The organism is Stenotrophomonas sp. STEN018, assembly GCF_056760235.1.
In genome coordinates, this window is record NZ_JBRREK010000036.1 from 1 (window position 1) to 45,915 (window position 45,915).

Sequence of the window (45,915 nt, forward strand, 5' to 3'; positions counted from 1 at the left end):
TCGGCCTTGTTGTTCGGCGTCGCCAAAGGTTAGTTGCATGGGTCGATCAAGCTCTCAAATCGCGGATTGCAGTCTGGCAGCTTCGGGGGAGTTGTTCAGAGCTTCCCTAGCGTGCATGCACCGCCGCCACCGGCATGCGGTCCAACGCCAGCCACGCGTCTTCGACCAGATCCCGTACCTGCTCCCAGCGCAGCCGCGAGCCGCCGCGCGCCTGTTCCCAGTGCTCGGCAAGCTCCACATCGGTGTCGCCGCTGCCACGCGGCCAATCCGCCGCATGCGTTGCCAACGCGAATGCATAGGCCGGCTGCAAGTCCAGCCAACCGCGTGCACCCCGCCGCCTCCGCGCATAGTCGTCGAGGCTGTACTGGACGAAATCCTGTGCCACTTCGTCGGCAGCGTGTTGGCTGCGCCTTAGCCGGCCACGCCGCAACACCTTGGGATCGGCACCAAACAAGGTCGGTGCAGCGGGATGCTCGATGCGATCGGGGCGGTACATGGCACAACCCTCCCTGTTGGGCGCTCACAGTTACGCCCGGGGCCGTTAGCCAGGAGTGAGCGGGGCGTTTCAACGCTGCTAGCGCGCCCACTGCCACTGCAATCCGACAGTGAAACTGCGGTCCGGTCCCGGCTCGTAATAGCGCTGGTTGCCGTCATTGACGATCACCGAGCCGATATAGCGGTGGTCCAGCAGGTTATCCACACGCGCGAATGCACGTAGCGGTCCGCGTGCTGTTGCCCATTGCCGCGCCATCTCCAGATTCAGCAGCCCATAACCTGCTGCACTGGCACTGCCCAGATCATTCACGCCGATAGCGCTGGCCGCCACGCCCTCAACCGCCCATTGCCACGGCCCCGGCTGCCATTGCCAGCGCGCGAACAACTGCTGGCGCGGCACGCCCGGCAGGTGCGTCCCGGCAGCCACCACGTTGCTGGGCTGGTTGCAGGGCGAGGGCAGGCCGGTGCAGGTCAGGTAGGCCTGACGCACGCTTGCCTGCAACCAGGTGTAAGCCAGCTGCAACTGCTGGTCAGCACCGATCGGCAGCTGCCAGCTCAGCTCCACGCCCTGCCGCCGGGTCGCACCGATATTGCGATAGCTGCTGCGGCCACCACTATTGGTCGCCACCGCCAGTTCGTCATCGCTGTCGGCACGGAACACTGCCAGCTCCACGCGCGCACCGCTCTGCGCCCGCCATTTGCCGCCGATCTCGTAGTTGCGCGTAGTGCCGGCCGCCAGATCCAAGGCCAGACCGGCGCCGCCGTCAGCGCGGTAACCCAACTCGTTGAAGGTCGGCGTTTCAAAGCCGCGGCCGGCCGAGGCATACAGGCGCAGATCATCGCTGGCACGGAACACCAAACCGGCCACCGGTGTCGTCGCTGAGTAATCGCGGCTGCCGCTGTCATCGGGATTGCTGGCGGTGATGTAGCGGTCGCGCGAACGGAATTGCACCTCACTGTGGCGCGCGCCCAGCAGCGCCGACCAGCGCGGGCTGAACTGCCACCAGGCCTGCGCGAACTGATCGATGTTCTGCACACGGTCCTGCTGATCACGACGCAGCCGGCCCTTGATGCCCAGCGTGCTGCCGATGAAGTTCTCGTAGCCGGTCCGGTGCTGCTGCTGGCGGTCTGCATTTGCGCCGACCACCAACTCCAACGGCTTGCCGGCCAGCTGCCCATGCCAGGCCCAGCGCGCGTCCACTCCGCCGTAATCGCTGTCCAGATCGATCACCCCGCCAGAGTGCAGGGGACTGTTCTGCGGCCCCGGCGGGATCGCCAGGAACTGCTCCACCGCACGCTGCCCGGCATAGCCCATCAGCCGCCAGGTCTGCTGGCCACGCTCGGCGCTGTAGACCGCACCGAGCTGGGTCTGCCGCACCGACTTGCGGGTGTTGTACTGGGTGGCCACTGCGGTGGCCTGGCGCGGGTTCGCGCGCACCTGTTCACGGCTCAGCCCCAGCGGGTCCTGCGCATGTGGTGCATCAAAGCCGTTGAACAACAATTCCAGTCGCTGGCCGACCGCCAGATCAAAGCCCAGCCGCGCATTCACCGATTCACGCCGGGCCGCGCTGTGCTCGCGCCAGCCGTCGGTACGGAAATGGTTGGCTGCCACGTTGTAGTGCATGGCCCCGGCCAGGCCCTTGAGCTGCACGCCGGTGCTGGAGGTGTTGTTGCTGCCGTAGCTGCTGCGCAGCCGCCACGGATCGCCGTCCTGGCCGTCCGCGCTCCACAGCTGCAGCACGCCACCGGAGGAATTGCCGTACAGCGCCGAGAACGGCCCACGCAGGACCTCCACCCGATCAGCGCCAAATACGTTGAAGTGCGAGAGCTGGCCCTGGCCATCGGGCATGGTCGCTGGCACCCCATCCACCAGCAGTCGCACCCCGCGCACGCCGAAGGTGGAGCGCGCGCCAAAACCGCGCAGCGACAGCTGGGTGTCCTGTGCATAATTCTGTCGATCACGTGCCAGCAGCCCGGGCACCGCGCCCAGCACTTCGGATACCTGTGCGCCACGGCCATTACCGTCGGTGTCCAGCACCAGCGTGGTGCTGGCGGCAGGCAGGTCGAAATCATCCACCGCGTGGACCTTGGCCGCCTGAACCTGCACCCGATCCAGCGTAGTGGCGGGTAGCTCCTCGGCCATGGCTGGCACTGCCAGCAACAGCCCGGAGAACGCAAAAAACCGATTACAAGTCCGCATCCGGCCATCATCCCTGATCCGCAGCGGCCGCGTCATCGTCCTGCGGGCTGAAGTTCCAGCTGAAACCCTACGGCCAGCGGGCTCCAGCCCTGTTAGGATGATGCGGTTCTGAGCGCGCCGTTGCTGCATCCCCGCGCCGAACGCCCCCACTCCCCGCCACTGATACGAGTATCGCCGTGTCCTTCTTTGCAAACGTCGAACAGGTTCCTGGTGACCCGATTCTGGGTCTGACCGAGGCTTACAACGCTGACAGCCGTACCACCAAGGTCAATCTTGGCGTTGGCATCTACTACGACGAGAGCGGCCGCATTCCGCTGCTGCGCGCCGTCAAGCAGATCGAGCAGACGCTGGCCGCCGAGGCCAAACCGCGCGGTTACCTGCCCATCGACGGGCTGCCGGCCTACACCCAGGCCACCCAGAAGCTGGTGTTCGGCGAAGGTTCGGATCTGCTGGCCGCTGGCCGCGTCGCGACCTCGCAGACCGTTGGCGGCAGCGGTGCGCTGCGTGTTGGCGCCGACCTGCTGAAGCGCCTGCTGCCGCATGCCACCATCGCCATCAGCAACCCGAGCTGGGAAAATCACCGCGCCGTGTTCGGCGCCGCCGGTTTTGACGTGGTCGATTACACCTATTACGACAACGCCACGCACGGCCTGGACTTCGCCGGCATGCTGGCCGACCTGCAGAAGCTGCAGCCGGGCACCGTGGTGCTGCTGCATGCCTGCTGCCACAACCCGACCGGCGCCGACCTGAGCACCGAGCAGTGGAAGCAGGTTGCGGCGCTGATGAAGGACCGCCAGCTGTTCCCCTTCATCGACATGGCCTACCAGGGTTTCGACAAGGGCATCACCCAGGACGGCCAGGCCGTGCGCATCGTCGCCGAAGCCGGCATCGACAGCTTCATCGTCGCCAATTCGTACTCCAAGTCGTTCTCGCTGTACGGCGAGCGCGTGGGTGCGTTGTCGGTGGTTGGCCCGGACGCGACCTCGACCAAGGCCGTGCAGTCGCAGGTCAAGCGCATCATCCGCACCATCTACTCCAGCCCGTCCACCCACGGCGCCGCGCTTGTCGCCGGCGTGCTGAACAGTGGCGAGCTGCGTGGCGTGTGGGAAGCCGAGCTGACCGAAATGCGTGAGCGCATCCACGCCCTGCGTGCCGGCATGGTGCAGAAGCTGGCCGCCTTGGGCGCGCCGGAATTCGGCTTCATCCAGCAGCAGGCCGGCATGTTCTCCTACTCGGGCCTGAGCAAGGCACAGGTCGACACGCTGCGTGACGATTACGGCATCTACGCGGTCGGCACCGGCCGCATCTGCGTTGCCGCACTGAGCCAGAACAACCTGGACTACGTGGCAAAGGCGGTTTACGAAGTCAGCCGCGGCTGATGCATCGTTGTTGCTGATGTGCTGAAAAGCCCGGGGAAACCCGGGCTTTTTTGTGGCTTGATGGTTGTGGATAAGGCTGTGGAGCAAGGGCTTTAAAGCTCTAAAGCACCCCTCCCAAACCCTCCCCTTGCCTGCGGCAAAGGGAGGGGGCAGTTCCTGCGGCCTGCGTCATCTCGCGCAACTGCAGCTTTTGCCCCCTCCCTTGCGCGAAGCGCAGGGGAGGGTTGGGGAGGGGTGCTCTTGCTACTGCCGTTGCCGTTGCAATTACCCCCAGCCTTATCCACAAGCCCCTGTGGATATCCAGCAACTATCCCGGCACCACCCAGGTGACCACCACCGCAGCCGCCACCATTGCCCCAAGCCCAATCGCCACACCAGCCCCATAACGCCCACCACCACTGGCAAACGCCAACACCGACTTGGCCAATGACGCCGAGGCCAGCAGCGCAACCACACCCCAGCGCGCCTGCGCCAACTCCAGGCCACCGGAGGCCGTAAGCCCGGCAATGCTCGCCGCCGCCGCGTGCAATTCACCCAAGGCGGCAATCGTCGCCCCGGCCAAGGCACCGGCCTGCCCGAACAACTGTCGCAGCCCTTCGGACAACAGCAGCACCACCGCAATTACCAGCGCGATCAGCAAGGCGTGCTTCAACTGGAAGGCCTTGGCCGCTGGCCCCTGCGGCACCGCTTCATCGGCCACATGGCGCAGCCCCAACGCCGAGCACAGCAGCAATACCAAACATGCCGCCACCAAAGGCCATGCTGACGCTTTCAGCAACGTCGCTGAACTGGTGCCGATAACGGCGGCAAACAGCAGTAACGAAGCAAGATTCGCCAATAACGCCGCCGCTACCGAAGGCATCACCAAGGCCGGCGCAGCGCGACTGCTGCGGCCAAACCCGGCCACTGCCGCGGTAGAAGAGGCGAAGCCCGAAAAGAACCCGGCCACCGGCAAACCCCAGCGCGCCCCCACCGCGCGCAGCGCGATGTGGCCGAGCATGCCCACGCCCATCACCAGCACCACGATCTGCCACAGCTTGGACGGCACCAGCACGCCCCAGGGATCGACCGCACTGTCCGGCAGCATCGGCAATACCACCAGCGCACAGGCGGCCAGCAGCAGGGCGTCGCGTACTTCCTGATCGCTGATCACTTCCCGGCTCAGCCGCGCCAATGGCGCCTTGGCCCACAGCAGGATCGCCACCACCACGCCCAGCGCCGCCGCCAGCGCCTGCTGCTGCATGCCCAAGCCGCCCAGCAGCACAGTTATCAACAGGGCGATCTCGCCGGTCAGACCGGGATCTTCACGCGAGGTGACCCGGTAGCTGGTCCAGGCCAGCGCAGCCACTGCCAGCAGCGCGACCACGAAAACCGCCTGGCCCAGCATCAGCGCGGCCGCACCCAACAAGGCCGACAGCGCATGCGTACGAACGCCGGCCTGCAGGCTCTTGCGACCGCCGTGCTGGCGCTCGCGCACCGCGCCGATCAGCAGGCCGATGCCCAGCGCAGTCAGCAAACCATGTGTGGCCTGGTTCCAATCCATCGTGTTCTCCAGCAAGGCCCTGAATGGTACGAGGCCTGTGGATAAAGCCAATACCCACGGACTTATCCACATCTCATTCCGCTATGGAGTTATCCCCAAACGTTTGTGGATAAGCCTCTTACGCCCGTCATGACGGGCCTTTTCTCGCCATGGCAATTACGCAACGCTCCGGCTGGCAGTCGCTGTCCAAATTTGTCCACAGGAAGACAAAGTCTGGCCACGGCTCGCTAAAAGCCGAGCCAGCCGCGACAATAGCGCCCCTTTCGTCTGAAGGTAGTTGCCGTCCATGTCCCGTACGTCGCTGACCCGTTTCCTGATCGAAGAACAGCATGCCAAGCGCATCAACGCCGACCTGCGCCAGTTGGTGGCCGTGGTGGCCCGCGCCTGCACCAGCATCTCGATCGCCGTCAGCAAGGGCGCCCTGGGCGGCGTGCTGGGTGATGCCGGCACCGGCAACGTACAGGGCGAGGCACAGAAGAAGCTCGACGTGATCTCCAACGAGATCCTGCTCGAAGCCAATGCCTGGGGCGGCCACCTGGCCGCCTGCGCCTCCGAGGAAATGGACCACAGCCAGCCGGTGCCGTCGGAATACCCGCTGGGCGACTTCCTGCTGCTGTTCGATCCGCTGGACGGCAGCTCCAACATCGATGTGAACGTCTCGGTCGGCACCATCTTCTCGGTGCTGCGCTCGCCCAAGGGTGTGGATAAGCCGGGCGACGAGCACTTCCTGCAGCCGGGCACCCAGCAGGTCGCCGCCGGTTACTGCATCTACGGGCCCAGCACCATGTTGGTCCTGACCGTGGGCCATGGCACCCACGCCTTCACCCTGGACCGTGAAACCGGCGAGTTCGTGCTGACCCAGCGCGGCATGCAGGTGCCGGCGGACACCAAGGAGTTCGCCATCAACATGTCCAACCAGCGCCACTGGGAAGCGCCGATGCAGGGCTATGTGGCTGACCTGCTGGCCGGCAAGGACGGCGTGCGCAGCAAGGACTTCAACATGCGCTGGATCGCCTCGATGGTGGCCGACGTGCATCGCATCCTGACCCGCGGCGGCATCTTCATCTACCCGTGGGACAAGAAGGACCCGTCCAAGGCCGGCAAGCTGCGCCTGATGTACGAAGCCAATCCCATGTCGCTGCTGGTCGAACAGGCTGGCGGCGCCGCCACCGATGGCCGCGAGCGCATCCTCGACATCGCCCCGACCCAGCTGCACCAGCGCGTACCGGTGTTCCTCGGCTCCAAGAACGAAGTAGCAGAAGCCACCCGCTACCACCGCGAGCACGACCTGCCGGGCTGAGCCGCGCTTCACCGGTAGTGCCGAGCCATGCTCGGCAGAAGCCTTACCGATAACCCTCATGTAGTGCCGAGCCATGCTCGGCAGGGGCATTACCGGTACAGCCCCGCTGCGGGACATTGCTTGGAAAGCCCCTGCCGAGCATGGCTCGGCACTACACATGCGGGGCGGTTCGCGCCACCATCGACGGTAGCTCTCCGGAGATACCGTCGATGCGCAAATTTATTCTGCTGTTGATGTTGCTGGCTCCCAGCTGGGCCTGGGCACAAACATCCGCAACGCTGGAGCAGGCCGATACGGCGTGGAACCAGCTGCGCCTGCAAGGCGATGCCAAAGCACTCGCACCTTTGCTGGCCGACGACTGGCTGCTCACCCATTCCGACGGCCGTGTGCAACACAAGGCCGACTATCTAGACGAGCTGACTACGCGTCAGCGCCGCAACACCCGCATCGACAACGAAGACGTGCAGGTCCGTCGGCATGGCGACACCGCGGTGATCACCGGTACCAGCGTGCAGGCGGCCATCAGCGACGGCAAACCCTGGGAGGGCAGGTTCCGTTTCACCCGCGTCTGGCTGCTGCGCGACGGCCAATGGCAGATGCTGGCCTCGCATTCCTCACGGCTGGCAGAAGCCACGCAATGAGCGTGCCTGACTTCATCGAGGTCTACGACAACGCACTGACTGCCGCCGATTGCGCGGCCATCGTCGAACGTCTGCGCCACAGCACACAGCTCAAACCCGGCCAGGTCGGCAGCGGCGTGTTCCCCGAACTCAAACGCAGCCACGACCTGCGCATCAGCGGCAACGACGGCTGGCACGATGTCGAGCAACGTCTGCAGCAGGCGGTATTCAACGGCATGCTGCATTACCTGCGGCGTTATCCACAGGTTCTGATTTCGCCGTTGATGCTGCAGGTACCCGATGCGCAAGGCCAGGCGCGACGACTGAGCGCAGATGACTTCCCCGCCATGGACGATGCCGCGCTATCCGAGCTGGCGCGCACCTGCCTGCGCCCCGGCGCAATCAACCTGCAGTGGTACACAGCAGGCGAGGGCGGCTATCCCTACTGGCACTGCGAGCTGTTCCCGCGCGACCCCGGCGGTGAAACCCTGCACCGACATCTACTGTGGACGCTCTACCTCAATGACGGCTTCGAGGACGGCGAGACCGAGTTCCTGTTCCAGCAACGCAAGGTGGTGCCGCGTGCGGGCAGCCTGTTGATTGCGCCTACGGCATTCACCCACACCCATCGCGGCAATCGGCCGCAGGGTGGGGATAAGTTCATTGCGACAAGTTGGATATTGTTCCAGTCGGCGCAGCGCTTGTATGGAGAGGAAGGCTAGTTGCAACTATTCCTGCGGAAAGCTCGTTCTTGAGTAGAGCGGAGCCATGCTCCGCTGGGGCTTTCCCGGTAGGGCCTCTGCCGAGCATGGCTCGGCACTACAGAGACTGTTGCAACCTTGCGTCATCACAGAGGTGCCCACCAATGAAATGGCTTACGTTGTTTGCGCTGCTGGTAGTTGTGCTCAATTTGATAGCGAGCTTCTTTATCTTCCGCATCAAAGATCAAACCAGTACGCAACGTCTACTCCAGATCGCTCTGGTCTGGCTGCTACCGGTAATCGGTGCGGTGCTCTGTCTGACATTTGCCACATCCTTGCTGCCTGCCGCTGCACGCGGCCAGGCAACTGATGCCGGCATGATGGTTGGCGACATCCCTGGCCATCCCATCGTTAATGGAAGCAATTGCGGTGGTGCAGTGTCCTGCGACGACGGTGGTGGTGGAGATGGCGGCGGGGATTGATCGATGTGTTCGCCTCATACCTCGCCATAGCAGAGATCGTCCGGATCAACGCCAACATGATCCGGTGAAGGCAGCTCCCGCAAACGTACTGCGGCGATCTCTTCCTTCCCCAACAGCAATGCCTTGGCCGCGCGATGCATGCCATCCATCACCCGTCCCTGTGGGCAGAGGATGATCGGATACTGCAAGTCCGCTGCTTCAACCAGCCGCATATGCTCGATTACCTGCCTGCATGTCGGTGGTGACGCGTCAGCGTCCCACCAATAGGCTTCATCCAGCTCGGCGATTGCTGATAGTGCGATTTGCGAAACGGGCAGGTCACGGCTCAGTGCGATCAAATGATGCACGTCCCAGGCCAATAAACCTGCCTCGCTCGGTCGGAAGTGGTATTGCCTGCGCATGGATTCTTCGCCAACGAAGTTCAGGCGACAGCGTAACGCACTACCTGTAGAGCGGAGCCATGCTCCGCTGGGGGCTTTACCAGAAAAATTCTTTGTGGGAGCGAAGCTGACAATCGATCCGCGATGTGGATACCTGCAATTTCATTGCTATCGGCTTCGCGGCTTACGCCGCTCCTACAATCGACGCTGCGCGCTGCCGAGCATGGCTCGGCACTACAGGTGGGGCTTAGAACAACTCGCCCTGCAGCGATGGCTTCTTCGGCGGCAGCGGGGCGATGAACTTGCTGCAATCCAGCCACGGCCATTGTTGCCGCGATGCATTGAAACCCAGGCGCTTGCTGGCCAGTTTGAAACGGTTTGCGAGCAGATCGGCATACACGCCATCGCCGCGCATGCGCTTGCCGAACTGGCTGTCGTAATCCTTGCCGCCGCGCAGCTGGTTGATGGTGCTCATCACGTGCTCCGCGCGCTGTGGGTAATGTGCATCCAGCCAATCGCGAAACAGCGGTGCAACTTCATAGGGCAGGCGCAGCAGCACGTAACCGGCACTGCTGGCACCAGCATCGCGTGAGGCTTCCAGCACCGATTCCAGTTCGGCGTCGTTGATCCACGGAATCACTGGCGCCACCATCACGCCGACCGGAATACCGGCATCACTCAACCTGCGCATTGCACGCAGCCGTGCATGCGGTGCCGACGCGCGCGGTTCGAGCTTGGCTGACAGGTGCGGGTCCAGCGAGGTCACCGAGAAGTGCACGCTGACCAGTTGCTGCTCTGCCAAGGGCGCGAGCAGATCCATATCGCGCTCGACCAGAGCGTTCTTGGTGATCAGCGAGAACGGATGTTTGGTTTCCTGCATCACCTCGATAAGCTGACGGGTGATGCCAAGCTTGCGTTCGATGGGTTGATAGGCGTCAGTGTTGATGCCCAGCGCGATCGGCTGCGGTACGTAGCCAGGCTTGGACAGCTCGCGCCGCAACACTTCGGCAGCGTTGGTCTTGGCGAAGATCTTGGTTTCGAAATCCAGCCCCGGCGACAGATTCAGATAGGCATGCGTCGGCCGTGCGAAGCAGTACGAACAACCGTGCTCGCAACCGCGATACGGATTGACCGATTGGCTGAAGCCCACGTCCGGTGAATTGTTGCGGCTGATGATGCTGCGCGCGGTTTCCGGGCGCACATCGGTGCGCAGCCGGGCGGCCGCGAATTCCTCGCTCTCATCGACCGCCCAGCCGTCATCGACGGCTTCACTGGTCTGGGTTTCAAAACGGCCGGGCAGGTAGGTGCTGGCACCGCGGCCCTTGATCGGGGTAGGCATGCGCCTACGCTAACGCGCGGCTGTCGCAGGATCTGCGACGCCCCGCATTCATCCGGATCGTGCTTCAGCCGGCCTTGGGCTTGATCACCAAGGTGGCGCTCATCCCGGCGCTGAGCACGGCATCGGCCGGTACCGACTGCGGATCGATGCTGACCCGTACCGGCACGCGCTGCGCCAGCCGCACCCAGTTGAAGGTGGGCTCTACTTCGGCCAGCAGGTTGCTGCCGGTCGGCCCTGCGGCATCGGCAATGCCGGTGGCGATGCCTTCGACCTTGCCCTGCAGGTGCACGCCACCGGCCATCAAACGGATATCCACAGCATCGCCGCGATGGATCTTGGGCAGCTTGGTTTCCTCGAAGTAGCCGTATACCCACATGCCTTCGCTGGCGACCAGCGCCATCCGCGCCTGGCCGGCGGCGGCGTAGTCGCCCACGCGCACGTCGAGGTTGGTGATGGTGCCGTCGGCGCTTGCGCGCACTTCGGTCCGAGCCAGCTCCAGCTGGGCCTGCTGCAGGATCACGCGCGCCTGTTGCAGGGCGGCGCTGGCCTGTTGGCTGCCGGCGCTGGCGGCATGCGCGCTGGCCTGTGCCTGCTTCCAGCTGGCCTGTGCGGCCTGCGCCACGGCGCGGGCATCGGCCTGCGATTCGCGCGAGACGATGCCGTCGAGCTGGGCGCGACGCTGGGCCTGTTCCTGGCGCATCTGGAACTCGGCCTGGCTGGCACTGGCGCCGGCACTTGCCGCCGAGATCGAGGCGCCTGCAGCGCGTGCAGCGGCTTCGGCGGCCTGCAGATCGGCTTCGGCCTTGGCCACCGCCAGTGCATAGCGGTCGCGGTCGATGACGAACAGCAGCTGGCCTTTCTTGACCAGCTGGTTGTCGTGCACGGCGACGTCGGTGACCAGCCCGGACACATCCGGCGCAATGCGCACCACCTCGGCACGCAGGCGTGCATCGCGAGTCCACGGGCTAAGCATGTATTGGTGCCAGACCACATAAGCAAGCACTGCGGCCAGCAGTACCACCACGGTGGTGACACTGCCGCGTATCAAGCTGGCGGTTTTCATCGGTACATCCTCAATCAGGAAAAGTGCGGCAGGAACAACAACAAGGCCATGCAGTAAATGCTGGCAAACAAGGCAACGCGCACCAGCGAGGGGTGCAGCGCGCGGCGGTACAGGCCAACCCGGCCCAAGCCGTAATCCAGCAGGCCGAACACCGGCAGCAACAGCACCACCAGCACCAGCGAGCCGGGGAAATAGATATCGCCGATGGAAACTTCAAACGGCATGGCGGGCCTCCTTCAGGCGTTGCTGGCGACGGGAGCGCTGCACATAGGCGGCCAGCACCGAGGCGCTGTCGTCCAAGCTCATCTGCAGCAGGTAAAGGTGATCACGCACGGCGCGCAGCGCCTGCGGTTGCGGACCGGTCAGCTCACTCAGCGCGGCCTGCACGCTGGCCTTGGCATCACGCAGAGTGCGTGCCTGCGGTTCGCGGTAGAGCTGACCGAGCTGTGCCAGCGCCTGTTCGATCCGTGCTTGCAGCGTGGCTGGCAGCTGTTGCTCGGCCAGATCGTGGCGCAGGTCGATCGCGCAATGACCGGCTTCGTGTACCAGCAAGGCCCATTCGAACAACTGCCGTGACGGCCGGCTGCCGGGCGCGGTGCGGCTGGCTACCTGTTGGAACAGTTCGCGGCTGACGCTTTCAAACTTCGGCAGCAGGCCGGGCAGCGGTGCGCTTACCGCCAGCTGCACCTGCGCGCGCAGGCGCTCCAGCAGGCGCCGCTGGCGTTGCTTGCTGCCGGGCAGGCCTGGCACCAGCATGAACACGCCGGTTGCGATGAAGGCGCCGACTGCCAGCGTCAACGAGTTGTCCAGATAGGTCTGCGCGCTGGGATGGAAATGCGGACCCATGTTCCACGAGACCAGGATGCCGACGTTCAAGGCCAAGCCGGTCACCGCGAAGCGCGGCCGGGTGGAGATGTACAGCGAGGCGATCATCGATGGCAGGGTCAGCAACACCAGCATCGGGAAGTCCGATCCCAATGCCATCGCGATGAAGCCAGGCACCGCGAAGAACGGCGCTATGACATGGCCAATGGTGGCGCGGCGCACCACCCACAGCGGATCCGGTGCGGCCGAGGACATCGCCACCAGCGCTGCCATGCCGAATACCGCCAGACCGCCCTGGTTCCAGCTGCTGCTCAACCACAGCAGCGACAGGGCCAGCATCACCACGAAGCAGCGCACCGCGGCCAAGGCAATCGCATACCAGTCGTTGGCGCGGGTAAAGCGCACCTTGCTCAAGCGCGGCGCGCGTGCCCGCAGGCGGCCGTTGCCGGTTTCCATTCGCGCCTTGGCGCCTAGATAAGCCTGCAGCTCTTCGGCGAAGCGGCGCACCAGCAAGGAGCTTGCATCGAAGCCGGTCTGCAGGTCTGCCGGCAGCGCGCGCCGTTCACGGGCGAACACGCCATTGAGTTGTCCACACCAGTGCTGCAGGGCCTTGGCCAGGGCAGGGATATCGTCGCGCAGAGCGCTGTCGTCCAGCAGCTGCGACAAGGGTTTCAGGCTGGCCCGTATCGCCGCGAGCAGGGCTTCGTCCTTGCTGCGATGCAGGCGATCGATATGGTGGTGCAGGGCCTGGAAGCGCGAGGTCGCCGCCATGAAATGCTGGTTGATCAGCTTCAGCTGGCCGTTGTTGCTGCGCAGGATCGGGTCGTCGAAGTAGGCCATGGCACGCAGGTCTTCGAAGTTGATCGCGCCTTGCACCACCCGGCTCTGGGTACGCTCGATCACTTCAAAGCCGTGCAGGCGGCCGCCGATCGCATCGGCGACAAAACCCAGGAAGTCATTGAGGTTGCCGTCATCGGCCGCACGCAGGCCGGCACGCAGGCGGTTGGGCCACAGCACGTCGAACACCACGCTGGTCACCGCCATGCCGAGCAGCACTTCGCCGGTGCGCTCCAGTGCGCTGTTGAGGATGTTCTGTGGGTGGTTGAGCACCGGGAACACGATCATCGCCACGGTGTAGCCGGACAGCACGAAACCGTAGGAGGCCATGCCACGGCTCCATACCGAGCCACCGGCGCAGAAGCCGGCCCACATCGCCATTACCGTCACCAAGGCGACCGGGCTCTGTGGGAACAGCGACACCATCAGCACCGCCATCGCACAGCCCACCACGGTGCCGAGGCCGCGATAGAAGGCCTTGGCCAGCACCATGCCGGTATTGCGGTTCATCACCACCAGCACGGTGATCATCGCGGTGCCGGGCGAGCTCATGCCCAGCCGCATCGCGATCCAGCCGGACAGGTACAAGGCCACCAGCACCTTGCCGATGTAGGCCCACACCGCGCGTTCGCCGCTCATTGCCTGGGTGAAGGTGTGCAGCCAGGGGTTGGCGGACTTGGTGTCAGGAGACTGCTGCGCGCCCGGCGCGCACTCAGCCGGTCGGGTACTCATGGCTGTTGTTCCAGGCCCATCAGGATGCGGGTCAGCACAGCTTCGGTGTGGCGCAGTTCTGCCGGCTCGACGCCGCTGAAGAAGTGCTGCAGTTGCTTGATCACTGCCGGCATCACCTGCTCGATCAGTTGTTCGCCGGCCGGGCTCAGGCGCACCACCAGCTTGCGCCGGTCCTCGGCACTGGGCTCGCGGCTGACCAGCTGCTTGGCCAGCAGCTGGTCGATCAGGCGGGTGACGTTGGAGGACTTCTCGCTGGCAGCCTCGCTGATCTCCGACGGGCTCAGGCCCTGCTCGGAGCCATCCAGCATCATCAGTACGTTGTACTCCGGGTGGGAGATACCGTACTCGCGCATCAGCTGGTTGCCGTGGTCGCAAAATAGCTTATGCACCAGCTTGATCAAGCGCGCCAGCATGGCCTGGTCGCGCGGGAAACCTGGATGGCGGGCACTGCTGATCGCCAGCTTCTGGTCGATGCTGGCATAGCCGCCGGCGGCGGGGATGGGTTTATCCATCTCGGTATATTACATTTATGTATTAAATGATGCAATGCACAAACTGACATTTGGCTTTGTGGGAGCTGCGTCAGCCGCGAAGCTGACAACCCCGTCGCGCAAAGCGCATCGCCGATTCCGTGGCTGGCTGGCGCTTTTGGCGCTGGATCCAGCAGTGGCTTCGCGGCTTACGCCGCTCCTACAAAAAACAGGCGGCCCCTGCCGTCATCGGCGATGGCTAGAATCGATGCATGCGCGAAGCCCTCCAAGACCTGTGGACAACTCTGTCCAGCACTCCCTACGTCGCCCAGATCCTGGCCGTCGCCTACCTCAGTTATCTGCTGGTGCTGGCCTGCTACATCGTGCTGCAGAAACGCGAGCCGGTCGCCACGCTGAGCTGGATCCTGTCGCTGGCAGCGCTGCCGTATATCGGCCTGTTCGTGTTCTACCTGTTCGGGCCACAGAAGATCGTGCGCCAGCGCCTGCGCCGTGGCCGTTCGCGCGAGGGCATGAGCACCTATGACGCGGTGTGTCCGCCCGATGCCAACTGCACCGAGCTGGCGCGGGTGGGGCAGGCCACCACTGGCCTGTCACCAAGCACCGCCACCGATGTCGACTGGTTGCTGGATGGTGCGGCGACCTATGCCGCCATCATCGATGCCATTGGCAAGGCGCGCCGCCACGTCAATCTGGAGTACTACATCTTCGAACCAGACCACGCCGGCACCGCCATGCGCGACGCGCTGGTGGAACGCGCCCGTGCCGGCATCAAGGTGCGTTTGTTGCTGGATGCGGTGGGTTCATCGAAAGTCGGCAGGAAGTTCCTGCGACCGCTGCTCGAAGCCGGCGCCGACGTAGCCTGGTTCCATCCGCGCCAACTGCTCAAGCCGCTGAAGCGGCCATGGCTGAACATGCGCACCCACCGCAAGCTGGTGGTGGTCGATGGTGAGGTGGCTTTCACCGGCGGCATCAATGTCACCGACGAGGAAGACGACAGCCATAATCCAAATGCCTACCGCGACCTGCATATGCGCATCCGCGGGCAAGTTGTCCACAGCTTGCAGCTGGTGTTCCTGGAAGACTGGATATACGCCACCGAGCAGGGCCCGGAGCTGTTCCAGCGCGGCGATCTGTTCCCCGCCGATGTGCCCAGCCGCGCGCAGGGCAGCATCGATGCGCAGGTGCTGGTGTCCGGCCCGGATTCGGCCTGGGAGCCTATCCATCGCCTGCATGTAGCCGCCATCCAGGAAGCCAAGCGCCGGGTCTGGCTGGTGACGCCGTACTTCGTACCCGGTGAGGCGGCGCGCATGGCGCTGACTTCAGCCGCTCTCGGTGGCCTGGACGTGCGCCTGATGGTTCCGAAACAAAGCGATTCCCGGTTCGTAACCCTGGCCGCGCGCTCCTATTTCGATGAACTGCTGGAGGCCGGCGTGCGCATCTTCGAATACGGCCCGCGCATGCTGCACAGCAAGGCCTTCATCGCCGATGAGGACACCTGCATCGTCGGCACCGCCAACTTCGATCACCGCAGCTTCCGGCTCAATTTCGAGCTGTCGATGATGTACACCGACCACAAGCTCACCGGTGAACTGGAAGCCATCCTGCGGGCTGAATTCGACAGCGCCGAGGAGGTGCAGCTCGTCCGCGACCGCTCGCTATGGCGCAAGCGTCTGCCGGAAGCCTTCGCACGGCTGGCTTCACCGCTGCTATAGGGCAGGGGACCGCAGGCCAGCGTTCCGCAATGGTTTGATTCCGACCGCGGTGCCCTGAACAAAGTCCGCTTGTTTCGCTGAACCTACCGGTCGTCTGGTACAGCGGACAAACCCCTGCCCATGCATGGAATCAGCGCTGCCAGCGCCGTTACACTGCACGCCTCTGATAGGGAGATCGTCATGTACTGGCTGTTTCTATTGCTCGCGCTTGGGGCGTTCCTGCTCGCCTTCTCCACCACTCACAGCTGGCTGCTGGTGCTGGCCCTGTTGGCTGCGTTGGTGTTTCTGCTGCTGTGGGCAAAAGGCCTGTACGTGGCCCGCTTTGGCGGCGTGAACGCGGTTCCGCGCCCCCTGCATGCGGCTGAACTGCAGGCGCTACGCGCGCAGCTGCAGCCCAAGGCCGATCCCGCAGCGGCCGCTCCGATTGTGCAGGCACCCGCAAGTCCCTCAGCCGCTATCAGCGACCGCGAGCTGCCGCAGCCATGACCGCACTCAGCGTCAACGTCAACAAGATTGCGGTGCTGCGTAACTCGCGCGGCGGCAATGATCCGGATGTGGTGCGGGCGGCGATGACCTGCCTGCGCGCCGGCGCCCATGGCATCACCGTGCACCCGCGTCCCGACCAGCGCCACATCCGTGCTGCTGATGTGCTGCTGCTGTCTGCGCTCACCCAGCAGCATGGGGTGGAGTTCAATATCGAAGGCAATCCGTTCGCACCGGCGCGCGAGGGTTACCCCGGCCTGCTCGAGCTGTGCGAGCAGACCCGCCCGGCCCAGGCCACACTGGTACCCGATAGCGATGGCCAGCTCACCTCCGATCACGGTTTCGACTTCGGTCGTGATGGCGAGCGCCTGCGGCCGTTGATCGCCACACTGAAGTCTTATGGCTGCCGGGTCAGTCTGTTCGTGGATGCCGGCAATCCCGACATCGCCCAGGCCGCCGTGCTCGGTGCCGATCGCGTTGAGTTATACACAGGACCCTACGCCGAAGCGCACGCGGCGGGAGACCCGTGGCAGTCACTGGCGCTGTTTGCCGATGCGGCCCGCCGTGCGCAGGCGGCAGGCTTGGGCGTCAACGCCGGCCATGACCTGTCGCAGGCCAATCTGGCTGCCTTCCTGGCCCATGTCCCCAATGTGCTGGAAGTCTCCATCGGCCACGCCTTGATCAGCGAAGCCCTGTATACCGGGCTGGAAGCAAGCGTGACGGGCTATCTGGCAGCCATTGCCGAAGCTGAGAACCTGCAAGGTTAAAGCAGGGCGACGGCTCGCTCGCAAGCGCAGCGGCTGGCAGCACCCGCGCGCTGCTTATGGGCCAGCAAGCTGCACCGGCCCGTCTGGCGAAAGCGCCTGCAACGTGCCGAACCCTCTTTTGGAGGGGGAGATGAAATTACATCCACACACTTATCCACATACGTTTCCACAGCGTTTCGTAGGGATATGCCTGAACCGCTCAGCGTTGTGGATAAGCCATTTATCGTAGTTCGTCAGCAGCTCACGGCTTGCTTCGTTGAGCGCGGGCGCTTGCTGGCGGCGGACTTATCCACAGGCAGGGTCTGTATTTGAGCAGCTGCGATACGACGCGATGTAACGGCTTTCCCGGTTGGCGCGCGCCGCTGCTGGTTGCAGCAAGATCAATCCATCCGCACCGATTGCCGATTGCCGCGGCCAGTCCGATGGACTCGGGCCGGCCAATAAAATCGTTTAATTAGCCTTTTAATCGGCTCATTTCCGCCCATCTACCAGTAAATCACATCTTCCTGGCTGTGGCGAATCCGCGCTTGAATACAGTGGTGCCGCCGTCTTGGAGGACGTACTGGGCCGATGGATTCGCCCACGCAACTACCACCTGGCTCGTCTTGGTTGCGCGGCGTCGATATCAGTTGCAGCAGTTATCCACATAGCCCAATCAGGAGGGCAGGGCGGGCTCAGCTGAGCGGACAACCTGCCTTTCGTCTGAGATATCCCCAGTGCAAAGCCGGCCCTCGGCGCTGCCGCGGAGTCAAAGGCGAAAGGTTTCCACGTGAATCCGTCGACTTTAATCCACAGGCTGATCCTGGCCTTTCCTTAGGTTTTTCAATATTGCAAAGCTGTCCACAGGATGCTGTGGGTAAGTCACCGCTGTGGATGTGACTCCATTAACTTTCCGCTGCCAGAACTGGTTGGAGAACTGCGCTTGATTGCCTTGGGCGCTTGCCGGTGCCAAGCAAGAATACGCGCAGCGCTGGACGATAGATCCGTGAATTTCTGTTTCTGATCTGGAAAAAGCCTCCGGAAAAACAACTGCCCAGCCATTGCATCGGTCCAGATCTGCGCTCATCCCAACCCAGCGCCCCGCCCGTTTTGGCTGGCGCTGGCGCAAGGGCAAAGTCCGGGATAGAACCGATGGTTCGCAAGCTGCCCTCTCACCCCGTAAACGGCGCAGAGGAAAAAAAAGGAAAAAAAAACGCCCCCACAAGGAGGGCGTTTTCCAGTCGCGTCATGACTTGGTATTGCAGTATTGCTTACTGCACGAAGCCAATCTTCTTCATCTGAGCGTTCTTCGCCTGGGCCAGAATCTTGGCCATGACGTCGTACTCCGAATCCGGGCTTGCTTCGATGCGAAGTTCCGGCTGGTTGGTCGGATCCTTCTGTACTTCTTCTTCCATCTTCTGCTGCAGGTCGCCCACGTTCACCGGACTGTTGTTCCAGTAAACCTGGTTGCTGGCGTCGACGCGGAGGTCGATCGGCGGCGGCGGCTCACGCAGCTGCGGCGGCGGATTGATAACCCGCTGCGGCAGATCCACGGCGATCGGATACGTCATGATCGGCGCGGTAACGATGAAGATGATCAGCAGCACCAGCATCACGTCCACGAGGGGCGTGACGTTGATGTCGGCCATAGGGCCCCTGTTTCCACCACTACTGAATGCCATGTCTTATTGCCCCTGCTTGTCTTTGGTGGCAACGAAACCGACATCCAGCATGCCCTGACCCTGCGCGATCTTGGTGACCTCGTTGATCACCTTCATCTTGGTGGTTTTATCACCACGCAGATTCAACGGCGGCTGCGGCGTCTGCTGTGCAGCGGTCGCGAAACGTGACTCCAAGGTCTCCTTGGAGACCTCTTCGTCGTTCCAGTAGAGCTTGCCGTCTTCCTTGACCGCCACCGTAATCGGATTCTTGCGATCTGGCGCAGTATCCGGGTTCTGGATCAGGTTGGCTTCCGGCAACTCCACCTTGACCTTATGGGACATCAGGGGAGCCGTGATGATGAAGATGATCAGCAGCACCAACATCACGTCCACGAGGGGAGTGACGTTGATGTCGGCCATTGGGCCGCTGCTGTTACCACTACTGAAAGCCATAACGGGCTCCGTCTATATCGTTGCGAAGACTTACTTAAGCTGCCGGATTAGCGAACGCGCGAACCGGTGGCGAAGAAGTCGTGCAGATCGTGAGCGAAGGTGTCGAACTTGCTGACAGTCGCGCTGTTGATCTTGCTGAAGAAGTTGAAGGCGAACACGGCCGGGATAGCCACGAACAGACCGATGGCGGTCATGATCAGTGCTTCACCCACCGGGCCGGCAACGGCGTCGATCGAGGCCGAACCGGTTGCACCGATCTTGATCAGCGCGCCGTAGATGCCCCACACGGTACCCAGCAGACCCACGAACGGAGCGGTAGCACCGACGGTGGCCAGCAGGATCATGCCGCCCTGCAGCTTGTTGGATTCGCGGGTCACGGCCTGACGCAGGGCGCGGTCAACGAATTCCGAACGGCTCAGGGTTTCCGATGCACCAGCCTGCTGGTGGTGGGCAGCAGCCTGGGCTGCGTCCAGAGCGATCTTGGAGAACGGCTCCGAAGCCGGCTGCTCTTCCATGGCGCGGATGGCGTCCTGTGCGTTCGGGGCATCCCAGAACTGCGACGGCACGCGATCAGCAGCCGACTTCAGGCGAGCGGTGCGGAAGATGTTGATGACGGTCCAGTACCAGGACATGGCCGACATGATCACCAGGGTCAACAGAACAACCCAGGAGACGGCGAAGTCGCCCGGCTTGGTGGTCATTTCGTGGATCAGATGCTCGAAGCCCATCTGCGAGAGAGCGTTGTTTGCGTTGCCCCCGGCAGCAGCGGCGATGAAAATTTCCTGCAGCATGACGCTTACCTTTGTTGTGTGTGGTGTTAAAGGGTATAGCTAATGTTGACCTGACCTGGTGGCGGCTATCAAAGCCGCCCCATGGATCAGCTCAGCGCAAAGTTGACCGGGACGCGAACGCGACCAGCTGCCTTCGATCCACCGCTCTGGGCGGGGTTGAACTTCCACTTGCGCGCCGCTTCCATTGCAGCTCGGTCGAGGTCGCGGTTGCGGCTGGACTTCTCGACAGACACATTGGTGACGTTGCCGCTGGCATCGACATCAATGATCAGGATGACCTCGCCCTGGATACCGGCACGGAATGCAGCCGGCGGGTAACGCGGCGGGTTCATGGCCTTGGACGAGATGTCGACGCTGGCCTGGATATCAACCGGCGGTGACGGCGGAGCAGGCGGCGACGGCGGCGTGACCACGTCGGTCGGACGCGGTTCGGCCACGTCGATCGGCGGTGCTTCCGGCGGCGGCGGCGTTGCGGTGGCTTTCGGCGGCGCCAGGTTCTTGACCGGCGGCGGCGGGGTGTCCTGCGGCGGCGGCGGCGGCGGCGGCGGCGGCGGCGGTGGCGGCGGCGGAGCGTCGACCAACGTCACCATGACGTTGCGTTCCTTCTCCGCAGCTGCCTTGGGGGCAACGGCCGGAATCAGGAGCATCATCAAGGCTGCCAGATGCAGTGCGATTACAAATGCGATACCAGCGATACGAGGCCAGCTTAGACCTTTGTCGTTATCGCTGTCGTCGTACCTGTGGTGGAAGACCAGTTGTTCCGTCATGCGCCAAGAACTCTTTAGTGGGGTCGGGGTGGTGGTGTGAAGCCACCCCTGATTCAGCGGTGCATGACACCGCAGGAACCTCCAAGCTTATACCAATCCTGACCAGCTGCGCATCAAAAATGCAGCCGTTCAGGCGTTATTCCTGCTTACTTCAGGTTGATGATTTTGTTTGCATCGGCGGGGGTTTTGATGCCCTTTGCCAATGCGTCACGCGCGGCCTGCTTTGCTTCGGGGATACGACCTTCCGCATGCAAAACACGGGCCAGATTCAGGTACGTTTCACCGTCCTTGGACAGCGGGGCCGCGTTCTTCCAGGCTTCAATGGCCTGCGGCACCTGCTCGGTGTAGTAGTACGACTGCGCCAGCGCCAGATAGGTCTGGTAGTCCGGCTTGAGAATACCCTTGGAGATACCCTCGTTGATCACCGCAATGACATCCCGTTCTTTGTTGTCGGTGTTGGCGTAGATCGAATACAGCTGCTTGTATTCGCGCTCTTCGGTGAGCTGTCCGGCCGTGCGCAGCTTGTCCATCACTGCGGCAGCCTTGTCCATCTGGTCGGCCTGCATGTACATGCTGGCCAGGTTGAGCTGGGCTTTCTTGTCGGCCGGGTTCTTGGCCGCCAGCGCTTCGGCTTCCTTGACGGCCTCACCGGTCTGGCCGGCTTCAGCGTAGGACGCCATCAACAGCTGGTTCCAGTTGTCCTTCGGCTCGGGCGAGGCGGCAATGGCCGCCTTCAGCACCGGAATCGCCTCGGCGTACTTTTCAGTCTGGTACAAGGCCTGACCCTTGATGATCAGCTCTTCCGGCTTATGCGACTTGGACTCGGCGAAGTACTTGTCCAGGTTGGCCAGGCCTTCCGCGTACTGCTCGTCCTGCAGCTGCAGCTGGGCCAGCATCAACATCGCCTGGAAGTGGCCGTTGTTGTCCAGCTGGTTCAGCGCGATGGCCTGCTGCAGGTACTGCTTGGCAGCAGCGTTGTCGTCAAGGTTGTAAGCACCCTGCGAGGCCAGCTGGTTGGCGACCGCCTTGTCGTAGTCGTTGGCATCCGGCGAAGCGAGGATTTCATCGGCCAGCGTGCGGGTTTCAGCGAATTCCTGCTTGTTGTAGGCCGCGAACAGCTTGTTGAGCTTGCTGCCCATCTTCGAGGAGGCCTTGCCCTTGGGATCGACACGGGTGGCTTCCGGGTACAGCACTTCAGCCTTCGCGCTTTCCTTGTTGCCACGACGCTCGGACGAGCGCGACTGCGCTGCCGCATCGGCGACGACAACACCGCCCAATGCAGTGGCGATGAGGATGGAGAGCACGGCGTGCTTTTGGCTGCGGAAGATCATGTTTCACCTCGAAGGGGCCGCCGTGGCGGTAGAAATTCAAACTATCGGAACGGAACCGAGCACACAAACGTATCAGAAATTATTTGACGGAGAAATCACTTCTGATGGTGTACTGCAGCATTTTCCTACAACTAACCACAGCGCGGGACTACACCAGAACGCCTGGCCTGCTGATATACAGGCTCCAGCGCAGGCGTGTCACGTTGCAATTCACGGATACGATTGGCCGGGTCTGGATGGGTGGAAAGCCATTGTGGAGAGCGATTTCCGCTGGCAGCCATCATGTTCTGCCATAGATTCACCGCTTGTGAGGGGTCAAACCCGGCCTGTGCCATCAGACGTTGCCCCACCACGTCAGCCTCACTTTCCTGGGTGCGCGAGCCGGGTAGCAGGATCAGGCCCTGGGCCCCCATTCCGCCGAACTGATTGACTGCGCTGGCAGCGGTATCGCCGTAGGCTGCGCCGGCCAGCGCGCCCAGAATGCCAAGCCCCACCTGCGTGCCCTGTTGGCGGGTCAGCCGCTCTTCGTGATGGCGCGAGATCACGTGACCAATCTCATGGCCGATCACCGCGGCGAGCTGATCCTGATTCTTGGCCACGGTGAAGATGCCGGTATTCACACCGACTTTGCCGCCGGGCAGGGCGAAGGCGTTGGGTTCCTTGTCGACGAATACAGCGGTTTCCCACCGTACGCCATGGTATTGCTGCGGCAGCTGCGCCACCAAGGCATTGACCACGCATTGCACGTAGGCGTTCTGCTTGGCGTCGCGATTCAGGGTCTGCTTGGCCTTGGTTTCCGCAAAGGCCTGCGCGCCGAGTTGATCCAGCTGCTGCTGCGAAACGCCGCCGATTACCTGACGCCGCCCGGTTGGAGAGGTTGTGGTGGCACATGCGCTGAGCAACAGCGCGGCAACAACGGCTAGTCCGACAACTTTCATCCGGGATCCCCCTCGTTCACATCTGCAGTGTGCGAGTGTCTTGCTTAATTTTTCGTCAATCGCTGGCAGCTTTATTGCGCGCCGAACAGCACCATCGCGGCCAAGGCAACCGCATTGTTCAGAGCATGCGCAATTACCGCCGCCCACAACGTTCCTGTCTTGCGATAAACCCAAGCAAAAGCCGCGCCCATGCCACCGTAAATCAACCACAGCTGCAGCATCGCCGGGAAGCTGTTGGGACTGGTGCCAGGAATCTCATGCACCAGGGCAAACGCCATGCTGCTGAGTACGATGCCCAGCAAGGGACGGTTGGCGGCCCACAGGCGTCCGAACAGCACGCGACGGAACAATAATTCTTCGTAGGCCGGTGCCAGCACTACCGCGAAAACGATCAGAAACAATGGGTATTGCGCCCACGCCTGCTGCATCAGCAGCAGGTTGGTTGGCACCGGCTCCACACCCATCTGCTTGGCAATCCAGCCAATAGCGCTGCTACCCAGAAAAACACCGGTTGCGACGACTGCGATCCATCCCCAGGTCGACGCACGGCGTATGGCCTGATGCGACTGTGCACGTTCGGCTGGACTGGCGCGCCGGCGCAGGAAGTACAGCAGCAGCGCAGCGCCGCCGGTGGACACCAGCGCAATCAGCATCTGCGCCAAGGCACCTGGCGCACCCAATGCGGTCGCCAGCTCTGCCGCGGCCGGGGTGGCGCCGTCGCGCGCAGCCTGCATGCCAACCTCAACGCCGCGCCATAGAGCCCAGGCCAAGCCGCCCAGCACACTCAGGAACAGCAGCGTGGCGATGCCGATCAGCAGATCCAGGGCAAAGCCGAGCACCGGCGAAGCTGGTTTGGGCATGGAAGGGGAAGACGGGGAGAGCGGTACGTCGGGAAGGGTGGACATCGCGGACCTGGGCCGTGGTTCGGATAGAAAGTGGGCGCCGTTGCCGGCGCCCACATTAGCGGTTGCGCTGGATCAGATATCCAGGTTGGTTACCTTCAGCGCATTGCTCTCGATGAAGTCACGACGCGGTTCCACCACGTCACCCATCAAGGTGCTGAAGATCTGATCGGCTTCCACCGCGTCTTCGATGCGGACCTGCAGCAAACGACGGGTGTCCGGATTGACCGTGGTATCCCACAGCTGTTCCGGGTTCATTTCACCCAGGCCCTTGAAGCGCTGGATCATGCGGCCCTTCTTGGCCTCTTCCATCAACCAGGCCTGGGCCTGTGCAAAACCGGTGATCTCGGAAGATTTGTTGCCGCGGTTGATGGTGGCGCCTTCGCGCACCAGCCCGTGCAACAACTGCGAGGCCAAGTGCAGCTGACGCAGCTCGCCGGATTCAAATGCAGACAGCGGCAACACCTGGATGTGTTCCTCGCCCATATGCCGGCGGGTGACCAGCACAGCAGCCGGACGCGTTTCGTTAGGCTCCTGCAGGGTCAACGTGAAACGCGGCGTGCCCAGGCTGCCCTGGTTCAAACGCTTGGCCAATGCATCCAGCCCTTCGTTCTCGCCAGCGCTGCGCAGGTGCTCCAGGTCCATTGGAGTGAAATCAACCAGCGCTTCCAGCAGGCTGCGGTCGTAGCGGTGCGCGTTGCGGTTGATGGTTTCCTGCGCCGCGGCGTAGGTCATCAATAGCTTTTCCAGCGCCACGCCGTCGATCGGAGGTTCGCCAGCGGCCGGAATCAGCGCAGCGTTTTCGACTGCGTTGTTGGCCAGATAAGCATCCAACGCCGGGTCATCCTTCAGGTACAACTCGGTCTTGCCCTGCTTGATCTTGTACAGCGGCGGCAGGCCGATATACACGTAACCGCGCTCGATCAATTCCGGCATCTGACGGTAGAAGAACGTCAACAGCAGCGTACGGATATGCGCGCCGTCGACGTCGGCGTCGGTCATGATGATGATCTTGTGGTAACGCAGCTTGTCCGGGTTGTACTCGTCACGGCCAATGCCGGTGCCCAGTGCGGTGATCAGCGTGCCGACCTGATCTGACGCCAACATGCGGTCAAAACGCGCACGTTCCACGTTGAGGATCTTGCCGCGCAGCGGCAGCACCGCCTGGTTTTTACGGTTGCGGCCCTGCTTGGCCGAGCCACCTGCCGAGTCACCCTCGACGATGAACAGTTCGGACAGCGCCGGATCTTTTTCCTGGCAATCGGCCAGCTTGCCTGGCAGGCCGGCGATATCCAGCGCGCCCTTGCGGCGGGTCAGATCGCGCGCCTTGCGCGCGGCTTCGCGGGCACGGGCTGCATCGACGATCTTGCCGGCAATGGCCTTGGCTTCGTTCGGGTTTTCCTGCAGGAACTCTTCGAGCTTGGCGCCGAAGGTGCTTTCCACCGCCGGCTTGACGTCGGAGCTGACCAGCTTTTCCTTGGTCTGGCTGGAGAAGCTCGGGTCCGGCACCTTCACCGACAACACCGCGATCATGCCTTCACGCATGTCATCGCCGGTGAAGCTGATCTTGGCTTGTTTGGCGATGCCGCTCTGCTCGATGTAGTTGTTGAGCGTGCGGGTCAGCGCGGCGCGGAAGCCGGCAAGGTGGGTACCGCCGTCCTTCTGCGGAATATTGTTGGTGAAGCAGTACATCGTTTCCTGGTAGGAATCGGTCCACTGCAACGCAACTTCGACCACGATGCCATTGGCTTCGCCGGTTACCGCGATCACGTTCGGATGCAGCGGCGTCTTCACCTGCGCCAGATGTTCCACGAAGCTCTTGATGCCGCCTTCGTAGCGGTAGTCGTCGCGACGGCCTTCGCCGCGCTCGTCCACCAGGGTGATGTTGACGCCGGAGTTCAGGAACGACAACTCGCGCAGACGACGGGCCAGAATTTCGTAATGGAATTCGACGTTGTCGTGGAACGCCGTGACCGACGGCCAGAAGCGCAGCACGGTACCGCGGCGATCGCTGGTTTCCATCTGCTTCAGCGGAGTTACCGCAGCACCGTCAGCGTATTCCTGCTGGTAGTGGAAACCGCCCTGGTAGATATCCAGCAACAGCTTCTGCGACAGCGCGTTGACCACACTGACGCCGACGCCGTGCAGGCCGCCAGAAACCTTGTAGCTGTTGTCGTCGAACTTGCCGCCGGCATGCAGGACCGTCATCACCACTTCGGCAGCGGAGACTTCGCGATCGAGCTTCTGGCTCATCTGCGCATGCTTGCCGACCGGGATACCACGGCCGTTATCGGCCACCGATACCGAGCCATCAGCATGGATGGTGACCAGCACATTGTCGGCGTGACCGGCGAGGGCCTCGTCGATGGAGTTGTCGACAACCTCGAACACCATGTGGTGCAGGCCAGTGCCGTCATGGACGTCGCCGATGTACATACCGGGACGCTTGCGAACAGCCTCCAAGCCTTCCAATGCGGTGATGCTGTTGGCGTCGTAATTGCCGTTGTTGACCGGGGTGTTCTGTTCTTCGCTCATTGCGCTTGCCGTAGGCTCCGCAGGTCATGCGCCGTTCCGTGGAACGGGCATGAGAGATAGGGGATGACGTTCCGATTATACCTGCCGGGGGGATTTCCGCCCTGAAGGCTCAACGTACGGCATTGATGGTGCCATGTTCCACGTGGAACATGGCCGCCGGACTCAGTTCGGCTTCCAGCGCAGCCGGTGTTTCCGTTGCCGTAATGAAAATCTGCGCAGGCGTTGCCGCGAGGTACTGCAGAACACGTTGCTGATGATTGCGGTCCAGCTCCGAGCCCAGGTCATCCAAGGCGATTACCGGCCATTCCCCGCGTTGGCTGGCGTAATCATCGGCCTGCCCCAACAAGCAGGCCAGGGCGGTGAGCTTGGCCTGCCCGCGGGATAGCGCATCACGGCCGGGAATCTGCGTGAAACCAACACTCCAATCGGCCCGATGCGGGCCTACCGAGGTGTAGCCGGCGCTACGGTCGCGCTCGCGGGCCAGCAACAAGGCATCGCCCAGCGACATTTCATGCCGGCGCCAACCCGGCTGCAGTTCCAGGGTACTCAATTGCAGGCCAGGAGCCAGATCTGCAGCGATTGCGACCGCCCGATCCTGCAGCCGCTCCAGATAGTGCTGGCGGCGAGAGGTGAGCGGAGTACCAGCTTCGGCCAGCTCCCAATCCCAGGCATCCAGCTGCTTGCCGGGGGCGCCCATCTTCAACAGTGCATTGCGCTGCTTCAAGGCCCGCGTATAGCGACGCCACAGGGGAAGAAAGTCAGGTTCCACGTGGAACAATCCCCAATCGATGAAGCGTCGACGAGGTTCGCTGCCGCCGCTGATCAAGGCATGGCTACCCGGCTCAAAGGTCACTACGGCCAGGGCGGCACAAAGATTGCCCAGTTGGGCGACATCTTCCCCGTCCAAACGGCCTTTCCAGGCCTGTCCGCTGTGTCGCAGACCTGCCCGGCGCGTTGAAACGCCCAGTTCTGCGTCGCTGCGCTCCTGCCATTCGACAAAAACGTCCAGATTTTCAGCGCCTTTCTGCACCAGGCCGTCGCGAACGCGGCCACGGAAGCTGCGTCCATAGGCCATCAGGTGCAGGGCTTCGAGCACGCTGGTCTTGCCCGCGCCATTGGCGCCGGTAATCAGGTTAATCCCGGGACGGGGAGCCAGTTCCACCGAATCGAACCGACGCACGCGGTTCAAGGCAACACGGACGATATGCATTGACGCTCAAAAGAAAGCACGACGCCAGCACGGGGGCCGTGGCTGGCCATGCGCAGCTTAAAGCATCCGCCTGATTTGAGCAGGCTAAGTTGGCGCATTGGTCTAGCGTCGATTGGTGTCACGTGGAACAAGGCAGGATTTCTTCAAATCTGAATAGTGCTGTGGGCACCAGCCCTGCAGATTTCACGAAAACACGCTGTTTTTTGGGCCATGTATAGGTCCGGGTACAAACCCTGTGTATAAGTGGGGCAATCTGTGGATAAGATTGACCTTAAGAGCCCGCCTCGACCTTATCCACAGATATCCACAGGCTTGAAGCCCTGTTTTACAGGGGGTTTCAAGGCCAATAAGGATATCTAAAACAATCACTTAAGGTAGTTTTACATAAAATCTGCTCCTACCATCACCACCAAGCTTTGGATTTATTCTCAGATTTAAAGCATAGAGCTGAGAAAACCGGCAAGCAGGAAGCGCGAAAATCCAGAGCTGTGAATCTTTGAATTCTGGATGCTGGGATCCAGCTGCAGCTTTCAGATTTCAAGAAATTCGAGGCCGATCCGAGGCGGTTGCCGGTTCCGCCTCGACAGCCCTTGGGAGCGGCTCCGGAATGGGGGCTGATTTCTTGAATTCTGAGAAATCGGGCAGGGTCCCAGCTCCCGGATCTCGCCGATTTGACTGCTCGCCTAGCTCTGCCGATCGTGCACGACGCTCTGAAACACGGAGAACGTCGAACTGCTGATCTTTGGTCTCGTTAGCCAACACGAAGAATCAGTGGAACCATGCTCGGACATGGACGCTGATGCAGCCGGGCAGGGAAGAGGTTCTTTGGATCAAAGGCTTCCTGTAAGCGCTGAAGCGATCGGATCAGACAGGAAATTCAGTGCAAGCATCTCGATGTGCTTCGAAGGCAATGGCGAGGCCGATCGGCATGAACTCGAGCCAGATCCCTGGGCTCTGCTGTCGGAATGGTTGCCGGCCACGGTAGTTGGAGGAAATCTCGAGATTCACATCGCTCGGAGATCTGCCACTACTTCGCAACTGCACTGCGGGAATCTGCTGGATAGGGCTACGAAACATCCAGAAATCAGTGAATTCCATGGTTTCGTCTTGGCTGTTCCACGTGGAACCTCAGCCAGAATCCAAGCCACAAAAAAGCCCGGCATCAAGCCGGGCTTCTTCGTGTTCCACGTGGAACCTGCTGGTCAGAGACGCAGCGGCATCACCACGTGACGCGACTTCTCGCTGCTGGCTTCACGCACCAGTGCCGAGGAGTTGGAATCACGCAGCTGGATCACAACGTGCTCATCGCGCAGTGCCGATAGGGCATCGAGCAGGTAGTTCACGTTGAAGCCGATGGCCAGATCGCTGACCACGGTGTCGGCTTCGATTTCTTCCTGGGCTTCTTCCTGCTCCGGGTTGTGCGCGCTGATCTTCAGCTGGCCCGGGGTCACTTCAACGCGAACGCCGCGGTACTTCTCGTTGGAGAGAATTGCCGCACGCTGCAGCGAAGCACGCAGGGTTTCGCGCTCAACCTTCACTTCGCGGTCGGCGCCGATCGGAATCACTGCCTCGTAATCCGGGAAACGGCCGTCGATCAGCTTCGAGGTGAAGGTGACATCGTCGCGCTTCATGCGCACATGGCTGCGCCCGACTTCCAGTTCAACCTCACGCTCGCCGCCTTCCAGCAGACGCTGCAATTCGGTCACGCCCTTGCGCGGCACGATGATCTGACGCTTGGCACCGTTATCGTTTTCCAGTGCGGTTTCGCACAGGGCCAGGCGGTGACCGTCGGTTGCGACGCAGCGCAGGATGCTGTCGCGCAGATCGAACAGCAGGCCGTTGAGGTAATAGCGCACGTCCTGCTGCGCCATTGCGAACGCAGTGCGCTCGATCAGTTCCTTCAACGCGGCTTCCGGTACGACAACGCGCTCGGTGGCTTCAACTTCGTCAACCGACGGGAAGTCGTTCGCTGGCAGGGTCGCCAGGGTGAAACGGCTGCGTCCGGCCTGGACGGTGATCTTGTCGCCCGTCTGCGAAACCGTGATGCGGCTGCCATCGGGCAGGGCACGGATGATTTCGAACAACTTACGCGCCGGGATCGTGGTTTCGCCGTCCTGGGCATCTTCGACCGCGATGCGGGAGACCATTTCCACTTCCAGATCGGTGCCGGTCAGCGAAAGCTGGCCGCCCTGAACCTGGACGAGGAAATTGGCCAGAACCGGCAGGGTCTGACGGCGTTCAACCACGTTGACGACTTGGGCCAACGGCTTGAGAAAGGCTTCGCGCTGCAGTGTGAAACGCATGTGGTTTCGTGCCCCTATGCTTTTAAAAGATGTGGATTAAATCAAAAGCTTGGTGGTGCTGGTAGAGCCAGATTTGGCTTAAAACACACCTAAGTGTTTGTTTTTAAATAGTTTATTGAAGCTGAAACCCATGTATTACTGACGCTGAGCAGGTGGGTGAACCTGTGGATAATTTTGACGCGGATTTGCCGACCAATTTTATCCACAACTTCTCCCAAGCCTGCCCCCGAATCATGCACCGTTTTGTGCGATGACGCCGCAGTGGCGTCGGTGCATCATTCGCTCCACTTACCGCCCAGACCCTGCTGCCCCAATGGTTTTCCCACCTGCTTCATCGATGAGCGTTTCCACAGGGCAGCACCGGGGCTTACTCGCTGAGCTTGCGGATCAGCTTTTCCCAGTCTTCGCGCAACTTGCCGTCGGTTTCCATCAACGTGCGGATCTGCCGGCAGGCGTGCAGCACCGTGGTGTGGTCGCGGCCGGCAAACGCATCGCCGATTTCCGGCAGGCTGTGTTCGGTCAGTTCCTTGGTCAGCGCCATGGCGACCTGGCGCGGACGGGCCAGCGAACGGGTGCGCCGCTTGGACAGCAGATCCTTGATTTGCAAGCCGTAGTAGTCGGCAACCGTTTTCTGGATGTTCGGAATGCTGATCGCCTGTTGCTGGGCGCGCAGCAGGTCGCGCAGGGTTTCCTGGGCAAACTCGGTGGTGATCGCGCGGCCGGTGAAATTGGCGCGGGCGGTCAGCGTGTTGAGCGCACCTTCCAGATCGCGCACGTTTGAGCGCATTTTCTTGGCGATCAGGAACGCCACGTCGTCCGGAATATCAGCACCGCGTTCGCGGGCCTTGGCCAGCACGATGGCAGCACGGGTTTCAAAGTCCGGTGGCTCGATGGCGACCGACAGGCCCCAGGCCAGACGCGATTTCAGGCGGGCTTCCAGGCCTTCCACTTCGCGCGGGTAGCGATCGCAGGTCAGGATGATCTGCTGCTTGCCGTCAAACAAAGCGTTGAAGGTGTGGAAAAACTCTTCCTGGGTGCGGTCTTTGCCGGCGAAGAACTGGATGTCATCGATCAGCAGCGCATCGACCTGCTGGAACTGGCGCTTGAACTGGTCCATGGACTTTTCCTGCAGCGCACGGATCATCGCGCTGAAGAACTGTTCCGAACGCAGATACAGCACTTTTGCCGCCGGATTTGCCTGGCGCATGGCGTTGCCAGCGGCCAGCATCAAATGGGTTTTACCCAGACCGGTGCCGCCGTACAGCAGCAAGGGGTTATGCGCACGATCACCCGGCTTCTGCGCCGCCTGGAATGCCGCCGCCAAACCGAGCTGGTTGCTGCGGCCTTCGACGAAATTGGTGAAGGTGTAGTGGGCGTCGAGGTTGCCGTTGAACGGCACCACCGGCGCGGCCGGCACATAGCTGGCGCTCGGGGCGACCAGCGGAGCCGGCTCCGGCGCACGCGGACGCGAGCCGATTTCCAGGATCACCTCGCCGAAACCGGCGAAATGGGTCAGCAATTCGCCGATGCGCGGCAGGTAGCGTTCGCGCACTTGGTCGACGATAAAGGCATTTGGCGCGTACAGCACGAGACTGTCAGCGCGTTGGTCGGCCTGCAGCGGCTTCAACCAGGTGTGGACATCTTCGGGCGGGAATTCCGCCTCCAGACGTTCGAGACAACGTGTCCAGGCATCCATCAGCAATAGTCGTCAAAGGCTTGCCAGCCGGGCGCAGAAAGCCGCCGGGCCACAGGCCGGAAGGGGGAAAGTGGATGGCTCAGACTACCACCGCAGGCCCGATGCGGGAATGCTTGTCCCGGATTTATTCACAGGCTCATCCACAAGATGTACACCGGCCTGTGGATAGCTTTGTCAAGCAAGACTTGACGTGACCCCGGTAGGGTCTATAGAATTTCCGGTTCTTTCCGTCCACTTCATACAGGTGCCCCAATGGCCACCAAGCGCACGTTCCAGCCCAGCAACCTCAAGCGCAAGCGCGATCACGGTTTCCGTGCTCGTATGAAGACCGCCGACGGCCGCAAGATCCTGTCGCGTCGCCGCGCCAAGGGCCGCAAAGTCCTCAGCGCTTGATTGCGTTGCCGCGTGAAGCGGCAATCGCAACACCGATCGTGATCAGTGCCTACCCGCGTAAGCGATTTCCTCGCTCTGCGCGGGTTCGTACGCGTGCCGAATATACAACGGTCTTCAACGGCGCCCGCCGTGTATCCGATCCCTTGATGACACTCCACTGGTTGAAAGGGGATACCCCTGCTCGACTCGGTCTGGCTGTGTCACGCAAGGTGGATACGCGTGCGGTCGGTCGTAACCGTATCAAGCGTGTGTTGCGGGATGCAACACGCCATCTACGGTCGTGCCTGAGCGGTGGCGATTACGTCATCGTTGCCCGATCCGCGGCCAAGACCGCCAGTAATCAACAGATCCGTGAGGCGTTCGAGCGCCTGCTGCGCCGTTCCGGCGCATTGCCCGTTGTGGCTGCGGGCGGCACAATGCCGCCGCACGAGGGCGCACCCGCCCCTCTTCCTTTGAACGTACCGGACACTTCCTCCGGTCGAGCCGAGCCTGCCTGCTGATGAACCAGACCCGTGTATTCCTGATTTTTGCCTGGCTGATGGTAGCCGTGCTGCTGTGGATGGAATGGGGTCGCGAAAAGGCCGCACCGGATCCGGCAACCGTGGCCACCACCCAGCCGGCCGTGCCGGGCGCCAATGACGTTGATCTGCATGCGCCGGCCACCGCCGACGTGCCGCAAGCCACCGTGCCGGGCCAGCCGCCTGTTGCCGCCGCCGCACCGGGCATGGAAGCCGCTTCCAGTGCCCAGCGCGTAACCGTCACCACTGATGTATTGAAGCTGGTGCTCGACGGCCGCAGCGTGCTTGACGCCGATCTGCTGCAGTTCCCGCAGACCAAGGCCGCCGGCAGCCCGCCGGTGCAACTGCTGACCGAAGACAAGGCGCATCCGTACAGCGCCACCGCCGGTTGGGCCAGCCAGAACAACTCGCCGGTACCCGGCGCGAACGGCTTCCAGCCGGTGCAGGGTGTCACCACCGTGGCGCTGGCTGAGGGCCAGAACGAAGTGCAGGTGCCGTTCGTGTGGAACGGCCCGAACGGCGTCAGCATCCACCGCACCTACACCTTCAAGCGCGGCGATTACGCCATCAGCGTGAAGGATGAAGTGGTCAACACCGGTGCCGCACCGTGGCAGGGCTATGTGTTCCGCAAGCTGGACCGCGTGCCGCCGGTGATCACCAAGGGCATGACCAACCCGGATTCCTTCAGCTTCAATGGCGCCACATGGTTCAGCCCGGCTGATGGCTACCAGCGTCGTGCGTTCAAGGATTACCTGGAAGACGGCCCGATCAACCAGACCATCAGTGGTGGCTGGGTGGCGATGCTGCAGCACCATTTCTTCACCGCATGGATTCCGCAGGCTGACCAGTCCGCGCTGTACCTGCTGTCGCAGAACGGCCCGCGCAACGTGATCGAAACCCGTGGCCCCGGCTTCACCGTGGCGCCGGGCCAGAAGGTCAGCACCGAGGCGCGTCTGTGGGTGGGCCCGAAGCTGGTCAACCAGATCGCCAAGGAAGACGTGAAGGGCCTGGACCGCGTGGTCGACTACAGCCGCTTCTCGATCATGGCCATCATCGGCCAGGGCTTGTTCTGGGTGATGAACCAAGTACACAAGCTGATCGGCAACTGGGGCTGGTCCATCATCGGCCTGGTGATCCTGCTGAAAATGGCGTTGTTCCCGCTGGCCAACGCACAGTTCAAGTCGCAGGCCAAGATGCGCAAGTTCCAGCCGCGCATCGCGCAGCTGAAAGAGCGCTACGGCGACGACAAGCAGAAGTTCCAGACTGCAATGATGGAGCTGTACAAGAAGGAGAAGATCAATCCGCTGGGTGGCTGCCTGCCGCTGCTGATCCAGATGCCGATCTTCTTCGCCCTGTACTGGGTGCTGGTGGAGTCGGTGGAACTGCGTCAGGCGCCGTGGCTGGGCTGGATCCAGGATCTGACCGCACGTGACCCGTACTTCATCCTGCCGATCATCAACATCGCGGTGATGTGGTTCACCCAGAAGCTGACCCCGGCTGTGGGCATGGACCCGATGCAGCAGAAGATGATGCAGTTCATGCCGTTGGTATTCGGCGTGATGATGGCCTTCATGCCGTCCGGCCTGGTGTTGTACTGGGTGGTCAACGGCGGCCTGAGCCTGCTGCAGCAGTGGTGGATGATCAAGAAGCACGGCGAAGACGCGCCGAGCAAGGTGATCGAAGCCAAGTAAGCAAAAGCCCGCCGCAAGGCGGGCTTTTCGCATGTGGGGGAGGGCATAGCGCGCCGATCGGTTGTTTGGTTGTTTGGTTGTTTGTGGGAGCGGCGTAAGCCGCGAAGCAGGCACAGCATCAGATCGCATAGGTCCCAAGGGTTTCAGTAGAACCGGCTTCGCGGCTTACGCCGCTCCCACAAACAGCCGAACAGCGCCGCAAGCTTGGCTTCTCACCTGTGGCGTTAGAATCACCACATCTGTTGCACCCTTTCACGCCGAGCCTGCCATGCCCCGTTCGTTGTCGCGCCGCCTGATCCTGCCTGCCGTGTTGCTTGCCGCACTGACGATCGGCGGCTGTTCCAAACAGGACGAGGCCGGCACCGCGACGCCAACCCAGGCCAGCGCGCAGGCCGCAGCTGCGGCCAATCCAGCGGCGGCACCGCTGTTGACTGCATTGCAGAAACAGTTGGACGGGCACCGTCGCATCGTCGTCTTGCTCGCCGACGAAGCACAGCAATCGCCGGCCGACCGCCAGACCTCCAGCCGCATCGGCCAGCAGTTGTTCCACGATGGTTTGGAGCAGCGCCAGGCCATCGCCGCGCAGTTCGACGCCTTGCTGCGCGATCCCAATCCACAGCGCTTCGCCACCCTAGCCACGGTGCTGGATTACATCGAATCCTCGCCCGAGCTTTACGACGCAGACCGTCTGGCCTTCCGTGAAACACTGCGCGAACTGCATCAACGCGTAGGCGCGGATTCCTCGCTGCCAGCCGTAAAGCTTCACCAACGCATCGGCGAAGACCTGGAAGCACTCGATGAGATCGAGCGCAACTACAACCAGGAACTGACCCGCATCTTCAGCCGCTTCGAACGTACCCGTGCCATCGAGCTCAAGCGCGAGAAGTGGGATGACTACGTCGCCCACCTCAACACGCTGTACAAGCGCGATGCGATCCTGCGCGATTTCGGTGTGATCGAGCCCTACCCGATGTCGATGCAGGACAGCGACCGCGAAATCTTCGGCCGCGACCTGCCCGCAAAAACCGTGGTGCTGACCTTCGACGATGGCCCGCACAAGGCTTACACCGATGAAGTCGTCGCCATCCTGCAGCGCTACGACGTACCGGGCGTGTTCTTCGAAGTGGGCCGCAACCTTGGTGCGGTCGAGGCCGATGGCAAGGTCAAGCTCGGGCCGATGGCTGGCATCAGCCGCAGCCTGATGGAGCACGGCTATGCGGTCGGCAACCACAGCCTGACCCACGCGCAGTTGTCGCGCACCACTGGCGATGCCCTGCGTCAGCAGGTGCTCGATACCGACACCCTGCTCAAGGGCGTGGATGCCAAGCGCGCGCCGCTGTTCCGCTTCCCGTATGGCGCACGCAATGCCGAAGGCCTGCAGCTGCTCAACGAGGCCGGGCTGAAATCCATCATGTGGAACATCGACTCGATGGACTGGGCCGATCCGGTGCCCGAATCCATCGTGCAGCGCGTGGTCGACCAGGTGCAGAAGGAACAGCGCGGCATCATCCTGTTCCATGACATCCACGACCGCGCGGTGAAGGCGCTGCCGCAGATCCTCGACAAGCTGATCGCCGATGGCTACCAGTTCGCCGGTTGGAACGGCCGCGACTTCAGCGTCAGCCGTGCGCGCAAAGGTGTGGTTGCCGATACCACGGTCACTACCGGCTACGAAAAATCCTGGGCGATCGTCATCGGCATCGATGAGTACGCCAAGTGGCCCAAGCTCGAATACGCCGGCCGCGACGCACAGTCCATCGCCGATACGCTGACCGGCCAGTTCGGCTTCCCGTCCTCGCAGGTGATTGTGCTGAAAAACCAGCAGGCCACCCGCAACAATATCCTCGCCGCCTTCCACGACCGCCTGGCCGATGAGCGCACCGGCAAGAATGACCGCGTTTTCGTGTTCTTCGCCGGCCATGGCGCGACCCGCCAGCTGGCCTCCGGCCGCGACCTGGGCTACATCATTCCGGTGGACTCGGATCCCAACGAGTTCGCCACCGATGCGATCGCGATGACCGACATCCAGAACATCGCTGAGAGCATGCAGGCCAAGCACGTGTTGTTCGTGATGGATGCCTGCTACAGCGGCCTCGGCCTGACCCGTGGCGGCGGCAGTTCTTCTTCGTTCCTGCGCGAGAACGCTCGCCGCAGCGCGCGGCAGATGCTGACTGCCGGTGGCGCCGATCAGCAGGTGGCCGACAGCGGCCCCAACGGGCATTCGGTATTCACCTGGGTGCTGTTGCAGGCGTTGGCCGGCAAGGGTGACCTCAATGGCGATGGCCTGATCACCGGCACCGAGTTGGCTGCGTATGTGGCGCCTGCGGTGTCGGCGGTATCGCGACAGACCCCGGCCTTCGGCAGCCTGCCTGGTTCGCAGGGCGGCGAGTTCGTGTTCCAGGTGCCGGACAGCCAGGAATTCCTCAACGCCGACACACGCCAGCTGTCGGCTGACGCCATTGCCCTCAATAGTCGGGTCGACGCGGTGCAGGACGCCAAGCCTGCAGGCAAGACGGAGGCGCCGGTAACCGTTGCCGATCTGCAAGGCGGCAAGAGCACCCTGGTGGTGCCGGCCGCCGTGCCGACCTCGGACCGCCAGCGTGCGCAGCAGGCCAATGATCGCGGCCTGCAGTTGTACCGCGAGAAGCGCTATGACGAAGCCGCCGTGCAGTTCACTGAAGCATTGAAGCTGCGCCCGGACTTCGCCCAGGCGGCCAACAACCTCGGCTTCGTCTATTACCGCCAGCAGCGCTACGCCGAAGCTGCACGCTGGCTGGAGAACACCTTGAAGATCGATCCCTCGCGCGCGGTGGCCTATCTGAATCTAGGCGACGCCTACTTCAATGCCGGCGACAAGGCGAAGGCCAAGCAGGCCTACAGCACCTACCTGGAGCTGCAGCCGCAAGGCAGTGGCGCAGCCCAGGCCCGTGCGCAACTGCAGAAGCTGTAAGCCATGAGCGACTTGTCCACAGGCCAGACCATTGTTGCCATTGCCAGCGGCGCCGCTGCCGGCGGCGTCGGCATGCTGCGTGTCTCCGGCCCGCAGTCGCTGCGGATTGCGGTTGCGCTGGGGTGTGCACAGCTCAAGCCGCGCCACGCCCATTACGCCAAGTTCCGCGATGAGGCCGGCGAGGTCATCGATGACGGCATCGCCCTGTACTTCCCTGGCCCGCGCAGCTTTACCGGCGAGGACGTGGTGGAACTGCAAGGCCACGGCAGCCCGGTCGTGTTGCGCCAGCTGCTAGCCAGATGCATTGAACTGGGCGCACGTCAGGCCCGCGCCGGTGAGTTCAGCGAACGCGCGTTCCTCAATGGCAAGCTCGATCTGGCCCAGGCTGAAGCCATCGCCGACCTGATATCAGCCGGCGATGTCCGCGCCGCGCGCGCCGCCCGCCGCTCGCTCGATGGCGTGTTCTCGCGCCGGGTGGAAGAAGTGGGCGAGCAGCTGGTGCGGCTGCGTATCCATGTTGAAGCGGCCATCGACTTTGCCGACGAACCACTGGACACACTCGGCGGTGCGCAGGTGCGCGCCGGTATCGAACAGGCCAAGGCTTTGCTGGCCCAGCTGCGCGTCGACGCCGAACGCGGCCGCAAACTGCGTGATGGCCTGCACGCGGTGCTGATCGGGCCGCCGAACGCCGGCAAGAGCTCGCTGCTCAATGCATTGGCTGGCAGCGAGCGGGCCATCGTCACCGATATCGCCGGCACCACCCGTGACACCTTGCGCGAGACCATCCGCATCGATGGGCTGGAGCTGGAACTGGTCGACACCGCTGGCCTGCGCGAAGGCGGTGACGCCATCGAACGCGAGGGCATGCGCCGTGCCCGCGCCGAGATGCAGCGCGCCGACCTGGCCATCGTCGTGCTTGACGCCCGTGACCCGGAAGCGGGCAGGGCAGCGATCGGTGATGCCGCCGCACAGGCCGCCCGCCAGCTGTGGATATACAACAAGTCCGACCTGCTACCGCAGTGGCCGCAGGAGCTGGGCGCAGACAGCATTGCCCTGTCCGCCGCCAATGGCCAAGGCCTGGAGCAACTGCACGCGCGCCTGCGCGAGATCGCCAGCCACGGTGCGGGCGAGGGCATGCAGGGCGAGTTCTCTGCGCGCCTGCGCCACGTCGAAGCGCTGGCTCTGGCCAGCGAACACCTCGACGCCGCCGATGGCCAGCTGCATTACGACCAGCTGGAGCTGGCTGCCGAGGAGCTGCGCCTTGCGCATGACGCACTCGGCGAAATCACCGGCCGCATGACCGCAGATGATCTGCTAGGAAAGATCTTTTCGAGTTTCTGCATCGGCAAATGATGCCGGTGTGGAGTCAACGGCCCGCAGGGGTCAGTCAACACAAGAGTCAGGAGGTAGTTGATGTTTTCGCACATCGTGGTTGGCGCCAATGACATCGAGGCATCCAAGGCGTTCTATGACGCGCTGCTGGCCGTACTCGGCGCAAGGCCGGGTTTCGTCGATCCCAAGGGCAACGTGGTGTACCGGCATGACGGCGCGCTGCTGATCGTCGGCCATCCGCGCAACGGCGAGCCGGCCACCCATGCCAATGGCGGCACCATCGGCTTCAGTTGCGCCTCTCCGGAAGTGGTGGAGGCCTGGCATGCGGCAGGTGTTGGCCACGGCGGCGTGAGCGTGGAAGACCCACCGGGACCGCGGCAAAGCCCGTTCGGTCCGCTCTACCTGGCGTATCTGCGTGACCCGGCCGGCAACAAGCTGTGTGCCACGCACCGGGCTGCCCAGGCCTGAGCATCGCCTTTCCCGGCAACGGCGGCGCGGACCAGTACGCGCCGCCGGTTACTGACAGTTCTGTTTGCCACCGTTAGGCTAGGCCCTGTTACGGGATCCCCCCGCCAACGGAGTCCGGTCCAATGCGCCATTGATGCCACCGTCTTGATGACGGTCCCTACCAGTCCCTGCTGCCGCTGGCGGCCGGGTGCTTCGGGCATCGATGGAACACCGCATGACAAACTCAATTTCCGTGACGCTGGATGGCGTCGCGTGGCAGACGCCTGACGGGCGCAGCCTGTTCTCCAACCTCAACGCACAGTTCGATGACCGGCCCACCGGTCTGGTCGGTCGCAACGGTGTGGGTAAATCCGTACTCGCACAGATACTGGCCGGGCTGCGCCAGCCCAGTGCTGGGCACTGCCGTCGCATCGGTGAGGCCTACTACCTCGCACAGCAGGTACAGCCACGAACAGGACAGCGTGTAGCCGAGCTCGCGGCTGTGGATAAGCGTGTGGATGCATTACGCAGGATTGAAGCCGGAAGCACGCTACAAGCGGATTTCGACGTGATTGGCGAGCAATGGAGCCTGTGCGAAACCCTGCAGCAATCACTGTCCGATGCAGGTCTGCACGGCGTGGATGCGGATACACCTGTGGATAAGCTCAGTGGCGGTCAATGCATGCGTGTGGCCTTGGTCGGCGCACTGCTGCAGCCGGTGGAATGGCTGATCCTCGACGAACCCAGCAATCATCTCGATCACGCCGGTCGGCAATGGCTGGCCGAACAACTGCAAGCAAGAAAGCAGGGCCTGATCCTGGTCAGCCACGATCGGCTGCTGTTGCAACAGGTGGAACGCATCGTCGAACTGTCGCCGCAAGGGCTGCGCAGCTACGGCGGCAACCATGCGTTTTATGCACAGGCCCGCGCTGGCGAACGTGCCGCAGCCGAGGCCTTGTTGCAGCAACGCCGGCACGAACGCCGCAAAGGCGAGCAGACACTACGCGAGCAACGCCAGCGGCTGGAACAGCGCAGCGCGCGCGGCAACCGTGAGGCTGCCAACGCCAATCAAGCGCCGATCCTGCTTGGCCTGCAGCGGCAGCGTGCCGAAGCCAGCTTGGGCAAGGCGCGCGCGCAGCTCGATCAACGCCAGCTGCAACTGCATGACGCGGTGCGTGAGGCACAGGCCGATAGCGAAGCCGCAGCACCGGTATTGCTGCTCCCAAACGTGCAAACGAGCGGACCGGAATGGGTAGTGCGCTCCACACAACTGCAGCTGCCACACGTAGCACCGGCGCTGCGCGCGCTGGACTTCAACCTGCGTCGCGGCGAACGGGTCGCCATCACCGGCGCCAATGGTGTGGGTAAGTCGACCCTGTTGAAGGTGCTGGCCGGGCAGCTGCCGGCGTTGGCTGGCGAAGTGAACGTGCAGGTGCCAACCGCCTTGCTGGACCAGCAGCTGCAGCTGCTACCCGCGCACAGCAGCGTGCTGGAAGCCTTGCGCCTACGTAATCCGGCCATGGCAGAAGGGGAGTTACGCAATCGCCTGGCCTTGCTCGGGCTCGATGCCACTCAGGTACAGCTGCCTTCAATCCAGCTCAGCGGCGGGCAGCGGCTGAAAGCCGGTCTGGCCTGCGCGCTGTACGCCGATCCACCGGCACAGCTGCTGTTGCTGGACGAGCCCGGTAATCACCTGGACCTGGATGCGCTGGCGGCTCTGGAAGATCTGTTGCGTCAATACCAGGGCAGTCTGTTGCTGGTCTCGCATGACGAGGCGCTGCTGCAGGCCATCGGCGTCACCGCGCGCCTGCATGCCGGCGTGGATGGCTGGCAATGGCAGCGCACTTGATACCTGTGTGTTCTTACGCGCGTCATATGCAGCCGTCATGCTGCGCACCTTGTTTTCGATAGGAGTGCTGACGGTGCGAAGCTGGGCCTGGTTGATGGCGGTGGGGGTTGGCGTGGCATGCTGTTGGGCAATGGAAAGCTCAGCCGCACAAACTTACCCACAGGTTTCGGTGTACGCGCACCGTGGTGCCAGCGCATTGCTGCCCGAACACACCCTGGCCGCTTATGCACAGGCGATCAGCGACGGCGCCGATTACATCGAGCCGGACCTGGTGATGAGCAAGGACGGGGTGATGCTGGCCCGGCACGAGAACGAGATCGGTTCGACCACCGATGTCGCCAGTCATCCCGAGTTCGCCAGCCGCCGCACCCGCAAGCTGATCGACGGGCAGCAGGTCGAAGGCTGGTTCACTGAAGACTTCACCGTCGCCGAGTTGAAGACGCTGTACGCACGCGAGCGTCTGCCGCAGATCCGCGGTACCGCCTTTGATGGCCAATTCCGCATCGCTACGTTGGACGAGATCATCAGCTTCCTGGTGCAGCAGGCCGGCCGCGCCAACCGCGGCATCGGCCTGGCACCGGAGATCAAGCACGGCAGCTACTTCAAAGGTATTGGTCTGCCGATGGAAGACAAGCTGTTGAGCACTCTGCAGGGCAACAGTTACACCAAGGTCGCGCCGGTCCTGCTGCAGTCGTTTGAAACCGCCAACCTGCGGCAGATCCGCAGCAAGCTCGGCAAGGGCAGCAATATCCGCCTGCTGCAGCTGCTCGATTCCGGCGACGCAAAGCCGGCCGACGTAGCGTTGGCCGGCGGCAAGCTGACTTATGCACAGATGATGACCCCGGCTGGGCTGCGCGATATCGCCAGCTATGCCGATGCGATCGGTGTGGAACGGCGCGCGCTGGTGCCGCTGGATGCACAGGGCAAGTTGGCGGCGCCTACCGCCTTGATCGGCGATGCACATGCCGCAGGCCTGCAGGTCGTGGCTTACAGCTTCCGCCCGGAAAACCCGTTCCTGCCGCCGGCACTGCGCCAAGGTGCGGAGAACGCACGGAACCCGGAGGCTTCGGTGGCCGAGATCCGCGCCTATCTGCAGGCGGGTATCGATGCGTTCTTCACCGATGATCCGGCGCTGGGGCGGCGGGCGGTGGATGGTGGTTCTTAAAAGCTGACAAGCGCCCCCTCCCCAACCCTCCCCTTGGCTATGCCAAAGGGAGGGAGCGGTTTCTGGCGATCTGTCAGTCCGCAGCGCAGCCGCTTGGCCCCCTCCCTTTGGCGCAGCCAAGGGGAGGGTTGGGGAGGGGTCAGCTCTTAAGCTTTTCGCATCTCAACGACATAGCAACCAAGACCGCCCCTCAAGACGGCTCGTTGGAATCCCGCCTGCGCAACGGCACCACCACCTCATAGTCGCGGCCTTCGCGCGGCTGCCACAGCACCGGCACCTGGCCTGGTGCGGGCGGTTCCAGTTCGTTGTCGGCCTGGGCCAGTTGTTCTTCTTCTTCGTCTTCCCAGCTATAGCGCTTGCGCTCAGCGCGCGGGTCGGCGTTGCGGAACAGCAGTGCGGCGATCACGCCGGCTGCTGCACCGCCCATATGCGATTGCCAGGACACGCCCGGCTCGTGCGGAAGGATGGTGATCAGCATGCTGCCGTAGAACAAGAAGCCGATCAGGCTGGCGGCGATTGCCGGCCGGTCGCGGCGCAGCAGGCCGAGCACGAACACCAGGAACATCAGGCCGTGGGTCAGGCCACTGGCGCCGAGGTGGCGGCTGCCGGCATCGCCCAGCATCCAGGCGCCCAAGCCGGAACCTATCCACAGCAAGGGCAGGGCACGCAAGGTGGCTTTGGGATAAACACTGCCGGCCAGCGTGCCGAGAATAAGCAGGGCGACCGCATTGGCGCCCAGGTGTTCAATCGAACCATGCAGCAAGGGCGCGCCTAGCAGGCCGGCCAGACCGCTGGCCTCCAGCGGCGCTACCGCCCACGGCCGCCAATCCCAGCCGCTGCTCTGCAGGGCGAATATCGCCACCAGCAGCAGGACAAAGCCCAGGCTGATGTTGAACGCGCGCAGCACCCGGCTGCGGTCGTTGCGGGCAGTGGTGGCCGGCGTGTCGCCGGTGTCGGGCAGGGTTGGCGTGTCCATGATCAAGGGATTGCGGCGCCTTGGGCGAAAGCCAAGGGCGCCGCGCATGGGATCTGGCGTGCCACCGGCGGGACAATCCCACCGGTGGCGTGTACATCAGGCCTTGTGGCCGCCCTTCGGCGGAATCTTCAGGCTCAGGATCACGGTGGCCACCAGGATCACTGCAACCACACCCAGCGATACCGGTACCGGGATCTTGAAGATGTCGATCAGCAGCATCTTGGTGCCGATGAAGGCCAGGATGACCGCCAGGCCATACGGCAGCAGGTGGAAGCGGTCCGCCATACCGGCCAGCAGGAAGAACATCGCGCGCAGGCCCAGCACCGCGAACACGTTCGAGGTCAGCACGATGAACGGGTCGGTGGTGATGGCGAAGATGGCCGGGATCGAGTCCACCGCGAAGATCACGTCGGTGACCGCGATCAGGATCAGCACCACGAACATCGGGGTGAACCAACGCACGCCGTCCTTCTCGGTGACCAGGTTGTTGCCGTTGTACTCGTGGCTGATGCGCAGGTGCTTGCGCATGAACTTCAGCGCCGGGTTGTTATCCAGGCTGGGTTCTTCGCTGGCGGCAAACCACATCTTCCAGCCGGTGTAGAGCAGGAAGGCGCCGAACACGTACAGCAGCCAATGGAACTGGGTAACCAGCACGGAACCGGCGAAGATCATGATCGTACGCAGCACGATCGCGCCCAAGATGCCGATGATCAGCACACGTTGACGCTGGGTCTCGGGTACCGCGAAGTAGCCCATGATCAGCAGGAAGACGAAGATGTTGTCGACTGCCAGTGCCTTTTCGATCAGGTAACCGGTCAGGAACTGCAGGCCCACTTCATTGGCCACAGCCGCGCCTGCGGTCTCGTGCAGGTAGTACCAGAGGCCGGCATTGAAGGCCAAGGCCAGCGCCACCCAGCCCAGCGACCAGTAAATAGCCTCTTTGAAGGTGACCTTGTGCGGGCCGCCGTGGCGCATCAGCACCAGGTCGATCAACAGCGCGGCGATGACGACGGCAATGAAGCCGCCCCACAGCCAGGGATTACCAATTGTCTGCATCATGATGAAATTCCGGTCGTGAACGGGGGTATCTCGGAACCACAAAGGCCAAGAGCTGGACACGGAATCAGGAGACCGGGGACAGAGCTTCGCCTATGCGGCGAAGGTCTTGCTCACAGTTCCAATGGCTGGAACTGCCGTTGCACCGGAGTCTTGCGACTCGAATTGACGGCGACAACGTCTGGGAGCTACTCCCCTTCTAGGGCGAATAGTGCCGTGTGTGCCTATTACAGTCAATGAATACGCTGCAGGCAGGGGGCGCTGCGCGGCTACAATAGCGCCATGAATACCCCACTCCCCGTCGTACGCCTGAAGAACGCGTGGCGCTCCAGCCACCCGTGGATTTTCCAGAAACTGGTCGAGAAGCCGACCGTCAAGCCCAAGTCCGGCACCATCGTCGATGTGGTCGGCGTGGACGGCGAGTGGATTGGCCGCGGCTTCTACAACGGCCACTCGCGCATCGCCGTGCGCATCCTGGAAACCAATCCGGACGTAGCGGTGGACCAGGCCTGGTTCGCGCAGAAGCTGGCGCAGGCGGTGTCGCTGCGCCGCGACGTGCTCAAGCTGGACGCAACCTCCAATGCCTGGCGTGTTGTCCACAGCGAAGGTGATGGTCTGTCCGGCCTGGTAGTGGACCGCTATGACGACCTGCTGGTGGTCGAGTTCTTCGCTGCCGGCATGTTCCGTCACCGCGAATGGATCTACGAGGCGCTGCGCGACCTGTTCCCGGGCTGCCGCTTCCACAGCTTCGCTGACGAGCACGTGCAGAAGCAGGAAAGCTTCGATTTCCACGGCAACACCACCACCGAACCGGCGGTGATCACCGAGTACGGCATCAAGTTCCGTGCCGACCCGGCCGGCGCGCACAAGACCGGTTTCTTCGCCGACCAGCGCGAGAACCGTGAGTGGCTGAGCCAGCAGGTGGAAGGCAAGACCGTGCTCGACCTGTGCTGCAACACCGGTGGCTTTGCGGTGTACGCCGCAGCGCGCGGTGCGGCTGACGTGCTGGGCGTGGACATCGACCAGGACGTGATCCATCTGGCCAAGGGCAATGCGCGTCTGAACAACGCCAAGCCGCGCTTCGTGCAGGCCGACATTTTCCCGTGGCTGCGTGATGCGGCCAACCGCGGCGACCAGTACGACGTGGTAATCCTCGACCCGGCCAAGATGACCCGCGACCGCGATCAGGTCATCACCGCGCTGAAGAAGTACCTGGACATGAACAAGCTGGCCTTGGGCGTGGTCAAGCCGGGCGGCCTGTTCGCCACCTTCTCCTGCACCGGCCTGGTGGCCGAGGACCAGTTCCTCGACATGCTGCGCCGCGCCGCGTTCTATTCCAACCGCACCATCCAGATCCTGAAGGTTGCCGGCGCTGGCCCGGACCACCCGTTCATGGCGCACGTGCAGGAATCGCGTTACCTCAAGGCAGTGTTCTGCCGCGTGCTGGACTGAGGCAAAAGCAACCCCTCCCCAACCCTCCCCTTCGCTACGCGAAAGGGAGGGCTCTGCATCGGTAGCAACTGTCTTGTCAGCCGGAGGCCATAGCGGCCTCCGCATCTCGTTTACGAGCATTGAGGATGACCAGCATCTTTCTCATAACCGCGACCAAGGCCACCTTGCCGG

Annotated in this window: 40 protein-coding genes; 18 read left to right on the forward strand and 22 right to left on the reverse strand. The window is 62.8% G+C overall.

Annotated elements, in window-relative coordinates; translation table 11 throughout:
* Positions 1-106: 106 nt before the first annotated feature.
* Together ACVOMB_RS14165 and ACVOMB_RS14170 are read right to left on the reverse strand one after the other, a co-directional pair.
* Positions 107-496: a hypothetical protein gene (locus tag ACVOMB_RS14165; RefSeq protein ID WP_481531768.1), complete on the reverse strand. Its 390-nt coding sequence runs from the start codon at positions 494-496 to the stop codon at positions 107-109.
* Between the two features lie 78 nt (positions 497-574).
* A complete protein-coding gene (locus tag ACVOMB_RS14170) occupies positions 575-2,695 on the reverse strand; it encodes a TonB-dependent receptor family protein (protein ID WP_481531769.1) in 2,121 nt (706 codons plus the stop codon).
* A gap of 176 nt (positions 2,696-2,871) precedes the next feature.
* Here ACVOMB_RS14170 and ACVOMB_RS14175 point away from each other — a divergent pair, with 176 nt between their 5' ends.
* Positions 2,872-4,074, forward strand: a complete 1,203-nt coding sequence (locus tag ACVOMB_RS14175) for an amino acid aminotransferase (protein ID WP_481531770.1) — start codon at positions 2,872-2,874, stop codon at positions 4,072-4,074.
* Positions 4,075-4,381: 307 nt separating this feature from the next.
* Here the strand turns inward: ACVOMB_RS14175 and ACVOMB_RS14180 are convergent, their stop codons facing one another.
* Positions 4,382-5,617, reverse strand: coding sequence for an MgtC/SapB family protein (locus ACVOMB_RS14180; protein WP_481531771.1), 1,236 nt, complete (start codon positions 5,615-5,617; stop codon positions 4,382-4,384).
* A gap of 286 nt (positions 5,618-5,903) precedes the next feature.
* Here ACVOMB_RS14180 and ACVOMB_RS14185 point away from each other — a divergent pair, with 286 nt between their 5' ends.
* The 4 genes from ACVOMB_RS14185 to ACVOMB_RS14200 all read left to right on the forward strand — a co-directional run bounded on the left by ACVOMB_RS14185 (position 5,904) and on the right by ACVOMB_RS14200 (position 8,720).
* On the forward strand, positions 5,904-6,917 hold the full coding sequence (locus ACVOMB_RS14185; protein WP_481531772.1) for a class 1 fructose-bisphosphatase: 1,014 nt from the start codon (positions 5,904-5,906) through the stop codon (positions 6,915-6,917).
* A 209-nt stretch (positions 6,918-7,126) separates the two neighbouring features.
* The gene (locus ACVOMB_RS14190; RefSeq protein WP_481531773.1) at positions 7,127-7,558 is read left to right on the forward strand and encodes a nuclear transport factor 2 family protein; all 432 of its coding nucleotides are present in this window, start codon (positions 7,127-7,129) and stop codon (positions 7,556-7,558) included.
* Positions 7,555-8,259 carry a 2OG-Fe(II) oxygenase gene (locus ACVOMB_RS14195; protein WP_481531774.1) on the forward strand — a complete coding sequence of 235 codons (705 nt, stop codon included), beginning with the start codon at positions 7,555-7,557 and terminating at the stop codon, positions 8,257-8,259. The genes ACVOMB_RS14190 and ACVOMB_RS14195 overlap by 4 nt, the downstream gene beginning before the upstream one ends.
* A 143-nt stretch (positions 8,260-8,402) precedes the next feature.
* Positions 8,403-8,720 carry a hypothetical protein gene (locus ACVOMB_RS14200; protein WP_481531775.1) on the forward strand — a complete coding sequence of 106 codons (318 nt, stop codon included), beginning with the start codon at positions 8,403-8,405 and terminating at the stop codon, positions 8,718-8,720.
* A 14-nt stretch (positions 8,721-8,734) separates the two neighbouring features.
* Here the strand turns inward: ACVOMB_RS14200 and ACVOMB_RS14205 are convergent, their stop codons facing one another.
* From ACVOMB_RS14205 to ACVOMB_RS14230, 6 genes are all read right to left on the reverse strand, one after another.
* Positions 8,735-9,121, reverse strand: a complete 387-nt coding sequence (locus ACVOMB_RS14205; protein WP_481531776.1) for a hypothetical protein — start codon at positions 9,119-9,121, stop codon at positions 8,735-8,737.
* A gap of 226 nt (positions 9,122-9,347) precedes the next feature.
* A complete protein-coding gene (locus tag ACVOMB_RS14210) occupies positions 9,348-10,439 on the reverse strand; it encodes a PA0069 family radical SAM protein (RefSeq protein WP_481531777.1) in 1,092 nt (363 codons plus the stop codon).
* Between the two features lie 64 nt (positions 10,440-10,503).
* Positions 10,504-11,502: an HlyD family secretion protein gene (locus ACVOMB_RS14215; protein ID WP_481531778.1), complete on the reverse strand. Its 999-nt coding sequence runs from the start codon at positions 11,500-11,502 to the stop codon at positions 10,504-10,506.
* 14 nt (positions 11,503-11,516) lie between these two features.
* Positions 11,517-11,726 carry a DUF1656 domain-containing protein gene (locus tag ACVOMB_RS14220; protein WP_481531779.1) on the reverse strand — a complete coding sequence of 70 codons (210 nt, stop codon included), beginning with the start codon at positions 11,724-11,726 and terminating at the stop codon, positions 11,517-11,519.
* A complete protein-coding gene (locus ACVOMB_RS14225) occupies positions 11,716-13,896 on the reverse strand; it encodes an FUSC family protein (protein WP_481531780.1) in 2,181 nt (726 codons plus the stop codon). The genes ACVOMB_RS14220 and ACVOMB_RS14225 overlap by 11 nt, the downstream gene beginning before the upstream one ends.
* Positions 13,893-14,408, reverse strand: a complete 516-nt coding sequence (locus ACVOMB_RS14230) for a MarR family winged helix-turn-helix transcriptional regulator (protein WP_481531781.1) — start codon at positions 14,406-14,408, stop codon at positions 13,893-13,895. The genes ACVOMB_RS14225 and ACVOMB_RS14230 overlap by 4 nt, the downstream gene beginning before the upstream one ends.
* A 230-nt stretch (positions 14,409-14,638) precedes the next feature.
* Between ACVOMB_RS14230 and cls the strand changes: the two genes are divergently transcribed.
* The 3 genes from cls (at position 14,639) to ACVOMB_RS14245 (ending at position 17,349) form a co-directional block, all read left to right on the forward strand.
* Positions 14,639-16,099, forward strand: a complete 1,461-nt coding sequence (gene cls / locus ACVOMB_RS14235) for a cardiolipin synthase (protein ID WP_481531782.1) — start codon at positions 14,639-14,641, stop codon at positions 16,097-16,099.
* A 180-nt stretch (positions 16,100-16,279) separates the two neighbouring features.
* Complete coding sequence (locus ACVOMB_RS14240; protein ID WP_481531783.1) at positions 16,280-16,585, forward strand: hypothetical protein; 306 nt, start codon at positions 16,280-16,282, stop codon at positions 16,583-16,585.
* Positions 16,582-17,349 carry a pyridoxine 5'-phosphate synthase gene (locus ACVOMB_RS14245; protein ID WP_481531784.1) on the forward strand — a complete coding sequence of 256 codons (768 nt, stop codon included), beginning with the start codon at positions 16,582-16,584 and terminating at the stop codon, positions 17,347-17,349. Before ACVOMB_RS14240 ends, ACVOMB_RS14245 begins: the two co-directional genes overlap by 4 nt.
* 1,250 nt (positions 17,350-18,599) lie before the next feature.
* On the opposite strand, the gene ACVOMB_RS14250 is transcribed toward ACVOMB_RS14245, so the two are convergent.
* The 9 genes from ACVOMB_RS14250 to recF form a co-directional block, all read right to left on the reverse strand.
* Positions 18,600-19,010: an ExbD/TolR family protein gene (locus ACVOMB_RS14250; RefSeq protein ID WP_282268368.1), complete on the reverse strand. Its 411-nt coding sequence runs from the start codon at positions 19,008-19,010 to the stop codon at positions 18,600-18,602.
* 3 nt (positions 19,011-19,013) lie between these two features.
* Positions 19,014-19,442 (reverse strand): ExbD/TolR family protein, encoded by a 429-nt coding sequence (locus ACVOMB_RS14255; RefSeq protein ID WP_057629873.1) that lies wholly within the window; start codon positions 19,440-19,442, stop codon positions 19,014-19,016.
* Positions 19,443-19,489: 47 nt separating this feature from the next.
* The gene (gene exbB, locus ACVOMB_RS14260) at positions 19,490-20,233 is read right to left on the reverse strand and encodes a TonB-system energizer ExbB (protein ID WP_057629874.1); all 744 of its coding nucleotides are present in this window, start codon (positions 20,231-20,233) and stop codon (positions 19,490-19,492) included.
* Between the two features lie 86 nt (positions 20,234-20,319).
* The gene (locus ACVOMB_RS14265; RefSeq protein ID WP_481531785.1) at positions 20,320-21,000 is read right to left on the reverse strand and encodes an energy transducer TonB; all 681 of its coding nucleotides are present in this window, start codon (positions 20,998-21,000) and stop codon (positions 20,320-20,322) included.
* A 146-nt stretch (positions 21,001-21,146) separates the two neighbouring features.
* The gene (locus tag ACVOMB_RS14270) at positions 21,147-22,331 is read right to left on the reverse strand and encodes a tetratricopeptide repeat protein (protein ID WP_481531786.1); all 1,185 of its coding nucleotides are present in this window, start codon (positions 22,329-22,331) and stop codon (positions 21,147-21,149) included.
* Between the two features lie 131 nt (positions 22,332-22,462).
* Positions 22,463-23,269, reverse strand: coding sequence for a M48 family metallopeptidase (locus ACVOMB_RS14275; protein ID WP_481531787.1), 807 nt, complete (start codon positions 23,267-23,269; stop codon positions 22,463-22,465).
* Between the two features lie 71 nt (positions 23,270-23,340).
* Positions 23,341-24,174, reverse strand: a complete 834-nt coding sequence (locus ACVOMB_RS14280) for a CPBP family intramembrane glutamic endopeptidase (RefSeq protein ID WP_481531788.1) — start codon at positions 24,172-24,174, stop codon at positions 23,341-23,343.
* A 72-nt stretch (positions 24,175-24,246) separates the two neighbouring features.
* Positions 24,247-26,706 carry a DNA topoisomerase (ATP-hydrolyzing) subunit B gene (gene gyrB / locus ACVOMB_RS14285; protein WP_481531789.1) on the reverse strand — a complete coding sequence of 820 codons (2,460 nt, stop codon included), beginning with the start codon at positions 26,704-26,706 and terminating at the stop codon, positions 24,247-24,249.
* Between the two features lie 109 nt (positions 26,707-26,815).
* Positions 26,816-27,916, reverse strand: a complete 1,101-nt coding sequence (gene recF / locus ACVOMB_RS14290) for a DNA replication/repair protein RecF (RefSeq protein WP_481531790.1) — start codon at positions 27,914-27,916, stop codon at positions 26,816-26,818.
* A 789-nt stretch (positions 27,917-28,705) separates the two neighbouring features.
* Between recF and ACVOMB_RS14295 the strand changes: the two genes are divergently transcribed.
* A complete protein-coding gene (locus ACVOMB_RS14295) occupies positions 28,706-29,146 on the forward strand; it encodes a hypothetical protein (protein WP_481531791.1) in 441 nt (146 codons plus the stop codon).
* Here ACVOMB_RS14295 and dnaN read toward each other — a convergent pair.
* Positions 29,119-30,219: a DNA polymerase III subunit beta gene (gene dnaN / locus ACVOMB_RS14300; RefSeq protein ID WP_057629944.1), complete on the reverse strand. Its 1,101-nt coding sequence runs from the start codon at positions 30,217-30,219 to the stop codon at positions 29,119-29,121. The genes ACVOMB_RS14295 and dnaN overlap by 28 nt on opposite strands.
* Positions 30,220-30,586: 367 nt before the next feature.
* A complete protein-coding gene (gene dnaA / locus ACVOMB_RS14305; protein ID WP_481531792.1) occupies positions 30,587-31,915 on the reverse strand; it encodes a chromosomal replication initiator protein DnaA in 1,329 nt (442 codons plus the stop codon).
* A gap of 252 nt (positions 31,916-32,167) precedes the next feature.
* Here dnaA and rpmH point away from each other — a divergent pair, with 252 nt between their 5' ends.
* The 8 genes from rpmH (at position 32,168) to ACVOMB_RS14345 (ending at position 42,260) form a co-directional block, all read left to right on the forward strand.
* Positions 32,168-32,308: a 50S ribosomal protein L34 gene (gene rpmH, locus ACVOMB_RS14310; RefSeq protein WP_006404565.1), complete on the forward strand. Its 141-nt coding sequence runs from the start codon at positions 32,168-32,170 to the stop codon at positions 32,306-32,308.
* The gene (gene rnpA, locus ACVOMB_RS14315) at positions 32,305-32,808 is read left to right on the forward strand and encodes a ribonuclease P protein component (RefSeq protein ID WP_481515457.1); all 504 of its coding nucleotides are present in this window, start codon (positions 32,305-32,307) and stop codon (positions 32,806-32,808) included. Before rpmH ends, rnpA begins: the two co-directional genes overlap by 4 nt.
* Positions 32,808-34,517 (forward strand): membrane protein insertase YidC, encoded by a 1,710-nt coding sequence (yidC, locus tag ACVOMB_RS14320; RefSeq protein ID WP_481531793.1) that lies wholly within the window; start codon positions 32,808-32,810, stop codon positions 34,515-34,517. Before rnpA ends, yidC begins: the two co-directional genes overlap by 1 nt.
* Positions 34,518-34,785: 268 nt before the next feature.
* Positions 34,786-37,467 (forward strand): polysaccharide deacetylase family protein, encoded by a 2,682-nt coding sequence (locus ACVOMB_RS14325; RefSeq protein WP_481531794.1) that lies wholly within the window; start codon positions 34,786-34,788, stop codon positions 37,465-37,467.
* Between the two features lie 3 nt (positions 37,468-37,470).
* Positions 37,471-38,820 (forward strand): tRNA uridine-5-carboxymethylaminomethyl(34) synthesis GTPase MnmE, encoded by a 1,350-nt coding sequence (gene mnmE / locus ACVOMB_RS14330; protein ID WP_481531795.1) that lies wholly within the window; start codon positions 37,471-37,473, stop codon positions 38,818-38,820.
* Between the two features lie 60 nt (positions 38,821-38,880).
* Entirely contained in the window at positions 38,881-39,267 is a 387-nt protein-coding gene (locus ACVOMB_RS14335; RefSeq protein WP_481531796.1) for a VOC family protein, read from the forward strand.
* Between the two features lie 214 nt (positions 39,268-39,481).
* On the forward strand, positions 39,482-41,095 hold the full coding sequence (locus ACVOMB_RS14340; protein ID WP_481531797.1) for an ATP-binding cassette domain-containing protein: 1,614 nt from the start codon (positions 39,482-39,484) through the stop codon (positions 41,093-41,095).
* Between the two features lie 130 nt (positions 41,096-41,225).
* Positions 41,226-42,260 (forward strand): glycerophosphodiester phosphodiesterase, encoded by a 1,035-nt coding sequence (locus ACVOMB_RS14345; protein ID WP_481531798.1) that lies wholly within the window; start codon positions 41,226-41,228, stop codon positions 42,258-42,260.
* A 190-nt stretch (positions 42,261-42,450) separates the two neighbouring features.
* Here the strand turns inward: ACVOMB_RS14345 and ACVOMB_RS14350 are convergent, their stop codons facing one another.
* Both ACVOMB_RS14350 and ACVOMB_RS14355 read right to left on the reverse strand, forming a co-directional pair.
* A complete protein-coding gene (locus ACVOMB_RS14350) occupies positions 42,451-43,236 on the reverse strand; it encodes a rhomboid family intramembrane serine protease (RefSeq protein WP_481531799.1) in 786 nt (261 codons plus the stop codon).
* A gap of 96 nt (positions 43,237-43,332) precedes the next feature.
* Positions 43,333-44,292, reverse strand: coding sequence for a TerC family protein (locus ACVOMB_RS14355; protein ID WP_481531800.1), 960 nt, complete (start codon positions 44,290-44,292; stop codon positions 43,333-43,335).
* Positions 44,293-44,574: 282 nt separating this feature from the next.
* Between ACVOMB_RS14355 and ACVOMB_RS14360 the strand changes: the two genes are divergently transcribed.
* A complete protein-coding gene (locus ACVOMB_RS14360) occupies positions 44,575-45,744 on the forward strand; it encodes a class I SAM-dependent rRNA methyltransferase (RefSeq protein WP_481513413.1) in 1,170 nt (389 codons plus the stop codon).
* Positions 45,745-45,915 lie beyond the last annotated feature (171 nt).

Bases quoted from the DNA above. Each gene is read 5' to 3' on its own strand.
- ACVOMB_RS14165 (WP_481531768.1), bottom strand. From the start codon at position 496: ATGTACCGCCCCGATCGCATCGAGCATCCCGCTGCACCGACCTTGTTT.
- ACVOMB_RS14170 (WP_481531769.1), bottom strand. From the start codon at position 2,695: ATGCGGACTTGTAATCGGTTTTTTGCGTTCTCCGGGCTGTTGCTGGCA.
- ACVOMB_RS14180 (WP_481531771.1), bottom strand. From the start codon at position 5,617: ATGGATTGGAACCAGGCCACACATGGTTTGCTGACTGCGCTGGGCATC.
- ACVOMB_RS14185 (WP_481531772.1), top strand. From the start codon at position 5,904: ATGTCCCGTACGTCGCTGACCCGTTTCCTGATCGAAGAACAGCATGCC.
- ACVOMB_RS14190 (WP_481531773.1), top strand. From the start codon at position 7,127: ATGCGCAAATTTATTCTGCTGTTGATGTTGCTGGCTCCCAGCTGGGCC.
- ACVOMB_RS14195 (WP_481531774.1), top strand. From the start codon at position 7,555: ATGAGCGTGCCTGACTTCATCGAGGTCTACGACAACGCACTGACTGCC.
- ACVOMB_RS14200 (WP_481531775.1), top strand. From the start codon at position 8,403: ATGAAATGGCTTACGTTGTTTGCGCTGCTGGTAGTTGTGCTCAATTTG.
- ACVOMB_RS14205 (WP_481531776.1), bottom strand. From the start codon at position 9,121: ATGCGCAGGCAATACCACTTCCGACCGAGCGAGGCAGGTTTATTGGCC.
- ACVOMB_RS14210 (WP_481531777.1), bottom strand. From the start codon at position 10,439: ATGCCTACCCCGATCAAGGGCCGCGGTGCCAGCACCTACCTGCCCGGC.
- ACVOMB_RS14215 (WP_481531778.1), bottom strand. From the start codon at position 11,502: ATGAAAACCGCCAGCTTGATACGCGGCAGTGTCACCACCGTGGTGGTA.
- ACVOMB_RS14220 (WP_481531779.1), bottom strand. From the start codon at position 11,726: ATGCCGTTTGAAGTTTCCATCGGCGATATCTATTTCCCCGGCTCGCTG.
- ACVOMB_RS14225 (WP_481531780.1), bottom strand. From the start codon at position 13,896: ATGAGTACCCGACCGGCTGAGTGCGCGCCGGGCGCGCAGCAGTCTCCT.
- ACVOMB_RS14230 (WP_481531781.1), bottom strand. From the start codon at position 14,408: ATGGATAAACCCATCCCCGCCGCCGGCGGCTATGCCAGCATCGACCAG.
- cls (WP_481531782.1), top strand. From the start codon at position 14,639: ATGCGCGAAGCCCTCCAAGACCTGTGGACAACTCTGTCCAGCACTCCC.
- ACVOMB_RS14240 (WP_481531783.1), top strand. From the start codon at position 16,280: ATGTACTGGCTGTTTCTATTGCTCGCGCTTGGGGCGTTCCTGCTCGCC.
- ACVOMB_RS14245 (WP_481531784.1), top strand. From the start codon at position 16,582: ATGACCGCACTCAGCGTCAACGTCAACAAGATTGCGGTGCTGCGTAAC.
- ACVOMB_RS14250 (WP_282268368.1), bottom strand. From the start codon at position 19,010: ATGGCATTCAGTAGTGGTGGAAACAGGGGCCCTATGGCCGACATCAAC.
- ACVOMB_RS14255 (WP_057629873.1), bottom strand. From the start codon at position 19,442: ATGGCTTTCAGTAGTGGTAACAGCAGCGGCCCAATGGCCGACATCAAC.
- exbB (WP_057629874.1), bottom strand. From the start codon at position 20,233: ATGCTGCAGGAAATTTTCATCGCCGCTGCTGCCGGGGGCAACGCAAAC.
- ACVOMB_RS14265 (WP_481531785.1), bottom strand. From the start codon at position 21,000: ATGACGGAACAACTGGTCTTCCACCACAGGTACGACGACAGCGATAAC.
- ACVOMB_RS14270 (WP_481531786.1), bottom strand. From the start codon at position 22,331: ATGATCTTCCGCAGCCAAAAGCACGCCGTGCTCTCCATCCTCATCGCC.
- ACVOMB_RS14275 (WP_481531787.1), bottom strand. From the start codon at position 23,269: ATGAAAGTTGTCGGACTAGCCGTTGTTGCCGCGCTGTTGCTCAGCGCA.
- ACVOMB_RS14280 (WP_481531788.1), bottom strand. From the start codon at position 24,174: ATGTCCACCCTTCCCGACGTACCGCTCTCCCCGTCTTCCCCTTCCATG.
- gyrB (WP_481531789.1), bottom strand. From the start codon at position 26,706: ATGAGCGAAGAACAGAACACCCCGGTCAACAACGGCAATTACGACGCC.
- recF (WP_481531790.1), bottom strand. From the start codon at position 27,916: ATGCATATCGTCCGTGTTGCCTTGAACCGCGTGCGTCGGTTCGATTCG.
- ACVOMB_RS14295 (WP_481531791.1), top strand. From the start codon at position 28,706: ATGGACGCTGATGCAGCCGGGCAGGGAAGAGGTTCTTTGGATCAAAGG.
- dnaN (WP_057629944.1), bottom strand. From the start codon at position 30,219: ATGCGTTTCACACTGCAGCGCGAAGCCTTTCTCAAGCCGTTGGCCCAA.
- dnaA (WP_481531792.1), bottom strand. From the start codon at position 31,915: ATGGATGCCTGGACACGTTGTCTCGAACGTCTGGAGGCGGAATTCCCG.
- rpmH (WP_006404565.1), top strand. From the start codon at position 32,168: ATGGCCACCAAGCGCACGTTCCAGCCCAGCAACCTCAAGCGCAAGCGC.
- yidC (WP_481531793.1), top strand. From the start codon at position 32,808: ATGAACCAGACCCGTGTATTCCTGATTTTTGCCTGGCTGATGGTAGCC.
- ACVOMB_RS14325 (WP_481531794.1), top strand. From the start codon at position 34,786: ATGCCCCGTTCGTTGTCGCGCCGCCTGATCCTGCCTGCCGTGTTGCTT.
- mnmE (WP_481531795.1), top strand. From the start codon at position 37,471: ATGAGCGACTTGTCCACAGGCCAGACCATTGTTGCCATTGCCAGCGGC.
- ACVOMB_RS14335 (WP_481531796.1), top strand. From the start codon at position 38,881: ATGTTTTCGCACATCGTGGTTGGCGCCAATGACATCGAGGCATCCAAG.
- ACVOMB_RS14340 (WP_481531797.1), top strand. From the start codon at position 39,482: ATGACAAACTCAATTTCCGTGACGCTGGATGGCGTCGCGTGGCAGACG.
- ACVOMB_RS14345 (WP_481531798.1), top strand. From the start codon at position 41,226: ATGGAAAGCTCAGCCGCACAAACTTACCCACAGGTTTCGGTGTACGCG.
- ACVOMB_RS14350 (WP_481531799.1), bottom strand. From the start codon at position 43,236: ATGGACACGCCAACCCTGCCCGACACCGGCGACACGCCGGCCACCACT.
- ACVOMB_RS14355 (WP_481531800.1), bottom strand. From the start codon at position 44,292: ATGCAGACAATTGGTAATCCCTGGCTGTGGGGCGGCTTCATTGCCGTC.
- ACVOMB_RS14360 (WP_481513413.1), top strand. From the start codon at position 44,575: ATGAATACCCCACTCCCCGTCGTACGCCTGAAGAACGCGTGGCGCTCC.